Raw genomic sequence first — 57671 nt, forward strand, 5'->3', positions numbered from 1 at the left:
AACCGATAGCGAAACCACATTAGGCCCGATGGTTCGCATTTCCGCAGCAGAATTTGCGCAAAAACAAGTAAATGAGGCCATTGCCCAAGGCGCAGAAGCATTAATTGACCCAAATCATTTCCCCGCGCACCAGTCCGGGACGCCTTATTTTGCTCCGCAGGTTTTGGTCAATGTGAATCACAATATGGACGTGATGACCGAAGAAACATTCGCGCCGGTGGTGGGCATTATGCCTGTGGAAAGCGATGAGGAAGCCATTAAGTTGATGAATGACAGTCAATATGGCCTCACAGCATCCATCTGGACATCGGACATGCATGCGGCTTTGCAAATAGGGGAGCAGGTGGAAACCGGGACCTGGTTTATGAATCGCTGCGATTATCTGGATCCTGCGCTGGCTTGGACGGGCGTTAAAAACTCCGGAAGAGGCTGCACGCTTTCGACCGTGGGATATGAAGCATTGACCCGGCCTAAATCATTTCATTTGAAAATCAACGCATAATGTCGCTGAAAAAAGTTGGATTGCTGGAATGCGACCATGTTAGGGACGAGCTGCGGCACATTGCGGGGGATTATTGCGAAATGTTTCCAGCACTGTTTGCACAGGTCGCTCCTGACTGGGAATTTCATTTTTATGATGTTTGCAACGGCCAATTTCCAGCTTCTGTCGATGCGTGTGACATTTACATTTGCACGGGTTCAAAAAGCTCGGTTTACGATGATGATGAGTGGATTAGCCGATTAAAGGAATTTGTTGTCTCAATTTACAAATCCAATGCAGTCTATATTGGCGTTTGCTTCGGGCATCAAATATTGGGAGAGGCCTTGGGAGGAAAAGTTGAAAAAGCGGCGGTTGGCTGGTGCGTGGGCGTGCATCATTTTCAGCCTACTGTGCATGAAAACTGGATGCAGCCGGTCACAGACTCATTCAATTTACTAATGATGTGTCAGGATCAGGTCGTTGAATTGCCGCCTTATGCAACGCTTCTGGCAGAAACTGCTGATTGTCCGCATGCAATGTTCCGGGTGGGCGAGCGCATGCTGGGCATCCAGGCGCATCCCGAATTCCCAAAAGCTTATGACCAGGCATTAATGGAACTTCGGGTGGAGCGGATTGGTGAAAAAAAGGTTGCGCTTGGCATTGCAAGTCTGGAATTGCCTACGCATGAAATCATGTTTGCGCATTGGATAAAGAACTTCTCTTCTTAATTTTATTCCTCAACAAGTTAACGATTACGCATTCAATGAGCCAAAGTACAATTTCAAAGCGACAGATTTTGAGTTCGCTGCAAACCGGGCAGAAGATCCGCAGGATCGCATTTGAAATATATGAGCATAATTTTGAGGAGACAAGCATCATCATTGCCGGCATTGCCGGAGAAGGTTATGCTTTCGCCAAAAGGCTCGCTGCCGAGTTGGCTGACATTTCACCATTGCATGTGAAACTAATCGAGCTGCGTTTCGACAAACACCTTCATTTTCAAAGCCCTATCTTGTTTGATAACGACGTTCAGGTTGAAAATCAGGTCGTTATCATTGCCGACGATGTGCTTAACACAGGGCGGACGCTCGCATTCGCATTGGAGCCATTCCTGAAAGTCAACATGAAAAAAGTGCAGGTTGCAGTTGTCGTGGACCGGAGTCATCACAAGTTCCCTATTCATGCTGATTACGTGGGTTATGCACTGAGCACAACGCTAACCGAGCATGTGGAAGTCGTTTTGAGCAGACCGGAGGACGAAGGCGTTTATTTGAAATAGTGTTACTGAACTGCTGAAATTTCAATGATCACACTGGTCCGTCTGGCGCTAACCACCGGATTGAAGCCTGCTGTCATTAAAAATTCTCCTGAATAAACCTGGTCTTCTTTAATCGCCGTTTTCGTTCCAGGATAAAGGTTAAGCTCCCGCACTTTGTATTTTTTAGCAGGATCAAGCCCTTCCAAACGGAACGCAATTTCCGAACCATCGCCATTGCGGTTGCCGGTCAGATAGGAAAACAGAACTGCCCTTTCCTTGTTTTTAGTTGTGAACATCAAGGAAGAAAAGTCATTTTCCTTTGGATCAACGAGTCGGTAAAGGTCGCCGTGCCACACCACATCTTTGATTGCATTGTAAGTTGAAACGGCTTGCTGACTGAATTGAAGGTCTTTTTCGTCCAGATGACTGACTACAATGTCATAACCCAACTTACCCATCATTGCCACATCCGTCCTGAATTTTGAAGGCTGTTTTCCCCAATCCGTCACGTGCGCACTTTGCGTGATCGCCGGGAAAAAGTAAGAATATTCCCATTGCATAAAAATCCTTTCAAGCGGGTCCGTATTATCACTAGGCCAGAATTCTGTAAAATATTTTAGCGCTTCATAATCAACGCGTCCGCCGCCGCCTGAGCAGAGCATCATCGGGACTTTCGGATATTTGGCGCGCAACTTTTCCAAAACTTTATACAAACCTTTTACATAATCAACATATAACTGCGATTGCTTCTGTTTGCTTTTTTCCAAATAAGCAGAATACGCGTTGAATGTGATCGCATTGCAATCCCACTTAATGTAGGCGATCTCCGGATTTTCTGTAAAAAGCTTATCCAGAATGCCGTAAACAAAGTTTTGCACCTCAGGGTTAGACAAATCCAGCGGCAACTGATTGCGCATATAATGCTCGGGACGCTGCGGTTGCTTGATCACCCAATCCGGATGTTTTTCGTACAACTCACTTTTCGGGTTCACCATTTCCGGCTCCACCCAAATCCCGAATTTGATGCCCGCATTCTTTGCTTCTTTCACCAGATAACCGATTCCATGCGGCAACTTTTTAATGTTTTCCTGCCAATCACCCAATCCGGCTTGGTCGTTATTTCTTGGATATTTATTTGCAAACCAGCCATCATCGAGCAAAAACAAATCCACCCCAAGCTTTTTTCCATCTTTAAACAGGCCTGACAACTTTTCTTCGTTAAAGTCGAAATACGTTGCTTCCCAATTATTTAGCAATGTCAACCGCGATCCTTCTCCGTCGAGAATTCTATATTTCCTGGCCCAGTTGTGCAGATTTCGACTTGCTTCACCTTTGCCGTTTTCTGAGAATGTGTAAATGAATGCTGGTGTTTTGAACTCCTGATTTCCGCTTACCGGATATTCTGATGCGTAATTGTTGATTCCTGCAATTAACCGCAGGTTATGATAAGAATCCACTTCAAAATCCATGCGGAAATTTCCAGACCACGCCAATGTGCCGAGCAGCACCTTCCCAGATGTTTCGGTCGCAGGCTTGTCCATTGAAAGCATGAAGCTTGGCGGCTGAAAAAGGTTAGCCCTCGTTCCCAACTTGGAGTCCAGAACACGGATTCCGGCGGTCAGATGCTCTTCTTCGGGGTTCATTTCTTTTGCCCACGTTCCGTTGTAATGCGTCAGATAAAAGTCTTTTCCAGTAAAATAAAGATTTGCGGAGGCATATTTTTGAAGCGTTAAGGGCGCCTTACCATTATTGCTAATCACGCTCCATTGCTCTACGACGTTCTCCTGCGCGTAAATTTTGTAATGCAAAGTCACTTCAACCGGGTAAACCGGATCTTTCAGCACAACGCTCGTCAGACTTACATTGTCGTTTTCCTTAACCGTCTTGTGACTGACATAAACCAGATCCAGCGACTTGTTGCCGTCGCCTTGCGTCACCTGGATCGCCGGCTCCGACACATTCCACGAACCTGCTGGCGTATAGGCCGAATTGTAAGTTCCGGCATTGCCGTCGCGTTGCCGGCTTTGCGCTGGAATCTGCTGATATTCTGTGGGTTGTCCAAGTTTCTTTCCAAAATAAATGATGCCCAAATAGTTGTCCTTGTCCGCTTGCAAAACAAGCGCGTTCTGCGTCGTTTCGAGCGGAATTACAACTGGCGAATTTTGAGCAAAGGCTTGGAAAGCGCTGAAAAGCACTGTGCAGATCGTTAAATTAAAGCGCACTTTGGAAAGTATTTTAGGTAAAAACACGGCGTAGCTTCACATTCTCAACTGGGCGGATGATCAGCGGGACTTTTTCGATTTTCACCGAGCTGCTATCCAGTCCAAACCATTTGTCTTCGGGTGTGGTAAAGTCCTTCACAAAGAAGTAAGTCTTCATAACCAATTGTTCAAACAACGGAAGATCGTTTTCAAAGGATAGGAAGCGTTCCAAAACCACAAAGCGGAAATCGCCCGTAATGTTCTGTCTGTTAAGCGATTCGTAGCGGCTTGTAATATCCACTTCCTTATTCATCACCATGTCTTCAACCACTTTCCGGAAAAACATATTAATCCGTTGATCCACCCTGAAACCGAGCCTGAAATTGATTTTGATCACATTGTCGTTGTTGTTGTCGTCCAACAACACTTTGTATTCCATTGTATAAGGGTCATCCGTTATATCGACGTGGATAAACCAGTAAACGTCAGCACGTTTGGGGCGTTTTTGGAATATTGAATAGATGACTTTCGTCTCAATTTCCGTCGCACGAGAAGCATTGGTCATGAACACCAAATGCGTTGTATATTTTGGAATGCTGATGTCGCGGCTCAACTCATGCAATGCCGGTAAATATTTTTCGAGCTTTGTATATTCCGTCAGACGGAGTTTAATGTAAAAAGCTTTGAGCCAAACCGTCATCAATCCCGCCACAGCCGTTCCGACCAGAATCGTAAACCAGCCTCCATGCGTGAATTTCAGCAGGTTAGCACCCAGGAACAAGCCTTCAATAAACAGGTAAAGCAGCATGAATGCAATCACAATCCACAAATTCACCCGCTTCATGTACAAATAATAGGAGAACAGGATCGTGGTCATAATCATCGTCATTGTGATCGCCAGACCATAAGCAGCTTCCATGTTCGCAGATTCTTTGAAATAAAGTACAACGGCAACACAACCTAGCAGCAATAACCAGTTCACGCTCGGCACATAAAGCTGCCCTTTTTGATCGCTTGGATAATTGAGCCGCACCTTTGGCCAAAAATTGAGACGGATCGCTTCGGAAATGAGCGTAAATGAGCCAGATATAAGCGCCTGACTGGCAATGATTGCGGCAGATGTGGCAATGACGATGCCTGGAAGCAGCCACCATTCAGGCATAATTTCGTAGAACGGCTTACGTCCGTCAAGCAGATTTCCAATTTCTGACAGCAGCCACGCGCCTTGTCCAAAGTAATTGAGAACCAGGCAACTTTTTACAAAAATCCAGCTAACACGAATGTTCCCCCGGCCACAGTGACCAAGGTCCGTATACAAAGCTTCGGCTCCGGTTGTACACAAAAATACGGCCCCAAGCATCCAGAAACCTCCCGGATGTTCTGTCAGTAATTTGTAACCGTAAATTGGATTAAGTGCTTTCAGAATGCCAGGTTGCAGCATCACTTGTGACAACCCCAGAACGCCTAACATGACAAACCATGTCACCATTAATGGGCCGAATGTCCGCCCCACAATCTTTGTTCCAAATGCTTGAATGAGAAATATAGCGATAAGAATCGCCAGCACAATGGGGATCGTTTGAATGTTGGGATAAAGCAATTGAAGACCTTCAACTGCCGAAGACACAGAAATAGGCGGCGTAATAATGCCATCTGCCAAAAGCGTGCTTCCGCCAATAATGGCCGGGACAGTGAGCCAGCGCGCATGCTTCCTAACAAGTGCGTATAAAGCGAAAATTCCCCCTTCACCTCTATTATCCGCCCTTAAAATCAGAATGACATATTTGACGGTTGTTTGCAGCGTAAGCGTCCAAAAGATACAAGATAAGGCGCCGTAGACAATCTCTTCGGTGATTCTCTCGGAGCCAATGATCGCCTGCATTACGTATAGAGGCGATGTCCCGATATCCCCATATATGATCCCGAATGCAATCAGAATGCCCGCTGCTGTAACCTTGTCTAACTTATGCTTTGATTCCATTCACGTTAGGTCGAAAAACGGCGAAAGTTAGGAAACCGCATGCAAAGTCGGTACTTCAACGGTCAAAATTAATTTCCAATCAGGCGCGCAGGCAGGAACGGTTGTGCCAATAATAATGTTTGGACGCCCGAGTGTCAGTTTCGAGTGGACTGCACCGTGTTAAAGTAAGTTAAAGTTTAGGCGTCAGGAGAAGGTTTTCCATAGCAAAAAGAGGTTCAAACTGATAATAACAAGCGTGATAACCCATGCCAAAATGTTCAATAATCTGGAATTGGCGAAGCGTCCCATGATGTCACTATTGGACGTGAAAAACACGAGCGGAACAACAGCGAAGCTCAGTTGCAGGGACAAAATTACCTGACTAAAAACAAGCAGATCCGCAGTTCCTTTTTCGCCGTAGAGATAGGAAACAATGAGCGCAGGAACAATGGCAATGCCTCTGGTAATGAGTCTGCGAAGCCATGGTTGTAGGCGAATGTTCAGAAAACCTTCCATGACAATCTGTCCCGCTAATGTGCCTGTTAATGTGGAGCTCTGGCCGGAAGCAAGCAATGCCAATGCGAAAAATATCCCTGCAAGACTCACACCCAAAACAGGATCGAGTAAGTGATATGCATCCGTAATGTCCGCAATTTCGAAGTGTCCGTTGGCATGAAAAGCCGTTGCAGCCAGGATTAATATCGACGCATTGATAAAAAATGCGAGCGCGAGCGAGACAGTGGAATCGATGGTTGCAAAGCGTATGGCCGATTTTTTGCCTTCATCATCGCGTTTGAAAGCGCGTGTTTGTACAATGCTGGAATGTAAATATAGGTTGTGCGGCATAACAGTTGCTCCCAGAATCCCGATCGCAATGTATAACATGCCTGAGTCGGTGACAATTTTGGTTTTTGGGATGAGACCGTCCACGATTCCTGCCATAGATGGCTGAGAAACAATCATTTCATAAACAAAACTCAGCAAGATAATGCCCATCAAGCCGGCGACAATGCTCTCAATGATGCGGAATCCCTTTTGCTGAAAATAGACCACTAATAAGACGTCAAATGCCGTGAAAAGCACGCCTATGGGCAACGGAAGGTCAAAAAGCAGATTTAACGCAATTGCCGAACCAATCACTTCGGCAAGGTCTGTGGCAGCAATGGCGATCTCTGAGAGCACCCAAAGCACAAATGATACGGGTCTTGAATAATAATCGCGGCATGCTTGCGCGAGATCGCGTCCGGATGCGATGCCCAGTTTCAGCGAAAGATGCTGCAAAAGCATCGCAAAAAGATTAGAAATTAGGATCACCGAAAGCAATGCGTAACCAAAGCGGGAACCTCCTTCAATGTCCGTCGCCCAGTTTCCCGGGTCAATATATCCCACCGCAACCATCAATCCTGGCCCGGTGAATGCCATCATTTTTTTCCAGAATCCTGCACCTTCGGGAATAACAATGGATGAATGCACTTCCGACAAAGAGGCAAGCTTGCCGCTATCAGCCGGTGCCGTTTTATGCAAAGAATTCTGAATTTTCAAACCATCAATCATTTTTAAAGCAGTTGTAATAAACAATTTAGTTTACTAAAAACAAAGATAAACGAATTTATAAATATATTTTTAGATAAGTCTAAATTTTTTATTTTCCCGTTTGTTAAGTGTACTTTTGTTCCTATTAAGATTAGGCCACTGTTGCGTACGTCGATGCAAAATTCCTTCACAGAAGAAAATTATTTAAAGATCATTCATTCGTTGTCCGGCCGGGAAGGGACGGAAGTGAGTACGAATGCGCTCGCAGAAAGCACTTCAACCCGGGCTGCGTCCGTGACGGATATGCTCAGGAAGTTGGCAGAAAAGGGATTGATCCATTATAAAAAATATCAGGGCGTAAGGCTTACCGACAGCGGGGAAAAAGTCGCTATTCAGGTCATTCGTAAGCATCGGCTTTGGGAAGTGTTTTTGGTGGAAAAACTGGGCTTTGGCTGGGATGAAGTGCACGACATCGCAGAAGAGCTGGAACACATTCCTTCGGAAATTCTTGTGGAGAAGCTTGACCGGTTTCTGGGTCACCCCAAGTTCGATCCGCACGGCGATCCGATCCCGGATGCAAAAGGAAATCTTACCGAGCCCGATTACACGATTTTAACGGATGTCCACATTGGCGAAAAAGTTTTGATGATGGGCGTTCTCGATCATGCGCCTTCTTTTTTACAGCATTTGGACCGGTCCGGCATTACGCTCGGCGCGGTTATTGAGGTGAAGGAAATTAATGAATATGATAAATCAGCTTCTGTACAAATAAACGGCGGGCCTACGTTGTTTATCAGTCTCGAGGTGTCCAAAAATTTACTGGTTCAGCGCCGATGAGATTCCAGCCATGAGATTGAAAATATTGGATCGTTACCTGATCAAGAATTTCCTGATAACCTATGTTTTCGTAGCATTTGTGATCGTGCTGATCATTTGCATGATCGATTACACGGAGAAGGTGGATGATTTTCTTGATAAAAAAGCGCCGCTCCGGGAGATTATCATTGATTATTATCTCAATCTCATTCCTTACTGGATCAATTACATTAGTCCGCTAATGGTGTTCATTGCGACTGTTTTCTTCACATCCAGGATTGCCGCGCGCACGGAAATCATCGCTATGCTCAGCAGCGGGATCAGCTTCGGGCGCATGCTTTTGCCTTACATGCTCGGCGCGATGATCTTGGGAGTTTTGACATTCATTCAGGTCGGCTGGATTTTGCCGAAAGCCAATAAAATTCGGAACAGTTTTGAAAAAACTTACGTGAAGCAGGAATTCTATTTCAGCGGTCACAATGTGCACATTACGATTGCGCCGGACGTGTATGCCTATTTGGAAAGTTATAACACGATGACCAAAACGGGCAACAAGTTTACCATGGAAACGATCAAGGGCAATGTGCTTTTGCAGAAATTCTATGCGGACAAAATCGTGTGGCAGCCGAAAAAAGGCAAGTGGACATTGCAAAATTACCAGGTGCGCACATTGGACAGTCTGGGTGAAAAACTGAGGAGCGGGCCTGCCATTGACACAACAATCAACCTGTCTCCAAAGGATTTTGAAAGCGACTATAACCTGTTCGAAACATTCACATTGCCCGAATTGAATGCTTACATTGATTTGCTCAAAAGTCGCGGAGCCGACGGTCTGGAAGTTTATCTGATCGAAAAATACATTCGTTTTACGCAGCCATTTGCCATTCTGATTCTGACGGCAATCGGCGTGATTGTGTCCGCAAGAAAAAGCAGGCGAGGCGTCGGCTGGCAGATTGCGCTGGGCTTCATGCTGGCATTCATTTACATTCTGTTTTTCTTGTTATCCAAAGGCGTTGCCGAGGCAGGAACCATCAACACATTGTTCGCCGTTTGGCTTCCCAACATTGTTTTTTCATGCATAGGGCTGATTTTATATAAAACATTGCCCCGATAAACATGTTTTCACCCACAGCACTGCGGTCTTATTTACATCTTCATTTTCTCGTCCTGATCTGGGGCTTTACGGCCATTGTTGGCTTAATGGTCACCATTTCGCCCGTTGCGCTCGTTTTTTACAGGACTTTGTTTGCGGCATTAGGCTTAGCAGCCATCATTGTTTTCAAGAAAAAACAGTTCAAAGCAGAAAGTCGGGATGTGATCCGAATGCTGGCTGTCGGCTTTATTTTGTCAGCACATTGGATGTTATTTTTTGCCTCGGCGCGCGTGTCCACGGCTTCGGTTTGCCTCGCCGGGATGGCCACGACTTCCCTTTGGACGAGCTTAATTGAGCCATTGGTGAACAAAAAGAGCGTCCGGCCGTTGGAAGTGGCATTGGGGATTCTGGCATTTGCGGGCTTGTATGTCGTTTTCAAATTTGAATTTGACCATGCACTGGGCCTTATGCTCGCATTGGCTTCGGCACTGCTTGCTGCCTTGTTCACGGTTGCCAACAGCAGGCTTGTGCAGCGCATTGACGCCTATATCATTACTTTTTACGAAATGGTCGGCGCCACATTCTTTTCACTTTTATTTGTCGCCCTATTTGAATGGCAGGGCTGGTCTGGGGGTGCATCTTACATTCCGGCGGCGAAAGATTGGATCTGGATTTTGTTCCTGGCGTTTATCTGCACGGTTTATGCAAGCACCATGGCCACGCAGTTGATGAAGCAATTTTCTGCTTATTTGATCAACCTGACCATTAATCTGGAGCCGGTTTATGGCATTGCGCTGGCTTTTTTCTTTTTTGGTGAAAAAGAGCGGATGACGACGGAATTTTACATGGGCACAGTGCTCATATTGCTCGCCGTATTGCTTTACCCGCTGCTGATTAATACGGTTTTAGGTAAAAAGGGCGTCCAGACCGGGAAATAATCAATAGAAGCTAAATCCGAAGACTCGGGTGATAAAAAGAGCATATTAACTTATTACTGCTATTTTTGTCGATTCAACAAAAGGTGTTTATGAACCCAGCGCGTTTACTTCTGGTAATTCCATGCTACAACGAGGAGGCCATATTGCATTTGACCTATTCAAAACTGAACGTTTATTACAACGCCCTCAAACAGCAAGGTCTTATCACGGAAGATAGCCGCATTTGCTTCGTTAACGACGGCAGCAGGGACCGGACTTGGAATATCATTGAAGAGCTTTGCAGCCTCGATCCCAATGTGATCGGTGTGGGACTGTCTCGCAATTTTGGACATCAGAGCGCGATTATGGCCGGTTTGGAGAAAAATATCGATCATTACGATTGCTTCATCACCATCGACGCCGATTTGCAGGACGACATCAATGCCATTGCGGCCATGGTTCAAAAACACCGTGAAGGCGCAATGGTCGTTTACGGTGTGCGCGGCGACAGAAGTTCCGACAGCTGGTTCAAGCGCTTTACGGCCGAAAGTTTTTATGTTTTGATGCAAAAAATGGGCGTTCCGGTTGTTTTCAACCACGCCGATTTCCGCTTAATGGACCGAAGGGTTTTGCAGGAACTGGGCAATTTTAAAGAAATCAATATGTTTCTGCGCGGCATTGTCCCGCTGGTTGGTTTCCGCAATGATAAGGTCGTTTACAATCGCCTCGAACGTGAAGCGGGCGAAACAAAATATCCGCTAAGCAAAATGTTGCTTTTCGCGTGGAACGGGATTACGTCTTTTTCCACCTTCCCCATGCGGCTTGTGTTGTATTTCGGCGTTTTCAATTTCCTGGTCGCAATGGTCATTGTGGCCTACATTCTTTTCTCTTATCTCGTAGGTTACACCGTTCCCGGCTGGACTTCCACGATGCTGCCGCTTACGTTTTTTAGCGGCTCCAACATGATGGCGCTGGGTTTGATCGGAGAATACATTGGCAAGATTTACGAAGAAGTAAAAGGCCGTCCTCGTTACATTATTGAAAAAACTGTCAATGAATAGATTTTATAGAAAATACCGGAGCGTAGGCAATTGGGTCAATGTATTTTTGATGCTGAGCGTCCTCATTCCCTTACTCGCACTATCTTATTACAACCATCCTTCACCCGCCGATGACTTTTGCTACATTGATACAGTCTTCAAAGTTGGCTGGCTCGAAGCAATGAACCTTTACTACACGGAGTGGACGGGACGATATTTTGGCATCTTTCTCAATCACAGCAATCCGCTGCTTTTCCACTCGATCATTGGGTTTAAAGTGCTTCCCATAATCTTGTTGTTAACGACCGTTTTCAGTCTTTACAGCCTTTTTAGGCACTTAACGCCCACACTTTCACGTGTTGCGCACATTGGATTTGCGGGCGTTGTCTTTTTTCTGTATGTGATAAAGATGGCGAGTATGGCGGAAGCTTTCTACTGGATGGCAGGCTTTGTAACATTCACAGTTCCAAGCGTTTTGACATTGTTCTGGATCGTGATCGTCTTGCGTTGGTATCGTCAGGATACGCAGCCCGCCAAAATATTATTAGGCGTTTTGGCCGCGTTTCTGGTTTTTGCTTCAATGGGAAGCAGCGAGCCTAATTTGCTGACAATGATGCTGTTAATCGGCGCATGGTGGGTTTACAGGCTGATCTATCACCGCAAAGTCGATGGCTTTATGATCGCAATGCTCGTTGCGGCTTTGTTCTCCGCATACGTTTTCTTCACAGCGCCGGGCAATGATGCCAGGATCGGCACAAATCCATTGGGTGGAAATATTCCTTTTTCCGTAATTTCATCATTCAAAAAACTCGCGTTCCTGAGTTTCGACTGGCTTTTCAGGACACCATTGCTTTTCTTTTCTACGGCCTGGCTTGTTGTGCTGTCGCGATTGTCGACGGGTGCGCGGAATTATTTTTCCATTCCGGTTTGGTATGCAGTGCTATTATTCATTGGCGTCCTTGCTGCTCAGCTTTTTCCAAATTACTACGGAGTCGGCATTGAGCCTGCGCCGCGAGTGATCAACTGCGTGTTCTTCTTCTTCCTCATCGGCTGGTTTTACATTGTTGGTGTGATTTTCCATTATTTCAAAAACCGTAAAATCGACTATTTCCATTTCACGGTGACGCGTTACGGTGCATTGTATGCGGTTTTAATCATTTCAATTACATTGTCTTTCTATCGCAGTGCCAATGTGCGCTTGATCTATTCCGATCTGATCCGTGGGACGGCGGCGGCGTTTGATAAGGAAATGTACAATCGTTACAAGACATTGGAGACCTCCAAAGAAAACACAGTTTATCTGCCACCCATTTATTCTAAGCCATTGTCCATTTTTGTTGACGACGACATTAAGACGAATCCAGACCATTGGTGGAACAAATGCATGGCCGGATATTTCGGTAAAGGAGTGATTATCATGAAAGATACAAAAGGTGGACAGCAGTAAAAAGATCGGCATAGGAGCCGCAATGACACTGCCCGTGCTTCTTTGGGTTGCTGTCATTTTGTATTATTCGGTCAATCTTCCGTGGTATGACGACTTCGATCCTTTTCCGGACTTTTTAAGACAATGGATTAACGACGAAGCATTGTCAGATCGGCTTAAATTGCTCTTCCAGCCCAATAACGAGCATCGAATGGTAATTGGGAAGTTGGTAACGCTTTCCTATTATTGGGTCACGGGACATTTGAATTTTACTTTCCTGCACATTGCGGGAGCTTGTTTCACCTTGGGAACGCTTTATATTTTCTGGATTTCGTTTTCAAAAAGCAAAATCAACTGGTGGTATTTTTTGCCAGTGCCGTTTCTGCTTTTCCAGTTACAATATCACCTCGTTTTCCTTTGGGCCATATGCAGCTTGCAGCATCAGCCTGTGGTTTTTTTCATTTGCCTTTCCATGTTTTTGTTGTCCAGAGAGCGATTTGCCTGGGCAGTGCTGGCTGCAATCTGCGCCACTTATGCCATGAGCAACGGGATTTTTGTGTGGCCCGCGGGTGTGGTGATTTTGGTGCTTCGGTCAAATTACAAACAACTCGGAATCTGGTTTGCCGCTGGCGCGCTTGCAGTTGGCTTCTATTTTTACGGACTTTCTGCACAAGGAAATGAGTCAAGCATTGCATTTTTTGTAAAATATCCGCATTTATCTGTGCTTGGATTTTTCGCTTTTCTGGGCGGATTATTCGATTTCTTTCCTGAAAAAACGATTGTAGTCCGGTCTACGCTTCCAGTGATAATGGGCTTCCTGGTGATGATTTGGATTGTGATCTGGCTTTATCGGCAACTCGTTCCTTGGCTTCAAGCAACATTCAATTGGCCTAAGAGGTCGGTTTCTTCTTCAAATGCGGAGATTTCTGCTGACAGAAAAAGCCTCGACTCGTTTCTGCTTGGCATCCTTACATTTCTGCTCGTTAACGCGCTGATCATTGGATTGTTAAGGCCGCGATTCGGCTTTTTTGTCATGATCGTTAGCAATTACAAAATGTATCCGGCGCTGTTCCTGACGGTCGCTTATCTTACATTTATCAATGCAACGTCAAGAAAACTCATTCAAAAACGCGTTTTTAAATTTGCGCTTATCGTTAGCATTGCAATTTGGGGAATCTCGATTTACAGTTATTTACCAGTTATTTCAGAGCGGAATAAATATCTGACAGTTAACGGTTACAACCAGGAACACAATGCGTTCGGTCTGGGACACGTGCCTTTTTCAAAAGGAGCGGCTTACGTGGATACATTGATGAAGCAAATGGTTAGCTGGAGCGTTTTTAAATATCCGGACGCGCCTCAAACTTTGGCAGATAACATTGGCAGGATACAAAACCCGATGCCGCAGCAAAAAGGGATAACGGTCACCGAACGAGACAGTATTTTATATATCAATGATCCAGAAAGCAAATTTTCTTTAAACAGAAATCATGGTCAATATGCCTTTGTAAGGGATGCGGAGCAGCTTTATTTCTTCAAAATGGCGCCTCATAAATATTCCGGGAGAAACATTTTCAGGCAATATGATAAAGGTTCTGACACAGAAATTCCATTGACTGCGCTGAAACCGGGTTCCTATGATTTGGGCATCATTAACATTGAAAATGGAAAGTCGGAAGGCGGGCTTCTTAGAAAAATTACAATCCCATAGCGAAATAGGGTAATTGATAATGCGCTGAAAGGTGTATTTTTGCGGCCGTAGGTCAAATAGCCAAACGAAGAATGTCTAAAATCCCTCAGGTTTCAATTGTTGCGCCGCTGTATAACGAGTCCGAGTCATTTCCGATGCTTGTGCAGCGAATCAACGCATTGATGGATGCTAGTCCGCTCGCTATCGAAGTGGTGCTGATTGACGATGGAAGCAGGGATGATACGGCGCTCAAAATCAGGCAACTGGCGCTAACGGACGAGCGTTATCACGGCGTTTTTCTATCCAGAAATCACGGTCACCAGCTGGCATTAACAGCCGGAATAGCGGCAGCGCGGGGAACTGAGGCACTTTTTGTCATTGATGGCGACTTGCAGGACCCACCCGAATTACTTCCCGATTTTTACAAATTGATGAAAGAGGGGAATGACGTCGTCTATGCAGTCCGGAAAAAGCGGAAAGAGGGATTTATTAAGAAAATGGGTTATCATTTTTTCTATCGCATCCTGCGTTCAATTTCCTATGTTGAAATTCCGTTGGACAGCGGCGACTTTGCGCTGATTAGCCGCCGGGTTGTGGATGTTTTGAACAAAATGCCAGAGGAAAGCCGCTATTTGCGTGGAATGCGCTCTTGGATTGGTTTCAAACAAGTTGGTTTCGAGTATGAAAGGGATGCACGGGCAGCGGGAGAATCCAAATATTCGTTCAAGCAATTGTTTCAGCTCGCGTACAACGGGATCTTCAATTTCAGCGAGTTTCCCATCAAATTCATGAGCCGGGTGGGCGTTACTGCCATTCTCATTTCTCTGTTTTATTTCATCGTTGTGGTGGTCAAAAAGATGTTTTTTGCCCAGGTGATTGAAGGTTTTACATCTTTACTTTTTGTGATTATCCTGTTCAGCGGCGTGCAATTACTCGCCCTGGGCATCATTGGAGAATACGTTCTCCGCATATTTTTTCAGTCCAAAAATCGCCCTTTGTTCATTATTAAAGAGGAGATAGTCAACCGAGAGTACATTTGAGCTGATGCTGTTTACTGACATTCAATTTATCATTTTCTTTATTGTCGTTACGCTGGCATATTTCAGCTTGTCGTGGCGTGGGCGTTGGATGCTTTTGCTGGCAGCCAGTTGCTATTTTTACATGGTTTTCAAGCCGATCTTCATCCTGATCTTGTTCGGAACCATTGTAATTGATTATTATGCAGGGATTTGGATAGAAAAGTCAGAGAGTCAGAAACAGAAAAAACTGCTGCTCGTCATCAGTTTGATCTCGAACATTGGCATCCTTGCTTTTTTTAAATACTACGATTTTTTACAAGATTCGGTCAACAGTGTCCTCACCAGCGTCAACTTACGACCAGCCATTCCGGAATTAACAAGGCTCATTCCCAGCCGAATAGCCGAATGGATGACAACAGGTGAAGGCAAAATCCTGCTTCCCATCGGCTTGTCTTTTCACACCTTTCAGGCCATGAGTTACACTATTGAAGTGTATCGCGGCAACCATCCTGCCGAGCGGCACTTTGGTATCTATGCATTGTATGTCATGTTTTACCCGCAGCTGGTCGCCGGCCCCATCGAGCGCCCGCAAAACATGCTTTTCCAGTTTCATTCTTATTTCAAATATGATTTTGAGCTGGTGAAGTCAGGGTTAATGCAGATGGCTTTCGGGTTTTTCAAGAAAATGGTCATTGCTGATCGGCTTGCCATGTTCGTGGATTATGCTTACAATCCCGCTTCTGACCACAATGGGCTAACATTGCTCACCGCCACAGCTTTTTATTCCTTCCAAATTTACTGTGACTTCTCCGGCTATTCGGACATTGCCATTGGCGCTGCACGCGTGATGGGTTTTACATTGATGGACAATTTCCGGTCACCATATGAAGCGAAATCCATTCCCGAATTCTGGGGAAGATGGCATATTTCACTTTCCACTTGGTTTCGGGACTATTTATACATTCCGTTGGGCGGCAATCGCAATGGAGAGTTTATGAAATATCGAAACCAGATGATTGTGTTCATGGTCAGTGGGTTATGGCATGGAACGAGTTGGAGCTTTGTAATCTGGGGCGCATTGCATGGATTCTATCAAATCATGGCCTCCTTACGTGACAAATACATGAAAAAGGCCAACATTAAGCTGCCGGACAACTTCTTTTTTCGGACAGTCAATGTGCTGCTAACCTTCGCATTAGTCACATTGGCGTGGATCTTTTTCCGGAATTCGCTGAGTCGTTCAATGGTGATTTTCATAAAGATAGGAAATCTCTCTTTGTCAGATCAAATATTAAGTCCTTTCAATCAGGTTGAAATGTGGTTCTGCGTTCTGTTGATCGGCTTTTTGCTTTGGAAAGAACATTATTTCGAGAAAATTCCTACGAGCAACACCGCGCTGTTTTTCATATTATTTCCCCTCATTTCCTTCCTGACCTATTTTTTAGGCGTGATAACTAAAAATCAGTTCATCTATTTTCAGTTTTAATCTGAATTGTAAACGGTTAAACATTTGGCTAAAATTTTTTGTTATCAACCGAAAGTCGATTAACGTTTTTATCCAGAATATAAGTAATCCAGTAAAATGTACGAAGTAACAGCCGATAACAAATTGAGAAGTCTGATAGTCGTTGGAGACCGCGTTTTGATCCGTCCGAAAAGTCCGAGTGACCGCACGAACAGCGGGTTATATTTGCCTCCCACCGTAACAGAAAGAGAACAAGTGCAGAGTGGTTATGTGATCAAGGTTGGGCCTGGTTATCCCATTCCAGTGGCGGCCGAAGATGAGCCTTGGAAAGAGACCGAGGAAAAAGTAAAATATATGCCATTGCAGTCAAAAGAAGGTGATTTGGCCATTTATTTGCAGCGCAATGCCATTGATTTGGAATATGACGGACAGAAATATGTGATTGTTCCGCAGGCTTCCATTTTAATGTTGGAACGTTCAGAAGATTTGTACGATTGACGGCCTGGATTTTGTAATGGCCAGGATTTAATCCTTGTTAACCGTTATCTTTGGCCATGACAAATCCGGAAAATATTACAATAAATCTTGCTGGGCTGGGAATTACTGAGCTTAATGAAATGCAGCAGCAAGCCAATGCGGCTATTCAGGAACATAATGAAGTGGTGCTCCTGGCGCCGACCGGCTCAGGAAAAACGCTTGCCTTTCTCCTTCCGCTTTTGTCCGTTTTAAAGCCCGACGTCGCCCATGTGCAATGCATAGTCATTGTGCCCACGCGGGAACTTGCGCTTCAAATTGAACAGGTTTGGAAAAAAATGTCGACCGGTTTCAAAGTGACTTGCTGCTATGGCGGGCATGATATGCAGACGGAAATAAGGAGTCTGGTTGAAGCGCCAGCACTGATCGTCGGAACGCCAGGCCGCATTTTAGACCACATTCGCAGAGATTCATTTTCGGGCAGACATATTGCAACGCTCGTTTTGGATGAGTTTGATAAATCTCTTGAATTGGGTTTTCAGGAAGAAATGGCCGACATTATCAGGAACATGCGTAACCTGAAAAAGAAGGTCCTCGTTTCTGCCACAACCTCTAAAATTCCTCCATTTACAAACATTAAGGAGCCCGTTACCATTGATTTCGTCACAAACCGAAACAAAAGTGCCGGGCTGACATTGGTGCAGGTTTTATCGGATCAAAAAGATAAAATGACGACGCTGGTCAAGCTGATCAGCTTTTTAGGCGCCGAATCCACATTAATTTTCTGCAACCAAAGAGATTCCGTTGAGCGCATTAGCGCCGTTTTAAACGAAGAAGGCATCGATTGTGCCTTTTTTCACGGCAAGCTTGAACAGGAAGATCGTGAGCGCACTTTAATTCGTTTTCGCAACGGCTCAGTTTTGTTCCTGGCGGCAACCGACCTCGCCGCGCGCGGGCTCGACATTCCGGATATGAAGCACGTCATTCATTTTGAGTTGCCAATGAAAGGTGACGAATTTACACACAGGAACGGGCGAACAGCGCGCATGCTGGCAGAAGGAACTGCATATATTTTGCTCTCAAAAGACGAAAAACTTCCTGATTACATTACAACCAGACCAAAAGTGCTTGACCTGCCAGCGAAGTTGGCAGCGCCGCCAGTGCCGGATTGGGTCACAATTTATATCAGCGGCGGAAAGAAAAGCAAGCTTAATAAGATGGACATTGTGGGCTTTCTGCTTCAAAAAGGCAAGCTGGAAAAGCAGGACCTGGGCCTTATCGAGGTTAAGGATAATATTTCATTTGCAGCCGTAAAAAGAGAAAAAGCTAAGGCAATGCTTCAATTAATCGCAACGGAGAAAATGAAAGGCAAAAAGTATAAAATAGAAATTGCGCGATAGTTTGAAGATCCGGCCGAGCGGCGCATTAATAATGCGTTAAAAGCCTTTAAATGTAGAATTTAAACAGCGTTCGGAAAAATGAACAAACAGAAGTGAGTGGAAAGGGCATAAAAAAAGCATGCAGTACAGCATGCTTTCGAAATGTCTTATTATGACTAAACTTAGATAACGCGAACGTTAACTGCATTCAGACCTTTTTTTCCATTTTCTACGTCGTAGGAAACTTTGTCATTTTCACGGATGTCGTCTTGAAGACCTGAAACGTGAACGAAAATGTCCTTTTCACCAGTTGATGGTTGGATGAATCCAAATCCTTTGGAGTCATTGAAAAACTTTACTGTACCTTCTGCCATTAGTATTGATCTTATATTTTTAAAAACCAAATGTATACAGAAAAAATATAAATGCAAGAGAAAAATTAAAAAACGCTTAGAATTATTCTAGTTAATTGAATCAACTTTGTCGCATGCCCTTAATAGAACATACCGCAAGAATATCCCCTTACTGGCTCCCAAACGGACATTTGCAGAGTATTTACCCTGCATTATTTCGCAAGATTAGCGGTGTAAATTATTCCCGAGAAAGAATTGTAACGCCTGATGAAGATTTTCTGGATCTGGACTGGTCTTACGCAAATAAGCCTAAAACCAGGCGACTTGTGATCCTCTCCCACGGGCTGGAAGGCAATAGCACGCGGCAATATATTCTGGGAATGGTCAGGCTTTTGAACCAGCATGGATTCGATTGTCTGGCCTGGAACTTCCGTGGTTGCGGAGGCGAGATGAATAAGACAGCGCGGTTTTACCACAGCGGCGCCACCGAGGATTTGGATCTGATCATTCAGCATGCGTTAGAACGGGATTATAATCAAATTCACTTGATCGGTTTTAGCCTGGGCGGCAATCTTACGCTTAAATATCTTGGCGAGTCGGGCTCTGCTCTTGACAAAAGAATAAGTAAGGCGCTGGTTTTTAGCGTTCCAATGGATTTGCGCGCTTGCAGCCTGTCCATCATTCAGCCGGAGAATAAGGTTTACATGCAGCGGTTTCTCAAATCTTTAAGACCAAAGGTGAATGCAAAGGCAGCGCATTTCCCGGACAGGATCAATGTAAGCGATCAAAAACTCGTGCGGACGCTGTATGACTTCGATCACATTTTCACTGCGCCGCTGCATGGATTCACCAGTGCGGACCATTATTACGAATCGTGCAGCTCCAAATTCTTTATTAAAGACATTATCATTCCAACGATGGTTATCAATGCCAAAAACGATCCGATCGTGCCATATCAAAGTTTGCCGCTAGAAGAACTGAAAGCCCACGAACACGTCTGCCTCGTTGCAACCCAGGACGGCGGTCATTGTGGATTTAGGCCTGCCACGCTTCATAATGGCGTTTATTGGTCCGAAAACCGTGCTTTGGAGTTTCTTTTGTGATAAAACTGATTCTGAGATTATTTTGTTAGTGTCGTATGTTTCAGATTTGTAATTTTGCGTCCGTTAACACCAATTCTATTTAACCGATTAATATTCAGTTATTTCCCGCTTCATGTCCACATTAACACTTAATCCATCACCGTACATTATCATTGATTTTGACAGCACTTTTACGAAAGTTGAAGGGCTCGATGAATTGGCAGCGATAGCCCTCAAAGGCCATCCGGAACGTGATCAGATTGTTCAGAAGATAATAGATCTGACGAATAAGGGCATGAACGGCGAAATGTCGTTTGCTGATGGATTGCGTCAGCGAATCGCGCTTTTGCAAGCCAATCGCTCCGACATTGAAGAACTGATCGCTTTCTTGAAAACCAAAGTTTCTGATTCATTTCAGCGCAACAGGCAGTTTCTCACGGAAAACGCCGATCACATTTTCATCGTTTCTAGCGGATTTAAAGAGTTTATCGTGCCGGTTGCCACAGAATTAGGCATTCATCCGGATCACGTTTATGCCAATGAATTTGTGTTTGACTACGATGGAAATATTGTCGGAATTGATGAAGAAAATGTTTTGTCGACGGACGGCGGAAAGATCAAGTTGCTGTCATCACTGAATTTGTCAGGCGACGTTTATGCTATTGGGGATGGTTATACGGACTATGAGTTAAAGGAATCGGGACTGGCGAGCCGCTTCTATGCATTTACAGAAAATGTGGAGCGTCCGCGTGTTATGGCCGTTGCGGATCACATTGCGACTTCTTTCGATGATTTTTTATATGATAATAAAATGAGCAGAAGCCAGTCTTATCCGAAGAGCCGGATTAAGGTGCTTTTGCTTGAAAACGTGCATCCTGCAGCACTTCGCGCATTTGAAGAGCAAGGTTTTAATGTGGAATTTGTCAAAGGCGCATTGGACGAAGATGAGCTTTGCGAGCGCATTAAGGATGTTTCAATCATTGGAATTCGCTCCAAGACTAACATTACCAAGCGCGTTCTGGACAATGCGAACCGTCTAATGGCGATTGGCGCATTTTGTATTGGCACCAATCAGATTGACCTTGAAGAAGCTGCGAAAAAAGGAATTGCCGTTTTCAATGCACCATATAGCAACACACGTTCGGTTGTCGAACTTGCTGTGGGCGAGATGATTATGCTGATTCGTAACATTGTTGGGAAAAGCAATCAGCTGCATCAGGGAATTTGGGATAAGTCTGCAAACGGAAGTTTTGAGGTTCGTGGCAAGAAACTCGGCATGGTGGGTTATGGAAGCATTGGGACCCAACTTTCTGTCGTTGCCGAAGCGTTGGGAATGGAAGTTTATTTTTATGATTCAGTGGAAAAGCTTTCTCTTGGAAATGCAAGAAAAGTGAACACTTTGGAAGAGCTTTTGGCAATTTCCGATGTGATCAGCATGCACGTGGATGGCCGTAAAGAAAACACGAACCTGATTGGAAAGCGTGAATTTGACCTGATGAAAAAAGGCGTTATTTTCCTGAATCTTTCCCGTGGGCATGTGGTGGATATTGAAGCGTTGGCTGATGCTGTGAAAAGTGGAAAAGTCGCTGGCGCTGGCGTAGACGTGTTCCCGAAAGAGCCGAAAACCAATGATGAGGTTTTTGAAAGTGAGCTGAGGGGACTTCCCAACGTGATCTTAACGCCACACATTGGCGGAAGCACGGAGGAAGCGCAGGAAAATATTGGTCATTTTGTGCCATCTAAATTGCTCGAATTCATGAATAACGGCAGTTCTTACGGAAGCGTCAACTTCCCGGAAGTGCAGTTGCCAAAGCTGAAAGATTCACACAGACTGCTGCACATTCACGCAAATGTTCCGGGGATTCTGGCGAAGTTGAACCATATCTTTGGCAAAAACAATATCAACATTACGGGCCAATATTTGAAAACAAACGAGCATATCGGTTATGTAATCGTCGACATTGCAAAGGATTACACCGAAGAGTTCATACAGGAAGTGAAAGACATCGAAGGCACAATCAGGTTCAGAATGTTGTATTGAGTTAACAGACAATCCGAAAATCATTCACTCATCGCGCCGGCGATCCGGTCGGTCATTCAACCATTCATAAATGTTAACCTTCTTTACGCCAGGACCCGCTCAATTATACCCGACTTTTGAACAGCATTTACAAGCGTTCGTGAGCAATCAATTGGGAGCGATATCGCATCGCAGCCAGCAATATCGCGATTTGCACAAATTTACTGTGGATCAGCTGCGCATTCTCTTGAATGTGCCAGATTCGCATCAAATTATGTTTCTGGGATCAGCTTCGGAAGCTTGGGAGCGCATTTTATTCAGTTGTGTGGAGCTGGAAAGCTTTCATTTGGTGAATGGCTCGTTTTCCAAAAAGTTTTGCGAGTATTCGACAGCATTGAACAAATATGCGCACAACTTTGAGAAGCCAATGGGCGAAGGCTTCACCGCAGCAGAAATTGAAGTTCCTGAATACGCAGAGCTGATTTGCGTAACACATAATGAGACCAGTTCAGGTGTGCAAATGCCTGTTAATGAGATCCATAAGCTTAAACAAAAACATCCTGACAAGCTCATTGCTGTTGATATGGTGTCGTCAGCGCCTTATCCCGCTTTGGATTATTCGCTAATTGATAACGCATTTTTTTCTGTTCAAAAAGCATTTGGTTTGCCAGCGGGACTAGGCGTCTGGATTGTGAGTGAAAAGTGTCTTGAAAAGGCGAAGCAGATCAAAACCCAGTTTTCGATTGGCGCCCATAACGACTTGCCAACGCTTTGGAAAAATGCCTTGAATAACGAGACGCCCGCAACACCTAATGTGATGGGAATTTATCTTTTGGGTAAAATTGCCGAAGATTTTAACAAAATAGGCGTCGCTGAAATTAGAAAGGAAACGGAATTAAAGGCAGCTTTGATCTACGATTTCATTGATAAAACTGCCGGGTTTTCTCCATTCGTGAAGGCGATTCCAAACCGTTCGCAAACTGTAATTGTTGCGAATGTGGAAGCGCCTTCTGTGGACATTATCAAGAAGGTTAAGGAAAAAGGAATGGTGATCGGAAGTGGGTACGGAGAGTTTAAGGCGTCACAATTGCGCATCGCCAATTTCCCCGCAACTTCTTATGACGCAGTAGAAAAGCTTGTTTTTGAACTAGGGAATATTTAAATATTTTTTGATACAAGTGACCATGAGGATGTAAGGACGTATCAATGTCCTAACATCCTCATTTTTTGTGAAAAGAAACGACATACTCTGGAAGTCAATACTGGAAGAAACATTTGAAGACTTTTTAAGATTCTTCTTCCCCGAAGCCGATGCATTATTTGATTTTTCAAAAGACTTCGAATATCTGGACAAGGAGCTCGAACAGCTTTTCCCGCCAGAAGACAATCAATATGCAAGCAAGTTTGTCGACAAGCTCGTCAAGGTTTTTACGAAGGACGGAAACGAGCAATGGATCCTCGTGCACATTGAGGTGCAGGGTTATATTGACCATTCCTTTGCCGATCGCATGTTTACTTATTATTATCGCATTTGGGACAAATATCGAAAGCGCACAACAGCTTTGGCGATTTTGACAGATGATAATATGAATTACTATCCGAACTGTTTCGAGCAATCATTTCTCGGCACTTCACTTAGATTTGAGTATAACATTCTAAAAGTCCTTGATCAATGCGATCGCAAGCTGGCGGAAAGTGATAATGTGTTTGCTCATGTCATTACGACTGTCAAGCTCGCACTCAAAAGCAAGCAACTGTATGATCAGGATCTGTTTGATTTGAAGCTTCAAATCGCAAGAAGACTGCTCGCGCGAAATGTTCCAAAACATAAAATTGGAAAGCTGATCGATTTTTTGAAATTTTATGTGATCTTGAATGATCAACAATTAACAACCTTGTTTAACAAAGAAATTAACAATTTAAAACTCAAAACATACACGAACATGGGAATGGATGAAGCAGTAATCTACATTACAAGAGAGGAAGCGAAAGAAGAAGCTATTTTAGAAAAGAATAGCGCTTTTGCGAAAAGCTTGCTGATAACGAACCGGTTCAGTCTTGATGAAATAGCTGAATTATTGGATGTCCCTCTCGACTTTGTCCTTGATATTAAAGCCAGCCTGTAATTAAAATTATAAATGCATATGCAGAAGCGCAGGCCATAAGGGCTCTGCGCTTTTTTTATTCTCAACTGTTGTAACAAGTGTAAAAGCGCTTAATTCAAATAGTATTTTAAGGATATTTATTTAGCTTTATGCCGTGTTAGTAAAACAGACTCAGCGGTGATCAATTTTGACGTCTTAGCAGGAGAAAAAACGGACCAGCAGCTTTGGCAGCGAATTCGTGAGGGAGATGAGCAGGCGTTTACCATCATCTTTGAAAGATATCACCGCACGCTTTACAACTATGGAAGCAAACTGACTTCCAATTCTGCGATTGTAGAAGACGCCGTTCAAGATGTTTTTATCGATGTCTGGCGATTGCGTAACAATCTCACGGACAATGTAACTTCGGTAAAATTTTACCTCTATCGGGCTCTCCGGAGGCGGATTCATCTAGCGCAGGACAAATTCCCGGTGACGGAAGAAATTGCTTTTCTGACCGAAAACGAAACGCCCGCCAATCCTGCAAATTCGGAAACGATTCTGATTGATGTAGAATCTGCATCCAGACGTGCAAAGCAGATTCAAAACTTACTTTCCCAACTTCCGCAGCGCCAGGTTGAAGCGCTTACGTTGCGCTATTTTGATGATTTCTCGGTTGAAGAGATCGCTGGAATTATGGGTGTAAGTGAGAAATCAGTCCGTAATTTTATTTATAAAGCGCTTACTTCACTTCGGCACAACCGGCAGATTTTAATAATATCTAGCCTCATCTTCTGCCTGTTAGGAGTTTTTTAAAACTTTTCTTCAAAATAATTCAATTTCCGAGGGGTCATTTGACGATTTCCATGCTCTTTCTTTTTGAAAGACATTCTTGCATCCCGTTGATATGAAGCATGACCCTTACGCTCTGACAGAGCTGATCCGAAGTGACGAATTTATCGAATGGGTCATGCGCCCGGACGCATCGAATGAAAAAAGATGGCAGACATTTCTGGAAAATAATCCGGATAAAAAACAGACAGTTGAGGCTGCAAGGGAATATGTGATCCTGCTGGCCAAAGACACGGGTCGCGATCAACCAACGAAAAAGCAAAGCGACCGCATGTGGAATGCAGTTGAAAGCCGCATGCATGAGGCAGAAAATGAATCGCTAGCCATTGAAGAACCCGCAAAGGGCAGGATGATTTCTGGCTGGCGGTGGATGCGGGTTGCCGCTTCGGCAGCATTGATTTTGAGCATTGGATCGGTGAGTTACTGGTTTTATTACAAGCAAAGTGTTAGTGGAAAGGCTCCTAATCTAGCCGCAATGCAGGATTTAAAGACTGACAAGATCATTCAGCGGCACAATGATTCCGACAAGCCAATGATGATCCTTTTGACAGACGGCAGTTCGGTTGTTTTGCAGCCTGGGGGAAGACTAAGTTATTCGGAAGCGGTCAATGCAAAACGGAGAGAGGTTGCCTTAACCGGAAAGGCGTTCTTTGAGATTGTTAAAAATAAGGAAAAACCGTTCCTGGTTTACAGCTATGGACTGGCGACCAAAGTGCTGGGAACCAGCTTCATGATCGATGCTTCGGAAGCCAATAAGGATATTCGTGTGGAAGTGAAAACAGGAACAGTTTCAGTTTTTTCCATCAATAATCTTGACAAAAAAGAAATAGAAGAAGAGTCCGACAAGCAGGAGTTGACCGGGATCACATTAAGCCAGGATCAGCGGATCGCATTTTCAAAAGAGAGTGGAAAGATTACCAAGCTGAGTGCGCAAGTGCTGGAAACCGGAGATATGGACATTTTAAGGCAGGAATTCGTCTTTGACGAAACGCCTGTTCACGAGGTTTTCAGGAAAATGGAAATTGCCTACAATGTTCAAATCAGCTATGATAAAGTGCAAATGGGCAATTGCACATTGAATGCGACACTTATCGGTCAGCCATTTAAAGAGAAGCTCGAAGCGATTTGCAATGCATTGGATGCTGAATATGAAATCAATGACAACCTGGTTTCTATCGTTGGAAAGGGTTGCAAGTGATTATAAATTGATTACAAAGCGCTATATATTAGATAATTGCCGGATAAATCATCAAACTTTTCAACCTAAAAAGCAGGTGCTTATGACATAAACCTATCCGTTTTGACATAAAAAAAGACCAGCCATGTTCCAGCATGACTGATCTCAAAGTTTCCCGAAGTAACTGACATTACTTTACATCCACTTTTGTGGGGGATGCAGGGGAAGATTTCGTTGAATAATCTCCTTAACCAACAAATTCATTCAAAAATATGAAAAAAGTTCGACGACTTGAAGACTTTCTAATCACGCTCATGCGAATAACATTCATTCAATGCATCCTGGCAGGCCTTTTCGTAGGCATTTCATGGGCACATGATGGGAGGGCTCAATCTGCATTGAGTCAGAAAGTTACGGTTGACATCCAGAACGAGGACATCAAAAAGATCCTTGCACAGCTGGAAAAACAGACCAATGTGAAGTTTGTGTTCAGTTCCAAATTGATCCAAGCCGATAGGAAAGCTTCCATAAGAGCACAAAACGGTGCGTTGGCGGATGTTTTGGATGCACTTTTGAAACCCATGGAGCTGCATTATAAGGCGAAAAATAACCTCATTGTTATCAAGCCTGATAACCAGCCAGAAAAGATTACTGCAAACACGGCCGAAGCTGCGCCAGCGGTTTCACAAACTTCCACGGTTGATAAAACGATCACCGGAACAGTTAAGGAAGAGTCGGGAGCAGGCTTACCGGGCGTAAGCGTTGTGTTGAAAGGCACGCAAACTGGAACATTAACCGATGAAAAAGGGAAATATTCAATTACAGTCCCGGATGGGGAAACGACCTTAATATTCTCATTTGTTGGTTTTTTATCTCAGGAAGCCTTGGTGACAGGCTCTCAAAATGCCTTTGACGCAACATTGAAAGTGGATGACAAATCACTGGAAGAAGTCGTTGTTGTCGGTTATGGAACGCAAAAGAAGGAATCGCTTACAGGAGCAATTGCCACGGTCACCAGCAAAGATCTCGATCGCGTGCATGGCGGTTCAACCGTGAGTTCTGGCTTAGCTGGAAAAATCCCGGGCGTAACATTCAGAATGCCAGACGGTCGTCCCGGCGCAAGCGCGACAGTGCAAATCCGAAACATGGGAAACCCGCTTTTTGTAATTGATGGCATTCAGCAGGATGCGGCACAGTTTAACAACATCTCACCCAATGATGTCGAAAGCATTACGGTGTTAAAAGACGCTTCTGCGGCGATTTACGGTGTTCGTGCAGCAAATGGCGTTGTGGTTGTAACAACTAAAAAAGGAAAAAACGGAACAAAAAATACGATCAACCTGGATGCTTACACGGGCTGGCAAAACTGGTCACGGTTCCCGAATGTAGTCAACGACTCGTATCAATGGATGCTGGGAAAAGCAGAAGCGGAAATGAATCAATATGGCAAAACGTCCATCACGCAGTCGGAACTGGACAAATATAAGGCTGGTACTGAGATGGGTTATCAGAGCTTCAACTGGAAAGATTTTATTGTAAAAAAGAACTCGCCGCTTTCATCCGTAAACCTGAATATGACGGGCGGGTCTGATAAAATTTCCTATTACATTTCAGCAACGCGCCTGAGCCAGAATTCGGTTTTGGGCCGTGAGTTTACATTTAAAAGAAATAACCTGCAAAGCAATGTCGACGCCAAGATAACGGACGATTTGAAAGTGGGTGTGCAAATCAATGGTCGGATAGAAACCAGGGACCAGCCCGGCATTCCTGGTGGGGACGATTACTGGCTTCCACGCTTTGCAATTTTAAGAAACAGACCATTTGAAAGGCCTTATGCCAATGATAACCCATTGTATCTCAATGATATCAAGCATAATGAGACCAACTGGGCTTACAACAATAAAAAACTAGGCGGTTATCAGACTGACATCTGGCGCGTTTTGCAAACAAACATGACTGCGGAATACAAGATTCCCGGTGTTAAAGGCTTGGTTGCCAAAGGAATGTATTCTTATTACATCGGTGACCGCGTGCTGAATGGGCATGAATACACTTATGTGGCATACACATACAATCCGACAGATGAAAGTTACAAAGCAACCGGTGGCAGCACCAACCCGTGGCGCGAGCGCCGGACGCAAAAGATAATGCGCAATGTGTATCAGGGCCAGTTGAATTACAATAACACATTTGGCAAAAGCACAGTAGGGGCCACTTTCGTAGCGGAGCGGCAGGAAGAACGCGATCAGGAACAATGGGCGCATTCAGTTCCAAAAACCAACGTCCTCCCGCTGATGTATTTCGCAACAATGGACACTTACGATGATAAGGATAATCAGCTTGCGCGTATAGGGTATATCGGTAGGGTAAATTATGATTATGCCGGCAAATATTATGTTGAATTATCTGCAAGAAGAGATGCTTCGTGGAAGTTTGCGCCGGATCGCAGGGTCGGTTACTTTCCATCCGCTTCCGTGGGATGGCGGCTTACGGAGGAGCAGTTCGTAAAAAACTTGCTCGGCTCTCACAGCATTCTGGATGATTTGAAACTCCGCGGTTCATATGGGATTTTGGGAGATGACAACATTCTATTTAACAATGATCCCAATCAGCCTTTGAGTCCATACGCCTATTTGCCTGGCTATAATTACAACCAGGGCAATGCGATCCTAAGCGGAACCGCAGTGGTGACTTCTCGTGATAAGGGTCAGATTATCAATAATATATCTTGGTTCAAAAGCAAGATCACAGACGTTGGTGCTGACTTTTCATTGTTGGGAACAAAGCTCACCGGTTCTGTTGATTACTTTTATCGGTTAAGGACCGGTTTGCTAGGGCGTAAATATGACCTGTTGGTTCCCAGTGAGTTAGGTTACAGTTTGCCAGATGAAAACGTGAACAGCGATTCACAGGCCGGATGGGAAGCAGCATTGACTTACAATGGAAAATCAGGTGATATTGGTTATTCAATAGGAGGAAACGTTTCGTTTTCGCGCACCAAATTCATCTCGTCCTATAAGCCGATTTTCAACAATTCCTGGGATCAATACAGGAACTCGAACGAAGGACGATATAGCAATATTTTCTGGGGATATGAGGCGCTGGGGCAGTTTCAGTCGCAGCAGCAGATTAATGAATATCCGGTTAATATCGATGGACAGGGCAACCGCACATTACTTCCCGGCGACTTGATTTACAAGGATATAAACAATGATAATGTCATCAACAACCTGGACGAAAGGCCCATTGGTTACACAACGAACGGTCAGCCGAACATTAATTTTGGTTTGAATTTCGCTGTAACTTGGAGAGGAATCTCATTCAATGCAGACTTTTCGGGAGGCGCAATGTATTCCTGGAACCAGAACTGGGAACAAAGATGGGCTTACCAGAATGACGGCGCTTTAAATAAGATTTTCCTCGATCGCTGGCATCGCGCCGATCCGTTTGATCTTAACAGTGAATGGATTCCGGGAAAATATCCGGCTTTGCGTTACAATGACGGCGGACACAGCAATTATAACAAAAACTCCACTTTTTGGCTGCATAACGTGAAATATCTACGCGCAAGAACCATTGAGCTCGGCTATTCTTTGCCTAAAACATTGCTGGAAAAAGTGAAGCTGCAACGCGCAAGAGTCTACATCAACGGCTACAACCTGTTCTCCATTGACAACCTGAAATCATATGGAATCGATCCTGAGGTTGCAGACGACAATGGTTTGCAATATCCGCAAAACAAGTTTGTCAATGTTGGGATCAATCTTTCAATCTAGTAAATCAGTAACGAGCAATGAAAAAGATATTTAATATAACAGTGTTTTTAATGCTTTTGCTTAGCTGGGGCTGCAACGACGACGATTTTTTGAACCGCCCGCCAACAAACATTCTCACCGAAGAACAGGTTTGGGGCGATGAAGGGCAAGTGTTATCCCTTTTGGGAAATTTATACAACCGATATGTTGATCTTTCCAATTTCAAAGACTTCCCACGCCCGGGATTGACCACGTTGCCGGGCTGGACACGGATGGCGGATTTCAACGAAGCATTCTGGTCCGAAGCCGGCCGTTATAATGAGTTTCAAAACAGCGGATGGGATTTTAACACATGGTCTATTTGGGATTATGGTTACATCCGCGAAATGAATTTATTTATCCAAAAATGCACCGTAGCAGAAAAGCTGTCACCGGCTGTCCGCGATCGTTATTTGGCAGAAGCGAGATTTCTGCGCGCTTCCTATTATTTCGAATTGGTAAAACGCATGGGCGGCGTGCCATTGATCTTAGAGCCAATGACATACGATTTCAGCGGCGATCCCACTTATCTGCAGCATGCACGTGCCAAAGAATCAGAAATTTATGATTTTGTGATCAAAGAAGCAGAGGAAATTAAGTCTAAGCTTCCCGTCAATGCAGCGGAAAAGTCGAGAGTTACCCAGGCAGCAGCATTGGCTATGCAAGCCAGAGCGGCGCTTTATGCCGGATCAATTGCCAAATATGGCGTCAACACACCTTCGGTTTCATTGCCTGGCGGAGAGGTTGGGATTCCTGCAAATCTGGCAACAGGTTATTATACCAAAGCATTAAGCGCGGCCAAGGAAATCATCAGCGGTTCGGCGGGTGCGTATGCGCTTTACAACAAGAAGCCCGATTTATCAGAAAACTTTGCAAGCATTTTTTATGACAAAGCAAACAACTCGGAAGTGATTTTCGCTGAGGATTTCAAGTTGCAAAGTGGCAAGGTGCATTATTTTACAGGCTGGAACCAACCGCGTTATGGTGCTGAGGAAGAGGAGGGTGGCAGAATTAATCCTTCGTTGAACCTGGTTGAAGCATTTGAGAAACTGGATAACACTTTCGCGCGCATTCCAACAACCAATGCAGCAGGTGCACCTTTATATTATGCCAATCAAACCGACATTTTTGAAGGACGCGACGCAAGACTTGCCGGAACGGTGATGTTGCCGGGAACAACTTTCAAGGGCCGAACCATTGACGTTTGGGCTGGTTATCAACTTGCCAATGGCTCCATTGTAAGCGGCGATGACCGTGGTGCGCAAAAAACTTTACCCGGCAAAACCGTCCCCGAACAAGTCGTGGGCTTTGACGGACCAATCGACGGTTTCGAATTCACGGCACAGACCGGATTTTACCTCCGCAAATATCTCGATCCCGTTGTAGGATCAGGCCAGCGCGGTGTTAACAGCGAAGTTTGGTTTGTGCGTTATCGCTACGCCGAAGTGCTTTTGAATGCAGCTGAGGCCGCTTTTGAATTGGGGCAAACAGCAGTTGCAGCAGGTTATATGAACCAGGTGCGTGCCCGAGCCGGACTCTTGAAACCTTTATCAGCAGGCGAAATTACATTTGATAGAATCGCGCACGAGCGCCGCGTCGAGCTTGCTTTCGAAGGACATTACCACTATGATATTCAGCGATGGAGGATCGCCCATATTGTCATGGACGGGAACGCGATCAGTGCCGCAGATTTGTCAAAAGATCTTGGAAAAGCAACCAAAAGAAACACGCAGCCGTGGGGACTTTGGTCTTATAAAGTGTATGATCCGTCTTCACCCAACAATGGAAAATGGATTTACAAGCCTGTGAAGCTAAGCCGTGTAACCGGAGCCGACCGTTTTCAGTTGGGCAACTATTACTCATTGATCGCGGACGACATCATTAATAATAATCCAAAGATCGTCCGGAACCCAAATCACTAGATCATCACATTCAAAAGATACGATATCATGAAAATCAGATTTCATATTCTATCACTTTTGGCCCTGATTGCCCTTTTTGCTGCTTGTGAAAAGGACAATTTTACGGAGCCCAAGTCGACATTATCAGGCCAAATCGTTTACAATGGCGAGCCTATTGGCGTCGAATACAACCAGGTGAGGCTGCAATTGTGGCAACCGGGCTTTGGTAAGCTTGCCGCCATAGATGCGCAGGTGGATCAGGACGGTTCATATTCTGCGGTGCTCTTTAACGGTAAATACAAATTGGTTGTGCCAAAAGGGAGAGGGCCATTCAGGACAACGGAAAAGGACGCTGCGGCAAAAGATACGCTTTTCGTTAGCCTCGAAGGAAACCAGAAAGTGGACGTGGAAGTGACGCCTTACTATATGATCCGCACGCCTCAATTCAACGGAGGCGAGAGTAAAGTTGCTGCCACTTTTAAACTTGAAAAGATCATTTCTGGTGTCAATGCGAAAGATATTGAGCGCGTTTCGCTCTTTATCAATAAAACGCAGCTCGTATCGCGCGCCAACAATGTGGGCGTAACCGACATTGCCGGTGCTGACATCAAAAACCTCAACGCAATCGCCTTATCCACCGATATTCCCGCTTTGGTGCCCACTCAAAAGTATGTTTTTGCAAGAATAGGGGTCAAAATTAAAGATGTAGAGGACATGATCTTCTCGCCCGTTCAGAAAGTGGATTTTTAATATTTTGACCAAAAAACAAAACAGCGTAGTTAATGAGGAAGTACATTTTAATATTGCTTATCGGGTTATTGACATTAGGGTGTGCAAAGCGTGATACAAGTTCTTCTGGCGTTAAATCAAGTGTTTCAAAAGGCAGAAGGGCAGAAGTGCTTTTTCTTGGACATAACAGCAAACACCACGATTCCGGAAAATATGCACCCTGGCTTTCGGTAAAACTGTTCAAAAGCGGCATCAACATGTCATACACCGCCGACCTGAATGACATTAATCCCGAAAACCTTAAAAAATACGACGGCCTGATTATCTACGCCAATCACGATTCGCTGTCGCCGGCACAGGAAAGCGCAATGAAAGCCTTTGTCGAAAGCGGCAAGGGTCTCATTCCGCTACATTCAGCTTCGGGCTGTTTCAGGAATTCCAATTGGTATATCAAAACCACCGGCGGACAATTTGCTTCTCATAAAACAGGCAGTTTTAAAAACACGATCCTTAAAGCGGATCATCCTGTAATGCAGGGCATTACGGACTTCGAAACCTGGGACGAAACCTATGTTCACAAAAATCTGAATCCTGATAAAACTGTCTTGGGCGAGCGCGTAGAAGGTGATGTGCATGAGCCTTACACGTGGGTGCGCAATGAAGGAAAAGGTCGTGTTTTTTACACTGCTTATGGTCATGAAGACAGCACCTGGACTAACAAAGGCTTTCTCGATTTGGTAAGAAATGGTGTCTTATGGGCCATCGGCGACAATGTAAAGGCTGAAATTGCTGCATTGAAATTGCCGGACGTTGACATTTACCAATCCGACACGATTTCAAAATATACGAAGAGACATGTCGTCAACAGGATGCAGGAATCGCTTTCACCAAGCGAATCCAACAAGCTTACGCAAGTTCCTGCCGATTTTGAAATACAGCTTTTCGCCGCAGAGCCCGACATTACCAATCCCATTGCGATGGCTTGGGATGAAAAGGGCAGGTTATGGGTCGTGGAATCGGTGGATTATCCCAACACTTTTAAGGAAACAGACGGCGCTGCAAATGACCGCATCAAGATTTGCGAAGACACCAACGGCGACGGAAAGGCTGACAAATTCACCGTTTTTGCGGACAAGCTGAACATTCCTACCAGCATGGTTTTTTCAAATGGGGGGATCATTGTTTCTATGGCGCCGGACTTCATTTTTATGAAAGACACCAATGGTGACGACATTGCTGACGTGCGCGAAGTGATTATAACCGGCTGGGGCAAAAACGATACGCACGCCGGGCCTTCCAACTTGCAATATGGTTTTGATAACAAAATCTGGGGCGTGCTGGGTTACTCCGGTTTCAATGGCACGATCGACGGTAAAAAATTCAACTTTCCGCAAGGGGTTTATCATTTCAAACCAGATGGAAAAGAGTTTGCATTCCTGGGAAACAGCAGCAATAACACCTGGGGGCTGGGCATAACGGAAGACAATAATGTGTTCCTCTCAACCGCCAACAACACCCACAGTGCCTTTTATTCGATGCCGGGCCAATATATGCAGCGCACGCTTGGCGATGATCAGCCGCCGGTTCTAGCTGTTCAAAAAATTGACGGACATTATGACGCACATTCCGTGACGCCCAATTTACGCCAGGTCGATGTTGTCGGCGGTTTCACTTCCGCAGCCGGCCATCGTTTTTATACGGCAAGAAGTTTTCCCAAGGAATACTGGAACCGCATTGCATTTGTGACGGAGCCCACGATTCGTCTCGTGCATAAGGCAATTCTGGAACCTGATGGAGCAGGTTTTAAAGAAAAAGATGGCTGGAATTTTATGGCAAGCTCGGATGAATGGTTTGGTCCCGTACAAGCAGAAACCGGACCCGACGGAGCCGTCTGGATCGCCGATTGGTATAACTTCATCATTCAACACAATGTATTTGTGCCCGCACAATCGCCCGCAGAGTTCATTATGCCATTCAAAGAACAGCCGCACGGACCGGGCAATGCATTCAGCAGCCCGATGCGCGATTTAAATCATGGCCGGATTTACAGGGTTGTTTACAAAAACGGCAAGAAAACGTCGCCAATGAAATTGTCAAAAGACGACTTGCCGGGCTTGGTTGCCGCTTTGGAATATGACAACATGTTCTGGCGCATGACCGCCCAGCGGCTTTTGGTAGAATCAAAAAAACTTTCCGTTGTCCCTGATCTTTACAAAATCATTAATAATCCGAAAGTCGATGAAATCGGTTTGAACAGTCCAGCCGTGCACGCATTATGGACATTGCATGGACTTGGCGTCTTGGATGGGTCAAATGTTGAAGCTTTACAAGTTGTAAACAAGGCATTGACGCATCCGGCAGCAGGCGTTCGCAAAGCGGCAGCAAGTGTTTTGCCAAAAAATGAACAAAGTTTTGAAATGCTTCAAAAAGGCATGAAAGATGCCAACTTGAATACGCGTTTGAGTGTTTTCGTAGCATTGATCGATCTGCCGGCTTCGGAAAAAGTGGGCGAAGCGGTTAATCACGCCGCATTAGATGAGCAGAATGCAAAAGATCCATGGCTGTCCAAAGCATTATTGGCAGCCGCTATTAGCCATGAAAAAGGATTTTTGGCTGCTTCACAAAAGCAGTCGTTAAAATCCACATTTACAGAACAAGTCACCAAGGCACTTTCCCGGGAAGTGTATCCGCTAGGCCGCAGAAATACGCTCCAATTTCCGCCTGATGTGTCCGGTAAGGAAATTACCATTAAAGCCAGCATCACCAAGTCGAAAGACAAACCATTGCAAGGCTTCATTGCCGGACAAGGAGGAAAAGATGGTGGTTATGCTTTATACATTCAGGACGGAAAGCTCATTATGGCCGTCAAGCAGCACGGAACGTTGAGTCAGGCCGTAACAAATGAGCCGCTGCCAGAGAAGTTTGACGTCGTGGCCAGTTTGACCAAAAGCGGTGACATTACCATAGCCGTTGATGGCAAAGAGGCGGCGAGAGGCAAGGCGCATATGCTCTTCACTACGCCTTTAGGCAACACGGTCCGGACAGGCGAGGATCTGGAAGGAGAGGATAAGATCGGTTCTTATGAGGGTAAATTTGGATTTGCAGGCAATTTTCAAAAAGCATCATTGGAGCTAAACCGACCGTCGGAAAGTGATGCGAATGAGCATGCAAGTAAAAAAGCCGCAACGACAAGCACTTTGAAATCATCCAATGCGACCGTCATTGAGCTGAAAGTGGAAAAGGAGATCATGCAATTTGATAAAAAGCAGTTCACTGTGAAAGCCGGGCAAAAAGTGGTTATCAACCTGGAAAATCCCGATGGCATGCAGCACAATTTGGTCATTATTAAACCAGGCACTTTGCAAAAAGTTGGCAGTGCGGCGGACGAAATGCTGCGCGACCCGAAAGCTGCTGAAAAACAATATGTTCCAAAAATTGCAGAAGTGTTATATGCAACCAGATTAGTCAACTCCGGAGAAACGATTTCGCTTGAATTCACTGTCCCAAACGAACCCGGAGATTACACGTATGTCTGCACATTTCCAGGCCATTGGCGCGGAATGAATGGCATAATGCGGGTTGTGAAGTGAATTTTTTATGTCCTAGAATCCTTGGCTTAACTTTTAATTTTTTTCAAATGACAAATTCAATTTTTAGAACTTTTCTGACATTGCTCCTGCTCATTGCCGTCACGAGCGCTCATGCAGGGCCCGCTAATCCAGGAAAAAAAGCGATCCGCGTTTTACTCGTCGGAGGCGGATCTTCTCATGATTTTGATAAATGGTATAAAGGTGCAGACGTAGAAACTTTGCAAAAAGACGGCCTGGCGACAGTAGAATACACAAGTGATCCGACGACTATTTTGGCCAAAATTAAAGACATTGACGTGCTCCTGCTGGCTAATAATCAGCCGATTGCTGATGACGCAACGCGCAAAGCGATATTTGCATTCGTGGATGCAGGCAAAGGTTTGGTGCTTGCGCATCCTGCCCTTTGGTACAACTGGAAAGACTGGCCGGAATACAATCAAAAACTGGTCGGCGGCGGTTCAAAAGGGCATGACAAATATGGTCCTTTCGATGTGACAATCACGAATAAAAAGCATCCGGTAACCAAGAATGTCCCGGAAACATTTCACCTCGACGACGAATTGTATTATCAAATTCCCGACGAGTCCGGCTCGCCTATCGAAGTGCTGGCAACCGCAAAAGCCGCCACTTCCGACAAAGTTTTCCCAAGCATTTTCATTGTAAAATATCCAAAAGGCAGGGTTGTGGGCATTGCATTGGGCCATGATGCCGCATCGCACACCATTGCGCCATATCAAACTATTCTTAGAAATGCCATCAGCTGGGCTGCTGGCCATTAATTATCTCTGGATTGAAATCCAGAGCTGTCGGATTGGTCGTCCCTGACGGGACTGGCATTGATCCAAGGTAAGTCCCGTCAGGGACAAAGCATTATTTTAACCCTGGGCTTCAGCCCGGGGGAGCACAACTAAACAAACAAGCACAATGAGTCAGACGCAAATCACAGTAGTCATCGTTGGAATGGGTTTCGGAAAAGAATTTATCCCCATTTACCAAAGTCACCCGAACATCAAAGCCGTAGGCATTTGTACGCGCAGCAAAGAAACCCGTGACGAACTGACTGCCAAATTTAACCTTGACCCAAACCTGGTTTTTGAGAATTTTGAAGACGTTCCAGGGAGAGACGATGTGGATGCAATTCACGTTGTGACGCCCGTTCCGGAGCACGCGAAAATGACCTTGGCGTCTTTGAATGCAGGAAAACACACGGCTTGCACCATTCCCATGGCGATGACGGTGGAAGATTGCACGGCAATTGTGGAAGCGAAACGCCGCTCAGGGAAAGTGTATATGATGATGGAAACAGCACTTTACACGCGTGAGTTTTTGTATGGGTTAAAGCTGGCCGAAAATGGCGAACTGGGTCGCATCCAGTTTGTTCGTGGCTCGCACATTCAGGATATGAGCATGGAAGGTTGGGGCGAATACTGGAAAGGTTACCCGCCCATGCTGAATGGTACGCACGCCATTTCTCCGCTTTTGAAAATCAACAACACCATTGCAGAAACGGTCGTTTGCCATGGCTCCGGCCGATTGAGTGATGATCTGGCAAGTCGTTATGGATCACCGTTTGCAGTAGAAACGGCTACATTTACATTGAAAAATTCGGATGTTGTTGCTGAAGCGACGCGTTCGTTATTTGATGTGGTGCGTCAATATCGCGAAAGTTATGATGTTTACGGCACCAAAATGTCCTTCGAGTGGGAGCAGTTGCAGGACGAAAGTCATATCATTTTTGATGGTGGTGAAAATGCAAAACGCATTGATGTCCCCGACACAGACGAACTGCTGATTGAGCCGATCAAGCATTTTACAAAACGAGAAAAGATTGATGATCCAAACCACGTTTCTTTCCTCCAAGGCGCAGGACACGGAGGATCGCACCCGCATTTGGTGCAGGAATTCGTTGCAGCAATCGTTGAAGGACGCGATTCGGCTGTGGATGCAGCATTGGCGGCGAACTACACTTGCGCAGGCATTTGTGCACACGAATCGGCCATGAAAGGCGGTGTTCGGGTAAATGTGCCAAGTTTTGAGTAGATCTTGAACAGACTTACCAAGTCTTAAGACTTGGTAAGTCTATAAACTTTTCCAAATGCTATTCGGAGCGAGCACTTTTATATGGGTTTCCCCCTTCTCAACGCAGCATATTGACCTGCTTACCAAAGTCAAAAACATGGGCTATGACATTATTGAAATAGCCGTAGAAGACACAAGCATCATTGATTGGAATTTGATAAAAGCCGTTGCCCGTGATCTCGATTTGAAGATCACGGTCAGCGGCGCTTTCGGACCCGAGCGCGACATTTCCAGCACCGAGCCATTGCACAGACAACTTGGCAAGCAATACATTATTGATTGCATTAAAATTGCACAAGATGTTGGCAGTCCAATCTTCGGCGGACCTGTTTATTCGGCCGTGGGCAAAACAAGGATTGTCTCGGACGAGCAGAAAAAACAGGAGCGCGGCTGGTGCATTGAAACATTGATCGAGATTGGACAAATCGCTGCTGATCATGGCGTTGTAGTTGGACTGGAACCGCTTAACCGCTTCGAAACCGACATGGTTAACACTGTTGATCAGGCGCTTTCGATTGTGAACGAAGTGGCGAGTCCGAACCTGAAAATTGTCTTGGACACATTCCATTCCAACATTGAAGAAAAAGACATTCCTGCTTCCGTCAGAAAGATTGGAAAAGACTTGCTATGTCACGTCCAAGGCAATGAAAGCGATCGTGGAACGCCTGGAACGGGACATTTGGAATGGGAAGGCATCCGGGACGCATTGGTGGAAATCGGTTATGAAGGCGCGGTTGTCATCGAAACTTTCGGGCAACCTTCCAAAGAACTAGCCCGTGCGGCCTGCATATGGCGACCGCTTGCCAACAGTGCTGACGAGCTTGCCACAGAAGGTCTGGCTTTTTACAAAAAACTGTTTTCCTAATTCCGCCACATATGCGTTATATTCTTTTGCTATTTTTTGTCATTTCCAGTCTGTTTGCCAATGCGCAAATCGACGTCGATTTGAGTGGTTTTGATAAAAAAAAGGGAGTTAAGGTTACGAAGGAACCCACTTTATTGCATCTAGAATGGCCCGCAGGAAACGCAGAATTTGGCAAAATAATCATTGATTTGAGTAAAGGCCAGCCAGTGATCAACGGTCTGTTGATTGGTAAAAGCAATGCTTATAAAACCATCGCAAAAAATCTGGATCCAGCCATCATTCTCACCGTGGGAAAACGTGATCTTGTTTCTCAAAATGGCTGGAATATTTTCTTTGACAAAACCGCTTATCTGGCTTACAAAACCTATGCGGTGAAGTTGGATAAAACCGGTGTAAAAGTAACCACATCCGGCTCTCAAACAGAGATTGTCGTCTCCGGGGCAACCGCCGGACCTTTTACCGGATCAATTAATTTCACACTCTATAATGGAAGTCCGCTAATGAATGTGGCCGCTGTAATGAGCACCAATGTGGATTCTTTGGCGGTGGTTTATGATGCAGGATTGGTGAGTCAGCAGTTGTCTTGGGAAAAGTTATTTTGGGCTGATACGGATAATTTTATTCGAAATATGGATGTTGCGCAGTCGGATACGGCTAATATTAAAGCTGTAAAATATCGCACTATTATTGGCCAGAGCAAGGAAGGCAGTCTCGCTGTTTTTCCCGCTCCGCACCAATTCTTTTATCCGCTCGACAATGCTTATAACCTCGAACACATCTGGTTTGGCAGCAATTATCGCAATCAAATTCCCGGTTTTGGGATCGGGATACGGCATGACCTGCTGGGCGACCGACGCTGGGTTCCGTGGTTCAATGCACCGCCCAATACGCAACAGCGATATAATTTCTTCTGTTTATTAAGCGCTGAGAAAGACGGGAAAGTGCTTGAAAAAGTGAAAGCATTCACGCACAACGACACTTATGAGCCATTGCCGGGCTATTACACCATGTCCAGCCATTTTCACCAGGAGCACATTGATGAAGTGCTCACGCGCCGCCCGATCCCGGAGATGCCAGGATTCGTGAAAGCATTTCGCAACACGGGCGTTAACATTGTGCATTTGGGAGAATTTCACGGACCTGGCAGTCCGCGCGGACCCGAAGCAAAGCGCTGGCCTGAGTTAAAAATGATGTTTGATGAATGTAAACGCCTTTCGGACGGAAATTTTCTGCTTTTGCCAGGAGAGGAACCAAACAATTTTTTTGGCGGACATTGGATGAATCTTTTCCCAAAACCCGTTTATTGGTTAATGTCGCGCGAAAAAGATCAGCCATTTGTTGAAGAAAATCCTGCCTATGGAAAACTTTATCGCATTGGCAACAAGGAAGAGATGTTGAAACTCCTGGAACTGGAAAGAGGCCTCGCCTGGACCGCACACGCAAGAACAAAGGGTTCGACAGGTTTTCCGGATAAATATAAAGATGAACCGTTTTACAAGTCCGACCGCTTCTTAGGAGCAGCCTGGAAGGCAATGCCGGCCGATTTGTCCCAGGCCAAATTGGGAAAGCGCGTGCTTGATCTGATGGACGAGATGGCCAATTGGGGACAAAAGAAATACGTGATCGCAGAAGCAGATCTGTTCAGAATCGAGCCGAGTTATGAGCTTTATGGGCATTTAAATGTCAATTACATGCAGCTTGATCACTTGCCAAAGTTCGACGAAGGCTGGCAGCCGGTGCTTGATGCAATGGAGAATGGCAAGTTTTTTGTATCGACGGGCGAGGTTTTGCTGCCGTCGTTTAAGGTTAACAATATAACGTCAGGTGAAACCACGAAAGCTGATTCGAAAGGCAACGTGGAGATTAAGCTTGATATTAAATGGACATTCCCGCTTAACCGCGCAGAGGTGATTTCAGGTGATGGAAAAGATGTTTTTCACGATGTGATCAATTTAAATGATACGGAAGCATTTGGGGAAAAGTCGTTTACATTTACTAAAAATCTGAAAAACAGAAAATGGGTGCGCGTTGAAGTTTGGGACGTCGCGGCAAATGGTGCATTTACGCAAATTGTCTGGCTTGAATAAGCTGGCTATTATTACAATCTAAAAAACATTGGAATGAAATTTCTAAAAACAACAGTCTGGGCAATTCTCATCTGCCTTTCCTTCCAGGGTTTTGCAAAAAACACGGAGGATAAAAAACAGGCTAATCCGCGCGAGATCTGGACAAAAGAGCAGGCCAAAGAATGGTATGCCAAGCAAGGATGGCTGGTTGGAGCGGATTTTCTGCCAAGCACGGCCATTAACCAGCTTGAAATGTTTCAGGCGGCCGATTTTGACACAACAACAATCAACAGAGAGCTCGGTTGGGCCTCAAAAATTGGCATGAACACCATGCGCGTTTATCTGCACGACCTTTTGTTTCAGGAAGATTCAGCCGGTTTTGTAAAGCGTCTGGACGCGTTTTTGACCATTGCAGAAAAACACAAGATCAAGCCATTATTTGTTTTGTTCGACTCGTGCTGGGACCCGTTTCCGAAGCTGGGAACACAACGCGCGCCGAAACCAGGCGTGCATAATTCAGGCTGGGTGCAAAGTCCGGGATTGGAAGCATTGAAAGACAGCACACAATATCCGCGTTTGGAAAGATATGTGAAAGGAACCGTTGCGGCCTTTGCGAACGACAATCGCGTGCTGGCCTGGGACATTTGGAATGAGCCAGATAATCCCAACACAAGTTCTTATGGCAATGTTGAATTACTTAATAAAGTGGATTATGTGATTCCATTGCTTGCAAAAGCATTCGTTTGGGCACGCTCAGTGAATCCCTCACAGCCCTTAACGGCCGGTGTCTGGAATGGCAACTGGGAATCTCACGAGACATTGACTCCCATAGAAAAAGTCATGATCGACCAGTCGGACATCATCACATTCCATAATTACGAAGACGCAGCCGATTTCGAAAAGCGCATTAAGCAGCTGCAGCAATACGGCCGCCCGATGATTTGCACGGAATACATGTCGCGAGGCAATGGCAGTTTTTTCAAAGGCTCATTACCCATTGCCAAGAGATACAATGTCGGCGCCATCAATTGGGGATTGGTTAGCGGCAAATCGCAAACAATTTATCCTTGGGACAGCTGGAAAAAGACTTACACCAGCGAACCTGATCTATGGTTCCACGATATTTTCCGCCAAGACGGAACGCCTTACAAAAAGGATGAAGTCGATTTGATTAAGAAGTTGACTTCGGCGAAGTAAGGAATTGCCAATAAAAAAGCTGCCAAATCTAGAAATTGGCAGCTTTTTTTTTATCGATTTCTTAGACGCTGAAAGAATGAAAGGTCAACGTTTTTTAGAATTTCCATCATTTGATCATTCTTGAATTTCCCTAACTCTTCCACAGTCTTAAATCGCCTTTCCTCCGGTTTTCCAGGCTTCGGCGGATTAATTTTAGTCTCAATTTCCATTGTTTATGTATGTTAGTGCCATGTGAATTTCAGATTTTTTCTGCAAATAAAAAAGCCCTTGTAATTTTTGTTCTTGCAAAAGACTTCCGGATATTTCTCTTCTTGTAACACTCCGTAAATATCAAAATTTTCTTGTAAATCTTTCAAGTTCAGCGAAATAGCTGTTCGGTATAAGCGTGTTCTAGCCAGCGTGCTGCCTGAGAAACATATGACTGCATTAGGGTGCAAATCTAGAAAGCGCATCATTGTCTTATACACTGTCGATAAAATGAACTTCATATCTCCGTTATTGCTGACGGAATATATATTTAATTCACCATCCGGGTCAGTTTCCGCTAAAACAAGATTATAAAAATCGGGAATCTCCGTTTTAAAGTAAAAAATCGCCTTGTGGATCGCCGTCCGGCCAATGCTCAGGAAATCAAAACGATGCGCTTCATCGAGGACTGTGAAGTCGTAGAAAGGTTCATTCATTATATGGATTATAGTATGTGTGTCCGCAATATTAGGCAAGAAGAATCAATTCACAATTAATATCTTCACGGCGTATCCATTCTGTGCCAAATTATGAAAAGAATTTGCTTCTCGCTCTTATGCCTTTTTTCAACATTAACTCCGACGCTACAAGCCCAAAAAACGCAGCAAAAACCGAATGTCATTTTTATTTACGCCGATGATGTGGGTTACGGCGATTTGAGCAGTTATGGGGCCACAAAAATTGCAACACCGAATATTGACAGGATAGGAAAGGAAGGGATTCGCTTTACGAATGCACATACGACTTCCGCCACATGCACGCCTTCGCGGTTTGGGTTGTTGACGGGCAAATATCCCTGGCGGCAAAAGGGAACCGGCGTTTTGCCAGGGGATGCGTCCCTCATCATTCCGACGGATCAGTTGACTTTACCAAAAGTTTTTCAAAATGCGGGATACAAAACCGCATCCATTGGTAAATGGCATCTTGGCCTTGGAGAAAATAACAAGCAGATCAATTGGAACGAACCGATAACCAAAGGTCCGAACGAAACAGGCTTCGATTACGCCTACTTTTTTCCAGCAACTTCCGATCGTGTTCCCACCGTTTTTATTGAAAATCATGAAGTCCAGGGATTGGATAAAGACGATCCGATAACCGTCGATTATGCCAAAAAAATAGGAAACGAACCCACTGGATTGGAAAACCCGGATCTGCTAAAATTGCCTGCATCGCCGAATCATGGGCATAACAACACAATTGTCAACGGGATTGGGCGCATAGGCTGGATGACGGGTGGGAAACAGACGCGCTGGACTGACGAAGAAATCGCGCATGTTTTTCTGAGTAAGGCAGAGCAGTTTATGGAACAGAATAGGAAGAACCCGTTTTTCCTTTATTTTTCACTTAATGACATTCACGTGCCCAGAATGCCCAGCAGCCAGTTTAAAGGCAAAAGTCAAATGGGCTTGCGCGGAGATGTGATCCTTCAAATGGACTGGACAATCGGCGAAATTCTTAAAAAGCTCGACGAACTCGGCATTGCTCAAAACACATTGATCATATTTTCCAGCGATAACGGGCCCGTTCTGGACGACGGCTATGCAGACAAAGCCGTAGCATTGGCCGCAGGTCACAAGCCCGCCGGCGCATTACGCGGTGGGAAATACAGCGCTTTCGAGGGCGGAAGCCGTGTTCCCTGGCTGGCACGCTGGCCGCAGGTTATCAAACCAGGAATGGTTTCGGATGCATTGATTTGTCAAATCGATATGACCGCTTCCTTCGCCAATTATTTTGGACAAAAAATCGAAGCTAATGAGGCGCCCGACAGTTTTAATGTGATCGATGCCATGTTGGGAAAAACGAAAACCGGCAGAACCAAATTGATAAAACAAGGCGGCGCGCTCTCCATTACAATTGAAAATTGGAAATACATTGAGCCGCGTGAAGGCAAAGCCATTCAGGAACTTACCAACACCGAAACCGGCAACAATCCAATGCCCCAACTTTACGATCTAAGCAAAGATCTTGGGGAAAAAACCAATTTGGCTGACAAATATCCAACAAAAGTAAAGGCGATGGCCGCAGAATTGGAGCGGATTAGGGAGTCTGGCCGAAGCCGATAGAACATTTGTAAAAAAAACTTTGTGACCATTACAATTGCCTGACGTCATAATGCATAAAACCCATGCTTTATGACGTCATTTTGTTTTCAGTTTGCCAAGAATTTGTTGGTTGTTTTGTTGCTTTTGCTCGCACGGAATGCAGTTGCGCAGACGACTTTTCTTCATCAGGATTTCGCATCCACCGGTCCGTTTGTTGATCCTGAACCTGATTCCGGGCAGTTTAGCCACATTGTGCAGACCGCCCCTGTGCTTTCGTATTCCAAGTTTCACAATGGTTATATGGAACTCGTGCGGACGCAGCAGGATTCTGCCACGGGCGGGATTATCCGCGTTTTGCGAGCAACGCCGTTCCAACCCAATCCGGAAACATTATTTATTCAGATTAGGATGAGTGCAGAAGCTGTTCAGTCCAATGCATTGAATGCCATTTACTTTTATGTCGGCGATAATTTCAATGCAGGCAATCATTCATTTCCGGGCAATGCACTGATGTTTGGCAAGTTTTCCATTAATTTTCTAGACGACGCATTTACGGTGAAAGACCTCGCTACCCAGCTTAGCAGCAAGCCGATTGCGAGAAAGAAAACGGTCACACTTACTTGGGTTTTAAACAATTCTTCCAAGCTTTTTGGCTACAAATTATCGCCGAGTAACGCGGTCACTTACAATGTATTACCTGGAACTTACGATTTGTGGGTTGATGATGATCCGGTTAATCTGAACAGCAAAGCTTATCCCGGAAACTCGATTTTTTCCAAAACAAAACTCTCCAATTTTGAGCTTCGGTTTCGCAATGGGTTAGGCAAGATCCGAATTCATGAAATGCTTATTCGCGAAGGCACTTCTGAGTTGAAAATAAATGATGTGATGGTTGCACCAAACCCGGCATTCCGCGATTTGATCACTTTACGAGCAATCAATGTGGACCCAAATTCGCTGAGGCTCATACGTTTGCGGGGAAGTGATATTCCTGTTACGACAAAAACCATTGCACCGGACAAAGTAGAGATCCGACCCAATGTGCGCCTTGCCTCAGGGATTTACATTATCTCGTTCGAAAATGATCGTGGGCAACGGAAAACGGTGAAAGTGATGATTGAGTAGGCGAGTTGCAAAACAAATATTTTGTTATAGGATGAAATTTGGATTAAGTTTGATTAATCGTTGTGATTAAGCCGGTTTGCATGCTGGACTGGCTGTAAAGTTTGCAATGCTCTATGAAACTACATTCCCAATCCCAGGAAAATTCTGACGACAAAATTATCTGGCAGCAATTTCTGTCTGGGGATGTGGCGGCATTTGAAAAGTTGATGTCTATTCACTTTCGGACGCTCTTTCACTATGGCTGCAAGTTTTCAAAGGATCAGGAATTCGTGAAAGATTCTATTCAGGATCTGTTTATGCATTTGTGGGAAAAACGTAACCGGCTCAATGCAGAGGCAGTCGTTAAGCCTTATCTGTTGGCGTCATTGCGTAGACTCATGCACCGCAGCGCGTCTTCCAAATCATGGGTTGGGGAAGGTCAGCCGGAGAATGCGGCGGAGGTTTTTGACCTTGAATTCTCAGTCGAAGAACAATACATTGACACCGAATCCACGCTTGTCCGCACACGACAGCTCGAAAAGCTGCTGCTCGAATTGCCCAAAAGACAGAAAGAGGTGATTTACCTGAAATTTTTTCAGGAATTAACCCGTGAACAGATCTCTGAGATCATGGCCGTTTCTCCGCAAACCGTCTCAAACCTGCTGCAAATTGCCATCAAACAGCTCAAAAAACATTGGAAAGCAGAATTCCTGACATTCTTTGTGATTCATTTATTCATATAAAAAAAGGCCATAATGCCAGCCAGAATGGTGTTTTGTTCTTTTTCTGAGAAATTCTTTAAAATTTATTGGTATCGCGCCCTGCATTGTGTCTATCGTATGTTAGAAGCAAACGACACATATGGACCGCTACCAAAATTTTACCGTTGAAGATTTCGTCTGGGATTCCTTTTTCCGCCAATGGGTGCTCTCCCCGACCAGCGAAACGGATAAAATTTGGCAGGAATGGCTTGAAAAAAATCCTGAATCACGCCTAAAAACCGAGCAGGCGGAAGGCATTGTGCGCGCACTGCGTTTGAACGAGCCGCAAATCAGCGATCCCGAAATCACCCGGATTGTCAAAGAAACAATGGGCAGAATCGAAACGGCTGAAAAATATCCATCCTTCGAAGAACCAGCCACACAGCGGAAGGTTCACCATTTTCCCTGGCTTCGTGCAGCCGCATCCATTGCTTTTCTGCTCATTTCGGCTTGGATCATTTACTCGTTATCCAATAAAAAGGCTGCTCCCGAAATTGCGGTGAATGCACCAATCATTGCCAGGCAAGCCGGGCTGATCGAAAAGTTGAATGCTTCTCAAAAACCAATGACGGTTGTTTTAGAAGATGGCAGCAAAATAACGCTGGCCGCCAATGGCCGCATTCGTTATGCCAATAAGTTTGTCGCAGCCAAGCGCGAAGTTTACCTGGAAGGAGAGGCCTTTTTCGACATTGCCAAAGATCCCGAACGTCCCTTTTTTGTTTATTCCAATGGGTTGATAACCAAAGTTCTGGGAACTAGTTTCACGATCAAAGCTTACGGAAATTCGAATGAGGTCACCGTTGAAGTCAAGACAGGAAGGGTTTCCGTTTTCCCGGAATCGGACCCTGCTTTGAACCAAAAAACTTCCAGTCCCGAATTGCAAGGTGTTGTGCTGCGTCCAAATCAAAAGATCATTTATTCCAGAGAGGAAGTCCGGATGGTGAAAACGCTCGTGGAAAAGCCGGAAATGGTCGTTGCGAAAGCAGAAATTCCGCAATTCGAGTTTGAGGATACGCCCGCTAGTGAGGTTTTTGACACAGTTGGAAAAGCATATGGCATCGAAATCCTCTACGATGAAGAACTTTTAAAGGACTGCCCACTTACGGCAACACTTGAAAACCAAACCCTTCATGAAAAGCTTTTCATCATTTGCAAGGCAGTGGAATCGGATTATGAAATTCTTGACGGGCAAATTGTCATCCACAGCAAAGGCTGCAAAAATTGAAAAAACAACATTCAACAATTCATTATTTACTCAAAACCCGCTATCCATAATCTGAACACGAAACAGAAAGAGTGACCTAAAAAAAGAGCCGGCGATGTTCCCGCATCACCGGCCCAAGAAAAAATCCCTTTGGTTGTCGCCATAAACCTCCTTGCGGAGGCAGGGATCGTTTTGCCAGTTTTCAATCTTAACAAAACAATCAAATCTATGAAAAAACCCTTTATATACCGCCAGGTATTACTTTGGACGATGCGGATAACAGCTACACAATTGATATTTGCCGTATGGTTCATCGGAACCGGCTATGCCCACGACAGCAATGCGCAGTCGCTTTTGTCCCAAAAAATTACGGTCGTTGCCACAGGCAGTGAGGTGAAAAAAGTCCTGAACCAGGTCGAAAAGCAAGTTGACGTCCGGTTTGTTTTTAGCTCTAAACTAATTAAATCAACCAGAAAGGTGACGGTTAATGCAACCGAAAAGCCTTTATACGAGGTTCTGGACCAGATATTGACGCCATTGGGCTTACAATATGAAGTTTCGGGCAAAATCATCATTCTCAAAAGACAGGATGCTTTGCCGCCAACAGAACTTCCTGCCAAAAGCATTTCGCCTAAGCGCAACCTGACGGGCAAAGTTGTGGACGAAATGAATGCGCCATTGCCGGGTGTCAGTGTGGTTGTAAAAGGAACGCAAACAGGCACAACGACCAATGGAGAAGGCCAGTTTCAACTAGACGTGCCCGACAATGCAGTGCTTGTGCTCAGCTTTGTTGGTTATACAACGCAGGAGCTTTCCGTTGGAAATGAGAGCATTATCAATGTGACGCTTGCAGCAGATGTGAAATCGTTGGGTGAGTTGGTCGTGGTTGGTTATGGCGTTGTGAAAAAATCGGATCTCACGGGATCTGTCGCTTCCATTAAATCGGCCGAATTGAATGCTTACCCCGCCACGAACCTCATGCAATCATTGGCAGGAAGGGCAACGGGCGTGCAAATTTCTCAAAACACCGGCGCACCGGGAAGTCCGATCAGCGTGCGTATCCGCGGAACAAATTCAATCCAGGGCGGCAACGAGCCACTTTATGTTGTGGATGGCTTTCCTTATTCCGGCAGTCCAACATTGCTGAACAATGCGGATGTAGAATCCATAGAAATTCTCAAAGATGCTTCTGCAACAGCCATTTACGGATCTCGCGGAGCAAATGGCGTTGTGCTGATCACGACCAAAAAGGGAAAATCAGGTAGGATTAGCGTAGATCTTGACACATATGTTGGATTTCAAAAACCGCGGAAGAAGATCGAAATGATGAATGCGAAGCAATATGCGCAATTTTACAACGAACAAGCTGCTAATGACGGACTTGCGCCGCATTTCACGCAAGATGAAATCAACGGTTTTGGTGAAGGCACAGATTGGCAGGACATTGCATTGCACACGGCCGCGATCCAGAATCACTCTGTTTCGGTAAATGGAGGGAATGAAAAAACGCGGTTTTCAGTGTCCGGAAGCAATTTTAATCAAGGCGGGATCATTATCGGAAGCAATTATGTCCGCAACTCGGTCCGCGCCAATTTGAGCACTGATTTTAATAAGAAATTCAAGTTTGATATTAACACGATCCTGAGCCGCATCGATTCGGATCGCAAGAATTCAGAAGGCGGAAACCGCGGATCTTCGCTGATTTCTGCCATGCTTTCTGGTTATCCAACGGTAAGCCCGCTCACTCCAGAAGGCGCTTATTCTAATCTGGCAACTGTTTATTCCTGGGGTTCCAATGTGATTACCAACCCGTTGAACTTCATTGAGCAGCAGTCAGACCATATTCGTTCCAATAAAGTGCTTGCAAATGGCGCGCTAACTTACCAGCCGTTTGAAGGTTTTTCGGTTAAAATTTCTGGCGGGATAGAAAATACAGACGACCGGATAGATGGTTACACGACCAAAAGATTTGTCAATTCCCTTGGCTCCGCCAGCATTGCCACCACGCAAACCACAAGCTTACTGAATGAAAATACGGTGAATTATGTGAAAGAATTCGGCAAGCACAGCATTTCAGCAGTAGCCGGTTTTACATATCAGGATTTCACCACAACGCAGTTAAATACTACCGGAAGCGGATTTGTGAGTGACGTCCAGGAATCCTTCGATATCGGTGCCGCAGCAACGCAGGGCGTTCCGGTTTCTAATTATTCCAAATGGTCGTTATTGTCCTATCTGGCAAGATTCAATTACTCATTCAACGAGAAATTCCTGGCCACAGTAAGCTTTCGGGCTGATGGTTCCTCCCGTTACACCGAGGGAGAAAAATGGGGCTATTTCCCTTCCGGCTCCATCGCATATCGTTTGTCTGAGGAAAAATTTATCCAGAACATTCCCTTCATTTCAGATCTGAAAATCCGCGTTGGCTATGGTGAAACGGGCAGCACAGCGATTAACCCCTACTTCACATTAAACCAGCTTGCATCGGGCAAGGTCGTTTTCGGAGATGCATTGACAACATTTTACGCGCCGGGATTACGTTTGGCCGGACCGCTGAAATGGGAAACAACTTCACAGTCGGACATTGGACTGGACATCGGCTTTTTCCAAAATCGCTTTTCGCTGACATTTGATTATTATATTAAAAACACCCGGGACCTGCTTAATAATGTGCCATTGCCATCTTCATTAGGCTATGCTTACACCATTGATAATGTTGGTAAAGTCCAGAATAAAGGATTCGAGATTTCCGCCAATGCGAACATTTTCACGGGCAACTTCAAATGGAATGTTTCGGCCAATGCCTCCGTCAACAAGAATAAGGTTTTGAAACTATATGGCGGCAAAGATGTGCTGGGCGAAGCAATCAACATTTCGGTAATCAATGACAATATCAATGTGCTGCGCGAGGGCGAGTCGATTGGCGCGTTTTATGGCTATGTGGAAAAAGGTTATGATGAAACCGGAAAGATCGTTTATGAAGATTACAACGGAAATGGAACTCGCGACATTGGCGACAAGCGCATCATAGGCAATCCAAATCCCAAGCTGATTTATGGGTTCAATTCGACTATGAATTATAAAAACTTCGAGCTAAATGTGTTTATCCAGGGCTCGCAAGGAAACGATATTTTCAATTTGAGCTCCGTAAATCAGACTATGGATTATGGGCAAGCATTGAATATGCCGCTAGAAGTTTTTGAAAATCACTGGACGCCAACCAATGTGAATGCAAAGTATCCGCTGATTACGGGCAAAGTTTCGCAAGCCCAGGTTTCCAATCGTTTCGTCGAAGACGGATCTTATTTGCGCTTCAAGAATATTCAGCTGAGCTATAATCTGCCGGTTAAAAACATTAAATGGCTTACGAATGCGCAGATTTATGTGAGCGGACAAAACCTGATCACTTTCACCAAATATTCGTGGTTTGATCCTGAAATCAGTTCTTATGGAGGCTCCAATTCCATCCGCATGGGCATTGACCATTATAGTTATCCCACTGCAAAATCCACGACAATCGGCCTGCGTGTAGGATTCTGATCACCAATCTTTTAACATTCACTTATAATGAAAAATATAGCATTTTACCTGATCATCGCGCTGACGCTTTCCGCCTGTGATGATGTTTTGAAAGAAGAACCAAAATCGCTCGCAGCAGAGAATTTTTATAACACACCCGACGAAGCCCGCGCCGCGGTGAACGCCATTTATGGGCCAATGCGCGTGGATAATGCATTGGGAATCAATTATCCATCTCAATTGGAAGGCTTGGCTGACTATGGCAATTCGCGCGGAAGCCAAACGCCCGTGAGTTTGTATCAGGGACTGGACAACACCAACATCAACCGCGTCGGGACGATCTGGGACAACTTTTACCAATCGATCCGTAACGCGAACATTGTGATCCAGAATGTGCCGAAAGGCAGCGAAATCGGTGAGGAAGATGCAGCAAAATTTGTTGCGGAAGCCAAATATCTCCGCGCGCTGATCTATTTTGCCATGGTGCGTAACTGGGGCGGCGTTCCATTGCGGACGGAGGAGAATATGACCGTTCCGGACGTCAAACGAGCCAGTGTCGAGGAAGTTTATAACCTGATTTTGAGCGACGCATTGAATGCCGAACAGTTCCTTCCCGATACGCCTGCGGAAGTGGGCAGGCCTTCCAAATGGGCTGCAAAAACGCTGCTTTCAGAAATTTATCTGAACAGGGAGCAATGGAAAGAGTCAAGTGAGAAAGCCAAAGAAGTCATTGCATCAGCCAAATATTCGTTGGTTCCAGTTACGGTTTCAGAGGATTTTCAAAAGATATACGGACCTGAGGTTGTGTCAACACCTGAGGAAATATTTTACTTCAAATACAACCGTCAGCAAGGTTTCGGTCTGGTTGCTTATGCCCACCGCGCTATCGGGCAATATCGTTATTATGGTCCGGGCGGCGTTTACGCGCAATACACCGATTCCACTTCCAATTCTTTTATCAAAACATGGGACATCAAAGACCTGCGCAAAACGCACATTCTTTATAATGTAGACGTAGGACTGGGGCCAAACACCTGCTTATACAGAAAATTTCGTGATCCGGCTGCCACCAATGGCGGCGGCAATGATTATCCTTGGTATCGCTATGCAGATTTACTCCTTTTCCACGCCGAAGCAGCGGCCAGAGCAAACGGCTCGCCGACAGTCGAAGCATTGGAAAGTTTGAACAAAGTGCGCCGCAGGGCTTATGGTTTGAATGCAGAGACAGCCTCGGCAGTGGATTTCAAGCTTCCGGGACAAACATTGACTTCATTTATTGACCTCGTCGTGCGCGAACGTGGCTACGAGACCATGTATGAAGGAAAACGCTGGCTCGACTTGAAACGCCTCGGCATTGCCAAGCAGCGCATTAAGGCAGTGAAAAATATCGACGTTGCCGAGAAGCACATGATGTGGCCGATCCCCAACTCAGAATTGCTTTATAACAAAGCATTGGACCCTGCGAAAGACCAGAATCCAGGTTATTGATTTCCTTTTCCCAACCAATAATAGATTACAATGAAAAAGTATTTGGTTTATTTTTTTGCATTTATGCTAGCTGCGAGCAGCCCGTCCTGCTCTCAAAAACAAAAGGAAGCTTCGGCTGATTATAGCGCCGATGTCATTGTGTATGGCGGCACTTCTGCGGCTGTTACTGCGGCTGTGCAGGTGATTAAGTCTGGTAAAACTGTCATCGTCGTTTCGCCCGACAAACATTTGGGCGGACTTTCTTCCGGCGGGCTTGGCTTTACGGACACGGGCAACAAATCCGTGATCGGAGGGCTTGCGAGGGAATTTTATCACAGACTTTACCAGCATTATGAAAAGCCCGAAACCTGGAAATGGCAAAAGAAAGAAGAATATGGCAACAAAGGTCAGGGAACTCCGGCCATGGATGGAGCAGATCGCACAATGTGGATTTTTGAGCCGCATGCTGCTGAGCAGGTTTTTGAGGATTTTGTCAAAGAAAACAACGTGAAGATTTACCGCGATGAGTGGCTCGACCGCAAGAACGGTGTTGAGAAAAAAGATGGCAAGATCGTCTCATTTAAAACACTTTCAGGCAAAACATTCGCAGGAAAAATGTTTATCGATGCCACTTATGAAGGTGATCTGATGGCTTCTTCGGGCGTGAAATATCACGTTGGACGCGAAGCCAACAGCGTTTACAATGAGAAATGGAATGGTGTGCAGGCAGGCGTTTTCCAGCACGGACATTATTTCAAGAAAAACGTCAGTCCCTATAAAGTGGAAGGCGATCCGAAAAGTGGTTTGCTTCCTTATATTTCTGATGAAAAAATTGCTGAAAACGGCTCGGGTGATAATAAAATCCAGGCTTACTGCTTTCGCATGTGCCTTTCGGCTAATCCGGACAACCGCATTCCTTTTGAAAAACCCGCTGGTTATGATCCCGCCAATTACGAATTGCTGGCCAGGGTTTACAAAGCTGGCTGGACAGAAACATTTGATAAATACGATCCGATTCCCAATAAAAAGACGGATACAAACAACCACGGACCATTCAGCACAGACTTTATTGGCCAAAATTATGATTATCCTGAGGCAACTTACGAACGCAGAAAAGAGATCATCAAGGAGCATGAGCTGTATCAAAAAGGCTTAATGTATTTCCTGACCAACGACCCAAGTGTTCCGGCAGATGTGCGCAAAGAGATGAGCCAATGGGGCTTACCAAAAGATGAGTTCAAAGACAACGGCGGCTGGCCGCACCAGATTTATGTGCGCGAAGCACGCAGAATGATCGGGCCGACGGTGATGAATGAAAACCATACAATGGGACTTGAAAAAGTGGAGCAGCCAATTGGAATGGGTTCTTATGCATTGGATGCGCATAATGCGCAGCGTTACGTAAAAGCAGATGGTTTCGTGCAGAATGAAGGTGACATTGGCGTACATCCGAAATCACCTTACAGCATTTCCTATGCATCCATTGTTCCTAAAAAAGAAGAATGTCAGAATCTGTTCGTGCCGGTTTGCCTGTCCAGCTCGCACATTGCTTATGGATCAATCCGGATGGAGCCCGTTTTCATGATTTTGGGACAAAGTGCGGCATCGGCAGCCGTGCAGGCCATTGATACAAAGGTGGCTGTGCAAGATGTAGATTATGCCAAATTGAAAGTGCAGCTTCTAAAAGACAAACAGAAATTAGAATTGTAATACATTATTTTGTCAATTACATTTGCTGCCTAATTTTAGATGTTAAAAGGTCAATAGCCGGGTGAAAATCCGGCTATTTATTTAATGTTGAAAAATAAAACTCCTTTAACCCGATAAAAATCAGAATGGCAACCATTACTGCTCAGCGATCAGACGTTTCCCACCTTTTTAGTGCCCCTGTTATCGTCGCTGCCCTTGGATACTTTGTCGATATTTACGATTTGCTGCTTTTCGGAATCGTTCGTCTGCCGAGTCTGGCATCATTAGGTTTATCCGAATCAGAGATTTCCCTCACAGGAGCCAGCATCCTCAACTGGCAAATGACCGGATTGCTCATTGGGGGCATTCTGTGGGGCGTGTTAGGAGACAAAAAAGGGCGCTTATCCGTTCTTTTTGGCTCTATAATCACGTATTCACTTGCAAACATTGCCTGCGGTTTCGTGCAGGATGCTGCGACTTACAAGATTTTAAGATTCATTGCCGGCGTTGGGCTTGCTGGCGAACTCGGTGCCGGAATCACCCTTGTTTCAGAGATTTTGCCAAAACATTTGCGCGCAATCGGCACATCATTGGTTGCCGGAATTGGGCTCCTGGGCGCCGTGGTTGCATATTTTACGGTTGAGTTTTTTGATTGGCGTTATGCTTACTTTATTGGCGGAGGCTTAGGCGTGTCGCTGCTTCTGCTTAGGATTGGCGTTTTTGAATCAGGGATTTTTAAAGACATAGAAAATCAAAAGCACGTTGAGAAAGGTAATTTCTTTGCGCTTTTTACCAATAAAGATCGGTTGTTTCGCTATCTCAAATGCATTGGCATCGGGCTTCCGACATGGTTTGTGATTGGAATTTTGGCCACATTCAGCAATGAGTTTGGGAAGGCGCTGGGGATTTCGGAGCCAATCAAGCCCGGCTTATCCATTATGTGGTGTTACGTCGGATTGTCCATCGGTGACTTATGCAGCGGGTTTCTCAGTCATTTCCTGAAATCGAGGAAGAAGGCTGTATTTTATCTCATGATTTTTACGTTAATATGGAGCCTTGTTTATCTGTTTGCCGGAATTAAATCAGTAACTCATTTTTACGCGGTTGCAGCTTTGCTCGGATTTGGAATCGGCTATTGGGCCATGTTTGTAACCATTGGTGCTGAGCAATTTGGAACAAATTTGAGAGCGACAGCAGCAACAACAGTTCCCAATATGGTGCGTGGAACGGTGGTGCTAATGACAACATTATTCGCTACTTTTAAAGACTCATTCTCTGTTATTAATTCAGGCGCATTGGTTGGAGTAATTTGCTTCGCGATCGGTCTTTTCTGTATTCTGACCATTCCGGAAACGCATGGACGAGATTTAGATTTTTTGGAAGAATAAGCATCTTTTGCCCGAATAACCTTAATTATAGCACATTCAAAATCATATCATAAAAATGGAAAGACGCGTAGCGCTTAAAAGCATGGCAGTTGCCATGGGCGCAATGGCGGGACTGCCTGCATGGGCATCCGGATGGAGCAAAAGCTCGTTGGGAAAAGGGACGCTGCTCGCAGCTGACCAGGCGAAAATCCTCTCCGCAATGGTGGAAACGATCATTCCAAAAACAGACACGCCGGGCGCAGGTGAATTGGGCGTGGGCGCTTTTGTCCAAAAAATGGTGACCGATTGCTACGACAGCAAAGCGCAAGCAGGTCTGAAAAGCGGTGTTTCCAATCTGGATGAACAAAGCATTCAGCGTTTCGGAAAATCATTTGCGGATGCAGGCAAAGAGCAGCGCTTGCAGATTTTGCAGGAAATTGACAAAGGCAGCGATGCCGGTCAAAAGGCGTTTTTGGGTATGGTGAAAAACCTGACCATTCAAGGTTATATGTCGTCCGAATATGTGATGACGAATTTGACACATTACGAAATGATCCCGGCGCGTTACCACGGTTGCGTTCCTGTAAAAAAAGGCTAGAAGCAAATCCTTCTTCCTCTTAAAAAACTATGGCGAATTTTAATATTGACAGTAAAAAAGCCCGCACATATGATGCCATCGTTATTGGCTCAGGAATCAGCGGCGGCTGGTCGGCAAAGGAGCTGACCGAAAAAGGTTTGAAGACACTCGTGCTGGAGCGCGGTCGTGACGTGCAGCACATTAAGGATTATCCGACGACCAACATGATGCCATGGGAGTTTGAGCACCGCGAACGCCTTCCGAAGGAAATCACGGACGCCAATCCGATTGCAAGCCGTTGTTATAATTTCAAAGAGTCTTCGGCACATTTCTTCGCAAAGGACAATGAGCATCCCTATGTTCAGGAAAAGCCGTTTGACTGGATCCGCGGTTATCAGGTTGGAGGAAAATCCTTGCTTTGGGCGCGCCAGACGCAGCGTTGGAGCAAATATGATTTCGAAGGTCCGGCGCGTGACAAGTTCGCGGTAGAATGGCCGATCGGTTATGACGACATCGCGCCCTGGTATAGCCACGTGGAGAAATTTGCGGGCATAACCGGAAACAAAGACGGCATAGACACATTGCCGGACGGCGAATTCCTTGCACCGCATGAGCTTAATTGTGTGGAGAAATATTTCAAGGAATCTGTTTCCAAACAATACAAAGATCGCCACATGATCATTGGACGTGCTGCGCATATCACTGATCCGCAACAAATTCATTTGGATCAGGGTCGTGCAAAATGTCAGCATCGCACGATTTGTGAACGCGGCTGTCCGTTTGGCGGCTATTTCAGCAGCAATTCGTCAACAATTCCCTGGGCGATGAAAACCGGCAACATGACATTGCGCCCGCATTCCGTTGTGCATTCGATTATTTATGATGACAAAAAGCAAAAGGCGAGCGGCGTAAGGGTGATTGACGCCAACACCAAAGAGGTGATGGATTTTTATGCCGATATCATCTTCCTGAACGCCGCTGCATTAAACAGCAACCTGATCCTGCTAAACTCTATATCAAGCCGTTTTCCGAATGGTCTGGGCAATGACAGTGGTGTTTTGGGTAAATATGTGGCTTTCCACAATTACCGCGCGAGCGTTTCCGGCGATTACGAAGGCTTCCTCGATTCTACAACGGACGGAAGGCGCCCCAAC

The 57671-nt window shown here is 45.2% G+C and carries 43 protein-coding genes (2 of these 43 only partly in view); 38 read left to right on the forward strand and 5 right to left on the reverse strand.

Annotated elements, in window-relative coordinates; all coding sequences use genetic code 11:
• The 3 genes in view from LZG73_RS09110 to LZG73_RS09120 are tightly spaced (at most 35 nt apart) and all read left to right on the forward strand, a layout consistent with a single transcriptional unit that may run on beyond the window.
• Positions 1-502, forward strand: partial view of an aldehyde dehydrogenase family protein gene (locus tag LZG73_RS09110; protein WP_233847906.1) — the 3' portion only. 890 nt of this gene lie to the left of the window's left edge; 502 of the gene's 1392 nt are visible here — the last part of the coding sequence; its start codon lies beyond the left edge, outside the window; the stop codon is at positions 500-502.
• The gene (locus LZG73_RS09115) at positions 502-1209 is read left to right on the forward strand and encodes a glutamine amidotransferase-related protein (RefSeq protein WP_233847907.1); all 708 of its coding nucleotides are present in this window, start codon (positions 502-504) and stop codon (positions 1207-1209) included. The genes LZG73_RS09110 and LZG73_RS09115 overlap by 1 nt, the downstream gene beginning before the upstream one ends.
• Before the next feature lie 35 nt (positions 1210-1244).
• The gene (locus tag LZG73_RS09120) at positions 1245-1760 is read left to right on the forward strand and encodes a phosphoribosyltransferase family protein (protein ID WP_233847908.1); all 516 of its coding nucleotides are present in this window, start codon (positions 1245-1247) and stop codon (positions 1758-1760) included.
• Between the two features lie 2 nt (positions 1761-1762).
• On the opposite strand, the gene LZG73_RS09125 is transcribed toward LZG73_RS09120, so the two are convergent.
• The 3 genes from LZG73_RS09125 to LZG73_RS09135 form a co-directional block, all read right to left on the reverse strand.
• A complete protein-coding gene (locus LZG73_RS09125) occupies positions 1763-3961 on the reverse strand; it encodes an alpha-galactosidase (RefSeq protein ID WP_233847909.1) in 2199 nt (732 codons plus the stop codon).
• A gap of 13 nt (positions 3962-3974) precedes the next feature.
• On the reverse strand, positions 3975-5921 hold the full coding sequence (locus LZG73_RS09130; RefSeq protein ID WP_233847912.1) for a KUP/HAK/KT family potassium transporter: 1947 nt from the start codon (positions 5919-5921) through the stop codon (positions 3975-3977).
• 183 nt (positions 5922-6104) lie between these two features.
• Positions 6105-7454, reverse strand: coding sequence for an Nramp family divalent metal transporter (locus LZG73_RS09135; protein ID WP_233847919.1), 1350 nt, complete (start codon positions 7452-7454; stop codon positions 6105-6107).
• A 153-nt stretch (positions 7455-7607) separates the two neighbouring features.
• On the opposite strand from LZG73_RS09135, the gene LZG73_RS09140 reads away from it, so the two are divergent.
• From LZG73_RS09140 to LZG73_RS09185, 10 genes are all read left to right on the forward strand, one after another.
• On the forward strand, positions 7608-8270 hold the full coding sequence (locus LZG73_RS09140; protein WP_233847921.1) for a metal-dependent transcriptional regulator: 663 nt from the start codon (positions 7608-7610) through the stop codon (positions 8268-8270).
• A gap of 10 nt (positions 8271-8280) precedes the next feature.
• A complete protein-coding gene (locus LZG73_RS09145) occupies positions 8281-9363 on the forward strand; it encodes an LptF/LptG family permease (RefSeq protein WP_233847923.1) in 1083 nt (360 codons plus the stop codon).
• A gap of 2 nt (positions 9364-9365) precedes the next feature.
• Positions 9366-10280 carry a DMT family transporter gene (locus LZG73_RS09150; RefSeq protein ID WP_233847925.1) on the forward strand — a complete coding sequence of 305 codons (915 nt, stop codon included), beginning with the start codon at positions 9366-9368 and terminating at the stop codon, positions 10278-10280.
• Positions 10281-10369: 89 nt separating this feature from the next.
• Positions 10370-11320 carry a glycosyltransferase family 2 protein gene (locus LZG73_RS09155; protein WP_233847927.1) on the forward strand — a complete coding sequence of 317 codons (951 nt, stop codon included), beginning with the start codon at positions 10370-10372 and terminating at the stop codon, positions 11318-11320.
• The gene (locus tag LZG73_RS09160; RefSeq protein WP_233847930.1) at positions 11313-12746 is read left to right on the forward strand and encodes a DUF6056 family protein; all 1434 of its coding nucleotides are present in this window, start codon (positions 11313-11315) and stop codon (positions 12744-12746) included. Before LZG73_RS09155 ends, LZG73_RS09160 begins: the two co-directional genes overlap by 8 nt.
• Positions 12733-14436: a hypothetical protein gene (locus tag LZG73_RS09165; RefSeq protein WP_233847931.1), complete on the forward strand. Its 1704-nt coding sequence runs from the start codon at positions 12733-12735 to the stop codon at positions 14434-14436. Before LZG73_RS09160 ends, LZG73_RS09165 begins: the two co-directional genes overlap by 14 nt.
• Before the next feature lie 71 nt (positions 14437-14507).
• Positions 14508-15455: a glycosyltransferase family 2 protein gene (locus LZG73_RS09170; RefSeq protein WP_233847936.1), complete on the forward strand. Its 948-nt coding sequence runs from the start codon at positions 14508-14510 to the stop codon at positions 15453-15455.
• Positions 15456-15459: 4 nt separating this feature from the next.
• Complete coding sequence (locus tag LZG73_RS09175) at positions 15460-16920, forward strand: MBOAT family protein (protein WP_233847937.1); 1461 nt, start codon at positions 15460-15462, stop codon at positions 16918-16920.
• Positions 16921-17016: 96 nt separating this feature from the next.
• Positions 17017-17397, forward strand: a complete 381-nt coding sequence (locus tag LZG73_RS09180; RefSeq protein ID WP_026630669.1) for a co-chaperone GroES family protein — start codon at positions 17017-17019, stop codon at positions 17395-17397.
• Between the two features lie 56 nt (positions 17398-17453).
• Complete coding sequence (locus LZG73_RS09185; RefSeq protein ID WP_233847940.1) at positions 17454-18773, forward strand: DEAD/DEAH box helicase; 1320 nt, start codon at positions 17454-17456, stop codon at positions 18771-18773.
• A 161-nt stretch (positions 18774-18934) separates the two neighbouring features.
• Here LZG73_RS09185 and LZG73_RS09190 read toward each other — a convergent pair whose 3' ends face one another.
• Positions 18935-19126 carry a cold-shock protein gene (locus LZG73_RS09190; protein ID WP_026630672.1) on the reverse strand — a complete coding sequence of 64 codons (192 nt, stop codon included), beginning with the start codon at positions 19124-19126 and terminating at the stop codon, positions 18935-18937.
• A 113-nt stretch (positions 19127-19239) separates the two neighbouring features.
• On the opposite strand from LZG73_RS09190, the gene LZG73_RS09195 reads away from it, so the two are divergent.
• The 15 genes from LZG73_RS09195 (at position 19240) to LZG73_RS09265 (ending at position 42541) form a co-directional block, all read left to right on the forward strand.
• Entirely contained in the window at positions 19240-20208 is a 969-nt protein-coding gene (locus tag LZG73_RS09195; RefSeq protein ID WP_233847945.1) for a YheT family hydrolase, read from the forward strand.
• A 112-nt stretch (positions 20209-20320) separates the two neighbouring features.
• Positions 20321-22228 (forward strand): phosphoglycerate dehydrogenase, encoded by a 1908-nt coding sequence (gene serA / locus LZG73_RS09200; protein WP_233847947.1) that lies wholly within the window; start codon positions 20321-20323, stop codon positions 22226-22228.
• Positions 22229-22298: 70 nt separating this feature from the next.
• A complete protein-coding gene (locus tag LZG73_RS09205) occupies positions 22299-23369 on the forward strand; it encodes an aminotransferase class V-fold PLP-dependent enzyme (RefSeq protein ID WP_233847953.1) in 1071 nt (356 codons plus the stop codon).
• 67 nt (positions 23370-23436) lie between these two features.
• Complete coding sequence (locus tag LZG73_RS09210; protein WP_233847955.1) at positions 23437-24333, forward strand: Rpn family recombination-promoting nuclease/putative transposase; 897 nt, start codon at positions 23437-23439, stop codon at positions 24331-24333.
• Positions 24334-24489: 156 nt separating this feature from the next.
• Complete coding sequence (locus tag LZG73_RS09215) at positions 24490-25107, forward strand: RNA polymerase sigma factor (RefSeq protein ID WP_233847957.1); 618 nt, start codon at positions 24490-24492, stop codon at positions 25105-25107.
• A gap of 91 nt (positions 25108-25198) precedes the next feature.
• Positions 25199-26341, forward strand: a complete 1143-nt coding sequence (locus LZG73_RS09220; RefSeq protein ID WP_233847960.1) for a FecR family protein — start codon at positions 25199-25201, stop codon at positions 26339-26341.
• A gap of 251 nt (positions 26342-26592) precedes the next feature.
• A complete protein-coding gene (locus LZG73_RS09225) occupies positions 26593-30096 on the forward strand; it encodes a TonB-dependent receptor (protein ID WP_233847961.1) in 3504 nt (1167 codons plus the stop codon).
• Positions 30097-30113: 17 nt separating this feature from the next.
• On the forward strand, positions 30114-32036 hold the full coding sequence (locus LZG73_RS09230; RefSeq protein WP_233847962.1) for a RagB/SusD family nutrient uptake outer membrane protein: 1923 nt from the start codon (positions 30114-30116) through the stop codon (positions 32034-32036).
• A gap of 27 nt (positions 32037-32063) precedes the next feature.
• A complete protein-coding gene (locus tag LZG73_RS09235) occupies positions 32064-32765 on the forward strand; it encodes a DUF3823 domain-containing protein (RefSeq protein WP_233847964.1) in 702 nt (233 codons plus the stop codon).
• 32 nt (positions 32766-32797) lie between these two features.
• Complete coding sequence (locus LZG73_RS09240; RefSeq protein ID WP_233847970.1) at positions 32798-36334, forward strand: PVC-type heme-binding CxxCH protein; 3537 nt, start codon at positions 32798-32800, stop codon at positions 36332-36334.
• A 47-nt stretch (positions 36335-36381) separates the two neighbouring features.
• Entirely contained in the window at positions 36382-37113 is a 732-nt protein-coding gene (locus LZG73_RS09245) for a ThuA domain-containing protein (RefSeq protein WP_233847972.1), read from the forward strand.
• Positions 37114-37258: 145 nt separating this feature from the next.
• Complete coding sequence (locus tag LZG73_RS09250; protein WP_233847973.1) at positions 37259-38374, forward strand: Gfo/Idh/MocA family protein; 1116 nt, start codon at positions 37259-37261, stop codon at positions 38372-38374.
• A 55-nt stretch (positions 38375-38429) separates the two neighbouring features.
• Complete coding sequence (locus tag LZG73_RS09255) at positions 38430-39278, forward strand: sugar phosphate isomerase/epimerase (RefSeq protein WP_233847974.1); 849 nt, start codon at positions 38430-38432, stop codon at positions 39276-39278.
• 11 nt (positions 39279-39289) lie between these two features.
• Complete coding sequence (locus LZG73_RS09260) at positions 39290-41365, forward strand: hypothetical protein (protein WP_233847976.1); 2076 nt, start codon at positions 39290-39292, stop codon at positions 41363-41365.
• Positions 41366-41398: 33 nt separating this feature from the next.
• The gene (locus LZG73_RS09265; RefSeq protein WP_233847977.1) at positions 41399-42541 is read left to right on the forward strand and encodes a cellulase family glycosylhydrolase; all 1143 of its coding nucleotides are present in this window, start codon (positions 41399-41401) and stop codon (positions 42539-42541) included.
• 221 nt (positions 42542-42762) lie between these two features.
• On the opposite strand, the gene LZG73_RS09270 is transcribed toward LZG73_RS09265, so the two are convergent.
• Positions 42763-43224: a DUF6934 family protein gene (locus LZG73_RS09270; protein WP_233847978.1), complete on the reverse strand. Its 462-nt coding sequence runs from the start codon at positions 43222-43224 to the stop codon at positions 42763-42765.
• 93 nt (positions 43225-43317) lie between these two features.
• Here LZG73_RS09270 and LZG73_RS09275 point away from each other — a divergent pair, with 93 nt between their 5' ends.
• The 10 genes from LZG73_RS09275 to LZG73_RS09320 all read left to right on the forward strand — a co-directional run.
• Positions 43318-44850 carry an arylsulfatase gene (locus LZG73_RS09275; protein ID WP_233847979.1) on the forward strand — a complete coding sequence of 511 codons (1533 nt, stop codon included), beginning with the start codon at positions 43318-43320 and terminating at the stop codon, positions 44848-44850.
• Positions 44851-44919: 69 nt separating this feature from the next.
• On the forward strand, positions 44920-45954 hold the full coding sequence (locus tag LZG73_RS09280) for a T9SS type A sorting domain-containing protein (protein WP_233847980.1): 1035 nt from the start codon (positions 44920-44922) through the stop codon (positions 45952-45954).
• Positions 45955-46067: 113 nt separating this feature from the next.
• On the forward strand, positions 46068-46676 hold the full coding sequence (locus tag LZG73_RS09285; protein WP_233847982.1) for an RNA polymerase sigma factor: 609 nt from the start codon (positions 46068-46070) through the stop codon (positions 46674-46676).
• Between the two features lie 118 nt (positions 46677-46794).
• Positions 46795-47919: a FecR family protein gene (locus tag LZG73_RS09290; protein ID WP_233847985.1), complete on the forward strand. Its 1125-nt coding sequence runs from the start codon at positions 46795-46797 to the stop codon at positions 47917-47919.
• Positions 47920-48126: 207 nt separating this feature from the next.
• Positions 48127-51438 (forward strand): TonB-dependent receptor, encoded by a 3312-nt coding sequence (locus LZG73_RS09295; RefSeq protein WP_233847987.1) that lies wholly within the window; start codon positions 48127-48129, stop codon positions 51436-51438.
• A gap of 27 nt (positions 51439-51465) precedes the next feature.
• Positions 51466-52905: a RagB/SusD family nutrient uptake outer membrane protein gene (locus LZG73_RS09300; RefSeq protein WP_233847988.1), complete on the forward strand. Its 1440-nt coding sequence runs from the start codon at positions 51466-51468 to the stop codon at positions 52903-52905.
• Between the two features lie 63 nt (positions 52906-52968).
• Positions 52969-54594, forward strand: coding sequence for an FAD-dependent oxidoreductase (locus LZG73_RS09305; protein WP_409014326.1), 1626 nt, complete (start codon positions 52969-52971; stop codon positions 54592-54594).
• A 125-nt stretch (positions 54595-54719) separates the two neighbouring features.
• Positions 54720-55961: an MFS transporter gene (locus LZG73_RS09310; protein ID WP_233847990.1), complete on the forward strand. Its 1242-nt coding sequence runs from the start codon at positions 54720-54722 to the stop codon at positions 55959-55961.
• A 55-nt stretch (positions 55962-56016) separates the two neighbouring features.
• Entirely contained in the window at positions 56017-56538 is a 522-nt protein-coding gene (locus LZG73_RS09315) for a gluconate 2-dehydrogenase subunit 3 family protein (RefSeq protein ID WP_233847991.1), read from the forward strand.
• 29 nt (positions 56539-56567) lie between these two features.
• On the forward strand, positions 56568-57671 hold the 5' portion of the coding sequence (locus LZG73_RS09320) for a GMC oxidoreductase (RefSeq protein WP_233847992.1). Its footprint extends 609 nt past the window's final position; only the first 1104 of its 1713 coding nucleotides appear in the window; its start codon is at positions 56568-56570; its stop codon lies beyond the right edge, outside the window.

Source organism: Dyadobacter sp. CY326, from assembly GCF_021390515.1.
Taxonomy (GTDB): domain Bacteria; phylum Bacteroidota; class Bacteroidia; order Cytophagales; family Spirosomataceae; genus Dyadobacter.

Excerpts from the sequence above, each read along its gene's own strand:
- LZG73_RS09195 (WP_233847945.1), top strand. The coding sequence starts at position 19,240 with ATGCCCTTAATAGAACATACCGCAAGAATATCCCCTTACTGGCTCCCA.
- LZG73_RS09205 (WP_233847953.1), top strand. The coding sequence starts at position 22,299 with ATGTTAACCTTCTTTACGCCAGGACCCGCTCAATTATACCCGACTTTT.
- LZG73_RS09310 (WP_233847990.1), top strand. The coding sequence starts at position 54,720 with ATGGCAACCATTACTGCTCAGCGATCAGACGTTTCCCACCTTTTTAGT.
- LZG73_RS09265 (WP_233847977.1), top strand. The coding sequence starts at position 41,399 with ATGAAATTTCTAAAAACAACAGTCTGGGCAATTCTCATCTGCCTTTCC.
- serA (WP_233847947.1), top strand. The coding sequence starts at position 20,321 with ATGTCCACATTAACACTTAATCCATCACCGTACATTATCATTGATTTT.
- LZG73_RS09270 (WP_233847978.1), bottom strand. The coding sequence starts at position 43,224 with ATGAATGAACCTTTCTACGACTTCACAGTCCTCGATGAAGCGCATCGT.
- LZG73_RS09275 (WP_233847979.1), top strand. The coding sequence starts at position 43,318 with ATGAAAAGAATTTGCTTCTCGCTCTTATGCCTTTTTTCAACATTAACT.
- LZG73_RS09155 (WP_233847927.1), top strand. The coding sequence starts at position 10,370 with ATGAACCCAGCGCGTTTACTTCTGGTAATTCCATGCTACAACGAGGAG.
- LZG73_RS09220 (WP_233847960.1), top strand. The coding sequence starts at position 25,199 with ATGAAGCATGACCCTTACGCTCTGACAGAGCTGATCCGAAGTGACGAA.
- LZG73_RS09285 (WP_233847982.1), top strand. The coding sequence starts at position 46,068 with ATGAAACTACATTCCCAATCCCAGGAAAATTCTGACGACAAAATTATC.
- LZG73_RS09235 (WP_233847964.1), top strand. The coding sequence starts at position 32,064 with ATGAAAATCAGATTTCATATTCTATCACTTTTGGCCCTGATTGCCCTT.
- LZG73_RS09280 (WP_233847980.1), top strand. The coding sequence starts at position 44,920 with ATGACGTCATTTTGTTTTCAGTTTGCCAAGAATTTGTTGGTTGTTTTG.
- LZG73_RS09250 (WP_233847973.1), top strand. The coding sequence starts at position 37,259 with ATGAGTCAGACGCAAATCACAGTAGTCATCGTTGGAATGGGTTTCGGA.
- LZG73_RS09145 (WP_233847923.1), top strand. The coding sequence starts at position 8,281 with ATGAGATTGAAAATATTGGATCGTTACCTGATCAAGAATTTCCTGATA.
- LZG73_RS09295 (WP_233847987.1), top strand. The coding sequence starts at position 48,127 with ATGAAAAAACCCTTTATATACCGCCAGGTATTACTTTGGACGATGCGG.
- LZG73_RS09305 (WP_409014326.1), top strand. The coding sequence starts at position 52,969 with ATGCTAGCTGCGAGCAGCCCGTCCTGCTCTCAAAAACAAAAGGAAGCT.
- LZG73_RS09170 (WP_233847936.1), top strand. The coding sequence starts at position 14,508 with ATGTCTAAAATCCCTCAGGTTTCAATTGTTGCGCCGCTGTATAACGAG.
- LZG73_RS09150 (WP_233847925.1), top strand. The coding sequence starts at position 9,366 with ATGTTTTCACCCACAGCACTGCGGTCTTATTTACATCTTCATTTTCTC.
- LZG73_RS09130 (WP_233847912.1), bottom strand. The coding sequence starts at position 5,921 with ATGGAATCAAAGCATAAGTTAGACAAGGTTACAGCAGCGGGCATTCTG.
- LZG73_RS09225 (WP_233847961.1), top strand. The coding sequence starts at position 26,593 with ATGAAAAAAGTTCGACGACTTGAAGACTTTCTAATCACGCTCATGCGA.
- LZG73_RS09185 (WP_233847940.1), top strand. The coding sequence starts at position 17,454 with ATGACAAATCCGGAAAATATTACAATAAATCTTGCTGGGCTGGGAATT.
- LZG73_RS09120 (WP_233847908.1), top strand. The coding sequence starts at position 1,245 with ATGAGCCAAAGTACAATTTCAAAGCGACAGATTTTGAGTTCGCTGCAA.
- LZG73_RS09315 (WP_233847991.1), top strand. The coding sequence starts at position 56,017 with ATGGAAAGACGCGTAGCGCTTAAAAGCATGGCAGTTGCCATGGGCGCA.
- LZG73_RS09240 (WP_233847970.1), top strand. The coding sequence starts at position 32,798 with ATGAGGAAGTACATTTTAATATTGCTTATCGGGTTATTGACATTAGGG.
- LZG73_RS09255 (WP_233847974.1), top strand. The coding sequence starts at position 38,430 with ATGCTATTCGGAGCGAGCACTTTTATATGGGTTTCCCCCTTCTCAACG.
- LZG73_RS09140 (WP_233847921.1), top strand. The coding sequence starts at position 7,608 with ATGCAAAATTCCTTCACAGAAGAAAATTATTTAAAGATCATTCATTCG.
- LZG73_RS09135 (WP_233847919.1), bottom strand. The coding sequence starts at position 7,454 with ATGATTGATGGTTTGAAAATTCAGAATTCTTTGCATAAAACGGCACCG.
- LZG73_RS09290 (WP_233847985.1), top strand. The coding sequence starts at position 46,795 with ATGGACCGCTACCAAAATTTTACCGTTGAAGATTTCGTCTGGGATTCC.
- LZG73_RS09190 (WP_026630672.1), bottom strand. The coding sequence starts at position 19,126 with ATGGCAGAAGGTACAGTAAAGTTTTTCAATGACTCCAAAGGATTTGGA.
- LZG73_RS09115 (WP_233847907.1), top strand. The coding sequence starts at position 502 with ATGTCGCTGAAAAAAGTTGGATTGCTGGAATGCGACCATGTTAGGGAC.
- LZG73_RS09245 (WP_233847972.1), top strand. The coding sequence starts at position 36,382 with ATGACAAATTCAATTTTTAGAACTTTTCTGACATTGCTCCTGCTCATT.
- LZG73_RS09175 (WP_233847937.1), top strand. The coding sequence starts at position 15,460 with ATGCTGTTTACTGACATTCAATTTATCATTTTCTTTATTGTCGTTACG.
- LZG73_RS09230 (WP_233847962.1), top strand. The coding sequence starts at position 30,114 with ATGAAAAAGATATTTAATATAACAGTGTTTTTAATGCTTTTGCTTAGC.
- LZG73_RS09160 (WP_233847930.1), top strand. The coding sequence starts at position 11,313 with ATGAATAGATTTTATAGAAAATACCGGAGCGTAGGCAATTGGGTCAAT.
- LZG73_RS09180 (WP_026630669.1), top strand. The coding sequence starts at position 17,017 with ATGTACGAAGTAACAGCCGATAACAAATTGAGAAGTCTGATAGTCGTT.
- LZG73_RS09260 (WP_233847976.1), top strand. The coding sequence starts at position 39,290 with ATGCGTTATATTCTTTTGCTATTTTTTGTCATTTCCAGTCTGTTTGCC.
- LZG73_RS09300 (WP_233847988.1), top strand. The coding sequence starts at position 51,466 with ATGAAAAATATAGCATTTTACCTGATCATCGCGCTGACGCTTTCCGCC.